38 protein-coding genes and 1 pseudogene are annotated in these 47,499 nt (G+C 70.9%); 13 read left to right on the top strand and 26 right to left on the bottom strand.

From position 1 onward, the window contains the following. Positions 1 to 162 precede the first annotated feature (162 nt). Both GAS53_RS35305 and GAS53_RS35300 read right to left on the bottom strand, forming a co-directional pair. Positions 163 to 777 (bottom strand): annotated as a pseudogene (locus GAS53_RS35305) (TIGR03086 family metal-binding protein); the annotation flags it as partial. 10 nt (positions 778 to 787) lie between these two features. Beyond that, positions 788 to 1,825, bottom strand: a complete 1,038-nt coding sequence (locus tag GAS53_RS35300) for a ketopantoate reductase family protein (RefSeq protein WP_151481844.1) — start codon at positions 1,823 to 1,825, stop codon at positions 788 to 790. Between the two features lie 140 nt (positions 1,826 to 1,965). Between GAS53_RS35300 and GAS53_RS35295 the strand changes: the two genes are divergently transcribed. Beyond that, the gene (locus tag GAS53_RS35295; RefSeq protein WP_151481843.1) at positions 1,966 to 2,856 is read left to right on the top strand and encodes a transglutaminase-like domain-containing protein; all 891 of its coding nucleotides are present in this window, start codon (positions 1,966 to 1,968) and stop codon (positions 2,854 to 2,856) included. Here the strand turns inward: GAS53_RS35295 and GAS53_RS35290 are convergent. Further along, positions 2,828 to 3,211, bottom strand: coding sequence for a nuclear transport factor 2 family protein (locus GAS53_RS35290; protein WP_151481842.1), 384 nt, complete (start codon positions 3,209 to 3,211; stop codon positions 2,828 to 2,830). The genes GAS53_RS35295 and GAS53_RS35290 overlap by 29 nt on opposite strands. Beyond that, the gene (locus tag GAS53_RS35285) at positions 3,204 to 3,749 is read right to left on the bottom strand and encodes a DUF1697 domain-containing protein (protein ID WP_151481855.1); all 546 of its coding nucleotides are present in this window, start codon (positions 3,747 to 3,749) and stop codon (positions 3,204 to 3,206) included. Before GAS53_RS35285 ends, GAS53_RS35290 begins: the two co-directional genes overlap by 8 nt. A 433-nt stretch (positions 3,750 to 4,182) precedes the next feature. Here GAS53_RS35285 and GAS53_RS35280 point away from each other — a divergent pair, with 433 nt between their 5' ends. Beyond that, the gene (locus tag GAS53_RS35280; protein WP_151481841.1) at positions 4,183 to 6,450 is read left to right on the top strand and encodes an MMPL family transporter; all 2,268 of its coding nucleotides are present in this window, start codon (positions 4,183 to 4,185) and stop codon (positions 6,448 to 6,450) included. A 71-nt stretch (positions 6,451 to 6,521) separates the two neighbouring features. Here the strand turns inward: GAS53_RS35280 and GAS53_RS35275 are convergent, their stop codons facing one another. Both GAS53_RS35275 and mgt read right to left on the bottom strand, forming a co-directional pair. Then, positions 6,522 to 7,559, bottom strand: coding sequence for a CDP-alcohol phosphatidyltransferase family protein (locus GAS53_RS35275; RefSeq protein WP_151481840.1), 1,038 nt, complete (start codon positions 7,557 to 7,559; stop codon positions 6,522 to 6,524). Between the two features lie 251 nt (positions 7,560 to 7,810). Further along, positions 7,811 to 9,055: a macrolide-inactivating glycosyltransferase gene (gene mgt / locus GAS53_RS35270; RefSeq protein ID WP_151481839.1), complete on the bottom strand. Its 1,245-nt coding sequence runs from the start codon at positions 9,053 to 9,055 to the stop codon at positions 7,811 to 7,813. Between the two features lie 147 nt (positions 9,056 to 9,202). On the opposite strand from mgt, the gene GAS53_RS35265 reads away from it, so the two are divergent. After that, positions 9,203 to 9,991: an oxygen-binding di-iron domain-containing protein gene (locus GAS53_RS35265; RefSeq protein ID WP_151481838.1), complete on the top strand. Its 789-nt coding sequence runs from the start codon at positions 9,203 to 9,205 to the stop codon at positions 9,989 to 9,991. An 11-nt stretch (positions 9,992 to 10,002) separates the two neighbouring features. Here GAS53_RS35265 and erm read toward each other — a convergent pair whose 3' ends face one another. The 4 genes from erm to GAS53_RS35245 form a co-directional block, all read right to left on the bottom strand. Further along, complete coding sequence (gene erm / locus GAS53_RS35260) at positions 10,003 to 10,785, bottom strand: ErmE/ErmH/ErmO/ErmR family 23S rRNA (adenine(2058)-N(6))-methyltransferase (RefSeq protein ID WP_151481837.1); 783 nt, start codon at positions 10,783 to 10,785, stop codon at positions 10,003 to 10,005. A 351-nt stretch (positions 10,786 to 11,136) separates the two neighbouring features. After that, the gene (locus GAS53_RS35255; protein WP_151481836.1) at positions 11,137 to 12,429 is read right to left on the bottom strand and encodes an ABC transporter substrate-binding protein; all 1,293 of its coding nucleotides are present in this window, start codon (positions 12,427 to 12,429) and stop codon (positions 11,137 to 11,139) included. A gap of 5 nt (positions 12,430 to 12,434) precedes the next feature. Further along, a complete protein-coding gene (locus GAS53_RS35250; protein ID WP_151481835.1) occupies positions 12,435 to 13,268 on the bottom strand; it encodes a carbohydrate ABC transporter permease in 834 nt (277 codons plus the stop codon). Beyond that, on the bottom strand, positions 13,265 to 14,197 hold the full coding sequence (locus GAS53_RS35245; protein ID WP_225859278.1) for a carbohydrate ABC transporter permease: 933 nt from the start codon (positions 14,195 to 14,197) through the stop codon (positions 13,265 to 13,267). Before GAS53_RS35245 ends, GAS53_RS35250 begins: the two co-directional genes overlap by 4 nt. Positions 14,198 to 14,460: 263 nt before the next feature. On the opposite strand from GAS53_RS35245, the gene GAS53_RS35240 reads away from it, so the two are divergent. After that, positions 14,461 to 15,312, top strand: coding sequence for a phosphotransferase enzyme family protein (locus GAS53_RS35240; RefSeq protein WP_151481834.1), 852 nt, complete (start codon positions 14,461 to 14,463; stop codon positions 15,310 to 15,312). 41 nt (positions 15,313 to 15,353) lie between these two features. Here the strand turns inward: GAS53_RS35240 and GAS53_RS35235 are convergent, their stop codons facing one another. After that, entirely contained in the window at positions 15,354 to 16,256 is a 903-nt protein-coding gene (locus GAS53_RS35235; protein ID WP_151481833.1) for a LysR family transcriptional regulator, read from the bottom strand. A 93-nt stretch (positions 16,257 to 16,349) separates the two neighbouring features. Between GAS53_RS35235 and GAS53_RS35230 the strand changes: the two genes are divergently transcribed. Further along, entirely contained in the window at positions 16,350 to 17,387 is a 1,038-nt protein-coding gene (locus GAS53_RS35230; RefSeq protein ID WP_151481832.1) for a DMT family transporter, read from the top strand. Then, entirely contained in the window at positions 17,321 to 17,860 is a 540-nt protein-coding gene (locus GAS53_RS35225; protein ID WP_151481831.1) for a YbaK/EbsC family protein, read from the top strand. The genes GAS53_RS35230 and GAS53_RS35225 overlap by 67 nt, the downstream gene beginning before the upstream one ends. 9 nt (positions 17,861 to 17,869) lie before the next feature. Here GAS53_RS35225 and GAS53_RS35220 read toward each other — a convergent pair whose 3' ends face one another. The 4 genes from GAS53_RS35220 to GAS53_RS35205 form a co-directional block, all read right to left on the bottom strand. Then, on the bottom strand, positions 17,870 to 18,592 hold the full coding sequence (locus tag GAS53_RS35220; protein ID WP_151481853.1) for a 3'-5' exonuclease: 723 nt from the start codon (positions 18,590 to 18,592) through the stop codon (positions 17,870 to 17,872). 173 nt (positions 18,593 to 18,765) lie between these two features. Continuing rightward, positions 18,766 to 19,998: an SAV2148 family HEPN domain-containing protein gene (locus tag GAS53_RS35215; RefSeq protein ID WP_151481830.1), complete on the bottom strand. Its 1,233-nt coding sequence runs from the start codon at positions 19,996 to 19,998 to the stop codon at positions 18,766 to 18,768. 102 nt (positions 19,999 to 20,100) lie between these two features. Continuing rightward, complete coding sequence (locus GAS53_RS35210; protein WP_151481829.1) at positions 20,101 to 21,417, bottom strand: copper amine oxidase; 1,317 nt, start codon at positions 21,415 to 21,417, stop codon at positions 20,101 to 20,103. Positions 21,418 to 21,505: 88 nt separating this feature from the next. Continuing rightward, complete coding sequence (locus GAS53_RS35205; protein ID WP_151481828.1) at positions 21,506 to 22,327, bottom strand: Tat pathway signal sequence domain protein; 822 nt, start codon at positions 22,325 to 22,327, stop codon at positions 21,506 to 21,508. Between the two features lie 177 nt (positions 22,328 to 22,504). On the opposite strand from GAS53_RS35205, the gene glgX reads away from it, so the two are divergent. The 3 genes from glgX to GAS53_RS35190 all read left to right on the top strand — a co-directional run bounded on the left by glgX (position 22,505) and on the right by GAS53_RS35190 (position 28,646). Continuing rightward, on the top strand, positions 22,505 to 24,613 hold the full coding sequence (gene glgX / locus GAS53_RS35200) for a glycogen debranching protein GlgX (RefSeq protein WP_151481827.1): 2,109 nt from the start codon (positions 22,505 to 22,507) through the stop codon (positions 24,611 to 24,613). 197 nt (positions 24,614 to 24,810) lie between these two features. Continuing rightward, on the top strand, positions 24,811 to 27,213 hold the full coding sequence (treY, locus tag GAS53_RS35195) for a malto-oligosyltrehalose synthase (RefSeq protein ID WP_151481826.1): 2,403 nt from the start codon (positions 24,811 to 24,813) through the stop codon (positions 27,211 to 27,213). Positions 27,214 to 27,395: 182 nt separating this feature from the next. Then, a complete protein-coding gene (locus GAS53_RS35190; protein WP_151481825.1) occupies positions 27,396 to 28,646 on the top strand; it encodes a M14 family zinc carboxypeptidase in 1,251 nt (416 codons plus the stop codon). A gap of 135 nt (positions 28,647 to 28,781) precedes the next feature. Here the strand turns inward: GAS53_RS35190 and GAS53_RS35185 are convergent, their stop codons facing one another. The 3 genes from GAS53_RS35185 to GAS53_RS35175 all read right to left on the bottom strand — a co-directional run bounded on the left by GAS53_RS35185 (position 28,782) and on the right by GAS53_RS35175 (position 31,379). Next, on the bottom strand, positions 28,782 to 29,192 hold the full coding sequence (locus GAS53_RS35185; RefSeq protein WP_151481824.1) for an SSI family serine proteinase inhibitor: 411 nt from the start codon (positions 29,190 to 29,192) through the stop codon (positions 28,782 to 28,784). Between the two features lie 42 nt (positions 29,193 to 29,234). Continuing rightward, entirely contained in the window at positions 29,235 to 30,605 is a 1,371-nt protein-coding gene (locus tag GAS53_RS35180) for a M14 family zinc carboxypeptidase (protein ID WP_151481852.1), read from the bottom strand. Between the two features lie 216 nt (positions 30,606 to 30,821). Then, complete coding sequence (locus GAS53_RS35175) at positions 30,822 to 31,379, bottom strand: DUF1707 and FHA domain-containing protein (RefSeq protein WP_151481823.1); 558 nt, start codon at positions 31,377 to 31,379, stop codon at positions 30,822 to 30,824. A gap of 181 nt (positions 31,380 to 31,560) precedes the next feature. Here GAS53_RS35175 and treZ point away from each other — a divergent pair, with 181 nt between their 5' ends. Next, complete coding sequence (treZ, locus tag GAS53_RS35170) at positions 31,561 to 33,306, top strand: malto-oligosyltrehalose trehalohydrolase (RefSeq protein WP_151481822.1); 1,746 nt, start codon at positions 31,561 to 31,563, stop codon at positions 33,304 to 33,306. Between the two features lie 274 nt (positions 33,307 to 33,580). Here the strand turns inward: treZ and GAS53_RS35165 are convergent, their stop codons facing one another. From GAS53_RS35165 to GAS53_RS35155, 3 genes are all read right to left on the bottom strand, one after another. Next, positions 33,581 to 34,510 carry an aminoglycoside phosphotransferase family protein gene (locus GAS53_RS35165; RefSeq protein ID WP_151481821.1) on the bottom strand — a complete coding sequence of 310 codons (930 nt, stop codon included), beginning with the start codon at positions 34,508 to 34,510 and terminating at the stop codon, positions 33,581 to 33,583. A 52-nt stretch (positions 34,511 to 34,562) separates the two neighbouring features. Next, positions 34,563 to 35,687, bottom strand: a complete 1,125-nt coding sequence (locus GAS53_RS35160; RefSeq protein ID WP_151481820.1) for an aminopeptidase P family protein — start codon at positions 35,685 to 35,687, stop codon at positions 34,563 to 34,565. Between the two features lie 178 nt (positions 35,688 to 35,865). Continuing rightward, complete coding sequence (locus tag GAS53_RS35155) at positions 35,866 to 36,489, bottom strand: LysE family translocator (protein WP_151481819.1); 624 nt, start codon at positions 36,487 to 36,489, stop codon at positions 35,866 to 35,868. A gap of 197 nt (positions 36,490 to 36,686) precedes the next feature. On the opposite strand from GAS53_RS35155, the gene GAS53_RS35150 reads away from it, so the two are divergent. Then, the gene (locus tag GAS53_RS35150; RefSeq protein WP_151481818.1) at positions 36,687 to 37,442 is read left to right on the top strand and encodes a phosphodiesterase; all 756 of its coding nucleotides are present in this window, start codon (positions 36,687 to 36,689) and stop codon (positions 37,440 to 37,442) included. Between the two features lie 121 nt (positions 37,443 to 37,563). Here the strand turns inward: GAS53_RS35150 and GAS53_RS35145 are convergent, their stop codons facing one another. The 4 genes from GAS53_RS35145 to GAS53_RS35130 form a co-directional block, all read right to left on the bottom strand. Beyond that, complete coding sequence (locus GAS53_RS35145; protein WP_151481817.1) at positions 37,564 to 38,202, bottom strand: S1C family serine protease; 639 nt, start codon at positions 38,200 to 38,202, stop codon at positions 37,564 to 37,566. A 93-nt stretch (positions 38,203 to 38,295) separates the two neighbouring features. Continuing rightward, the gene (locus GAS53_RS35140; protein WP_151481816.1) at positions 38,296 to 39,270 is read right to left on the bottom strand and encodes an HpcH/HpaI aldolase/citrate lyase family protein; all 975 of its coding nucleotides are present in this window, start codon (positions 39,268 to 39,270) and stop codon (positions 38,296 to 38,298) included. Positions 39,271 to 39,388: 118 nt separating this feature from the next. After that, the gene (locus GAS53_RS35135; RefSeq protein WP_225859277.1) at positions 39,389 to 40,603 is read right to left on the bottom strand and encodes a CaiB/BaiF CoA transferase family protein; all 1,215 of its coding nucleotides are present in this window, start codon (positions 40,601 to 40,603) and stop codon (positions 39,389 to 39,391) included. Between the two features lie 187 nt (positions 40,604 to 40,790). Further along, the gene (locus GAS53_RS35130) at positions 40,791 to 41,714 is read right to left on the bottom strand and encodes a LysR family transcriptional regulator (RefSeq protein ID WP_151481814.1); all 924 of its coding nucleotides are present in this window, start codon (positions 41,712 to 41,714) and stop codon (positions 40,791 to 40,793) included. Between the two features lie 264 nt (positions 41,715 to 41,978). Here GAS53_RS35130 and GAS53_RS35125 point away from each other — a divergent pair, with 264 nt between their 5' ends. Further along, a complete protein-coding gene (locus GAS53_RS35125; protein ID WP_151481813.1) occupies positions 41,979 to 43,430 on the top strand; it encodes a CitMHS family transporter in 1,452 nt (483 codons plus the stop codon). A 161-nt stretch (positions 43,431 to 43,591) separates the two neighbouring features. Here the strand turns inward: GAS53_RS35125 and cyc2 are convergent, their stop codons facing one another. Next, positions 43,592 to 45,778, bottom strand: coding sequence for a germacradienol/geosmin synthase Cyc2 (cyc2, locus tag GAS53_RS35115; RefSeq protein WP_151481811.1), 2,187 nt, complete (start codon positions 45,776 to 45,778; stop codon positions 43,592 to 43,594). Between the two features lie 431 nt (positions 45,779 to 46,209). On the opposite strand from cyc2, the gene GAS53_RS35110 reads away from it, so the two are divergent. Beyond that, complete coding sequence (locus tag GAS53_RS35110) at positions 46,210 to 47,466, top strand: endonuclease/exonuclease/phosphatase family protein (RefSeq protein WP_151481810.1); 1,257 nt, start codon at positions 46,210 to 46,212, stop codon at positions 47,464 to 47,466. Positions 47,467 to 47,499: the final 33 nt, after the last annotated feature.

Here is a 47,499-nt window from a genome sequence, read left to right as displayed (position 1 = left end):
CCCCGTCGGGGGCCAGCCCCCGAACCCCCGCTCCTCAAACGCCGGAGGGGCTGATCTTCAGCCCGTCCGGCGTTTGAGGACGAGGCCGCTAGGCCGACAAGCGGGGTCTGGGGGCGCAGCCCCCAGGGGACGGGAACGGGTAGGGGCGGCGAGGGCGAAAGAAGCCGGCGTTCGCGGGTCGCGGCCGCTCAACGCCAGCGCGCGCTCGAAGACGGGCGCGTCAGCCGGCACCGGCACAGGCGCCGCGAAGCCGTTGTACTGGCGGTAGAGGTCGCCGTGGGTGACCACGACGTCGAGGACGATACGGGCCGCCGGTTCCGAGATCCGGTAGTCCTGGCCGGTGGCCGCCGCCACGTCCCAGCCGTGCACCGCCAGCTCCTTGACGATCATCGAGGCGAGCTCGCCGGCAGGCATCGTCCCCATGCCGAGGTCCACCTCGCCCTCCCACACCACCGGATCCGACCAGGCGGCGACGGCCCGGTCGAGCTGTGCCGCGTACGCCGCAGCCCACCCGGGGTCGGAGGTGAAGTCGCGGCCCGTCAGCTCGTCGGGGAGCGGCTTGCGCAGGGCCCGGTGCTCCAGACCGTGGGAGGTGTAGAGAACCCAGTGGTTGACCATCGCCCGGACGTCCCAGCCCGGGCAATGGGTCGGCTCGGCCAGCCGCGTGGCCGCGACCCCGCGCGCGACCCGGGCGGCCTCGGCCGCGCACTCGACCATGGACGGATACAGGGTGGCAATCGTGTAGGGCGCGTTCTCGGCGGCCGTCTCTTTGTCCATGCGCTCCACGCTAGGGACGAGCCGCGGAACCCTCTTGAACAAACGCGACAGCCGCATCGGCCAGTCGCACCAGTTCGGCCACTGGCATCGAACCCGCCGTCCGCCGCTCACGCGCGAAGTCGTTCGCGAGCCGTTGCAGCAGGTCGTTGAGCGGCGTCGGCACACCGTGCAGCCGCCCCAGCAGAACGATCTCCCCGTTGAGGTAGTCCGCTTCGATCGTCCCCGTCCCGCGGTTCAGCGACTGCCAGGACGACCCGGCACCCCGCTCGGACCCGTCGAACGGCTCGAAGCGGATCTTGTCCGCCCGGGCTTCCTTCTGCTCCTCGTCGCTCGCGTACGCGATCCCCGCCGCGGCCAGCACGGCCTCACCCTCCGCGCGCACCCGGCCGTAGAGCGCGATGCCCTCCTCGCTGGTGAGCACCCCACTGACCGCCTCGATCGAGTTGGCGAGGTTGCCGAGGAGCTTGGCGTACTGCCAGCGCGTCACATCGGCCACGACCGGCGCCTCGAAGCGGGACGCGGACAGGTCGGCGGCGATATGCCGCGCCGTGTCGTCCGTACCGTGCGGAAACCGGCCGAGGTGCAGGATGCCGGTCAACGGCGTACCGGCGGCGGACACGACCCCCGGCTCGACGAAGGTGGCGGGCAGCCACACGCACACCCCGTACACCCGCCGGAAGCGACGCAAGGCGAGCCGCTGGCTCTCCACGCCGTTCTGCGCGCAGACCAGGGGCAGCAGCTCGGCCGCCGTACCGCCGCCCGCGACGGGCACCGGGCCCCACGCCTCCAGCGCCGCCTGGCTGTCCTGCGTCTTGACGGCGAGCACGAGGACGTCGTCCGCGCGCAGCTCGCCGAGGCTGTGCGGCCCGTCGACGGTGGGCAGCCGGTGGGTGCGCGACCCGTCTGGGGTCACCAGGCGCAGCCCCCGCTCGCGCAGCGCCTCGTACTGCGTGCCCCGCGCGACGAGAACCACGTCGTGCCCCGATTCGGCGAGGCGGCCGCCGATGGCCCCGCCCACGGCCCCTGCTCCGATGATGATGTAGCGCATACGTCCGAGCCTGCCACAGTCGCATGTACGTTCCATCAATGGTTTCGGAAAGCTTCGCATCGCTCCCCCGTGCGGGGACATGTCCCGCCTCGACGAGCCGGGTTGACCTTGTCCCTGGGGCAGACCCGAGGGTCCGGGGCATGGACTTCTACCTGAAGCAGAGCCCGTACAGCGATCCCGGCGCCGTACCGGCCGATCTGCCCACCGACCCCGGTGAACTGGCCGTCCTCGTGAGGAACTTGCTCATCCATCGCGAGGAGGGCGGGTACTTCGGATACGCGATGCCGGAAGAGCGCCGCCACGAGGACGCCGAGGCCCGGTACGTCGGCGAGATACTGCGCATCCTGCGCGAGCGCGGACGGGCGCCGCTCACCGAACACCGGGAGTTCGGTGAGCGGTTCGCCGGAACGTGCCGGGACTTCGCACTGCTGCTGTGCGCGTTCCTGCGTGCGACGGGCACACCAGCACGCGTCCGGTGCGGCTTCGCCACGTACTTCGAAGACGGCTCCTCCCCCGTGCACCACGGGGACCACTGGGTCACCGAATACCGTCTGCCGGACGGCAGTTGGCGACTCGCCGACGCCCAGATCGCCGACGGGGCGCACGACGTGTCCTTCGATCCGCTGGATGTTCCGCGGGATCAGTTCCTCGTCGCCGGAGCCGGCTGGCTTGCGTGCCGTGGGGGCGACGCGGACCCCGGGACCTTCGGGGTCGGCCTCCCGGAGAACGATCTGCGGGGTCTGTGGTTCGTGCGCGCCAACGTCGTGCGCGACCTCGCGGCCCTGGGTGGGGTGGAGGTGCTGCCGTGGGACGTGTGGGGTCTGGCGGCGAAGGACGAGCCGGAGGTGACGGGGGACGATCTCGCGCTGCTCGACGCGGCGGCCGCGGTCGAGGCCGCCTCAGTCGTGTCGTCCGAGGAGGTCCGGCGTCTCTCCGCGGACCCCCGCCTCGCCGTACCGGACGAGATCATCTCGCACACGACCTACCTCGGCGTCCGGAAGGTCAGGCTCCCCGAGCGCCTTCGGGGCTGAACGGCGTCCCCTGATGGAAGTACAGCAGCCACCCTTCCTCCGTCCTGCGCCACAGCGAACTGCGGTGCACGTGGCGGCCGTTGTTCTCCGTGTCGAAGGTGAGGTGGACCAGGTCCGGGGCGAGCTGCACGCCCTTCATACGGGAGGTGATGCTGGGGCGGCCCCCCGGTTCGGTCTTCGCGGCCAGGGTGTCGATGATCGAGGCCCGGTCCCAGTGCCGCCCGGAGGCGCCGAACTCGTGGAAGTCGGGGTGCAGCAGCGCCCCGACGAGTTCGGGCGAGCGGCGGATCTCCGGGTCGAGGAGGCGCAGTTCGCCCTCGATGGCCGCCTCGACGGCGGGGTTGCGGTCAGCCACTGGTCAGCTCCGCGAGTTTGACGACGGTGTTCCAGTTGCGGGTGGTGGCGACGAGGCCCTTCAGCAGCCGGGGCCTCGACAGGTTCTCCGCCAGTTTGGAACGGCCGAGGCCGTCCGGCGCGTACAGATAGAGGACGCGGTCGCCGAGGCGGAACTCCTCGGGGAGGAAGGCCTGTTGGTCGATCGAGGCGAAGCGTTCGGGGTCGGCCGGCGCCGAGAAGTAGGTGGCGTGCAGCTGCTTGGCCTCCAGGTCGGCGGCGGGGAACGGGCAGGCGTCGAGGACGGCCTGGAGGTACGCGTGGTCGCGGACCAGCACGTCGACCGTGAAGCCGAAGCGCTTCTCCAGCGCCCGCGACAGCTCCGCGGCGTGCGTGTCCTCGTCGCCGTGGTCGCCGGCGAAGACGGCGTTCCCGCTCTGGAGATACGTACGGACGTCCTCGTATCCGAGGCCCTCCATGAGGGTGCGCAGTTCGGCCATCGGCACCTTCTTGCTGCCGCCCACGTTGATCCCGCGCAACAGCGCCGCGTACCTCGTCATCCGCTCGCTCTTCCGCTCGCTCATCCGCACACGATAAAGCGGCCGTCGTGCCCCGTGGGGGTGGGCACGACGGCCGCGGCTCCGGACCGGCCCGGGCAACGCAAGTTACCGGCCGGTTGGCTCGAAACCCTGACCGATCCGCGCGCTCAGATCAACACCCGCACACACCTGTGACTTGTTCAACAAGCTTTCGTAATAACAAAGGGGATCTTCACTGCCAGACCGGACCCCCTGAGCCCGATCCCGGACGAGTCCCCTTACATGTAAGGGACCTTCATCCTCCTCAGTGCTGATACCGCGGGGTCCGAGCGGAGGACTCGGGCTCACGACACCTCACCGGGCAGCACGACGAAAGATCCTTATCCGCCCCATACCTTCGAAGCTGAAGGTGTCGGCAGGGGGCCGGCACCGAAGACAAGGGGGAAGGCCCGTCATGGGGAACGGAGACACGCGGGTACGGGGCATAGCAGCCCGGGCCGGCGGCTGGAGCGCCCGGCATCGCTGGGCGGCCGTCGGGATCTGGGTGCTGTTCGTCGTTCTGGCGATGGGGCTCGGCTCGGCGGCGGGCACGGTCGAGCTCAAGGACAGCGATCAGCTCAGCGGCGAGACCAGCCAGGCCGCGACGATCATCGAGGACGCGGGCATCGACGAGCCGGCCGGGGAGACCGTGCTCGTCCAGGCCAAGGACGCGGGCGTCAAGGCGACGGACGCCGAGTTCCGCGCGGCGGTCGACGCCGTGATGAAGGCGGTCGAGGGCACCGGCAAGGTGACCGACGTGACCTCGCCGTACGACACGGACACGATCTCGAAGGACGGCCGCAGCGCGCTGGTGCAGTTCGACATGCGCGGCGAGGCGGATACGGCGGGCGAGCGGGTGGGACCCGTGCTGAAGGCCGTCGACGAGGTGCAGAAGGATCATGACTCGGTGCGGATCGAGGAGATCGGCAGCGCCAGCATGATGAAGACGTTCGACGACGCGTTCGGCGACGACTTCCAGCAGGCCGAGTACTCCGCCGTGCCCGTGGCCCTCGGCATCCTGCTGGTCGCGTTCGGTGCGCTGGTGGCGGCGCTGGTGCCGGTGCTGCTCGCGATCACCGCGATCGTGGCGACGATGGGCCTGATGGGGATCGTCAGCCATCTGCAGCCGATGGACGACGCCTCGAGCTCCGTGATGCTGCTCGTCGGTCTGGCGGTCGGCGTCGACTACTGCCTGTTCTATCTGCGGCGCGAGCGCGAGGAGCGCGCGGCGGGCAGGGACAGCGAGACGGCGCTGCGGATCGCCGCGGCGACCAGCGGCCGCGCCATCATCGTCTCCGGTGTCACAGTGTGCGTGGCGATGGCGGGCATGCTGTTCACCGGACTCGCCACCTTCAAGGCGATGGGGCTTGCCTCGCTGATGGTCGTGGCGGTCGCCATGGTCGGCTCGGTGACGGTGCTGCCGGCGGTCCTCTCGCTGCTCGGTACGCGGGTCGAGAAGGGGCGGATTCCGTTCCTGCACCCGGACAAGCGGCGTAAGGGCAACGGCGGTTCGGCGGGCGGCGAGAGCCGGTTCTGGACGAGCGTGCTGCGGGGAGTGCTGGCGAAGCCGGCGATCTCGCTGGTGGTCGCGGCGGGTGCGCTGCTGGCGATCGCGGCTCCCGCGCTCGGCATGAAGACCCAGAACCTCACGCTGGACCAGGAGTTCGGCGACTCGCTGCCGATCGTGGCGACGTACGAGCGGGTGAACGAGGCCTTCCCCGGCGGTTCGGACCCGGCCGAGGTGGTCGTCAAGGCCGACGACATCAACTCGGCCGAGGTGAAGGCCGCGATCGCCGACTTCCGTGAGCGGGCGGTCAGTTCGGGCGCCTCGCGCGGTCCGGTCGAGGTCAAGGTGCACGACTCGCAGAACGTCGCCTTCGTGTACGTACCGCTGGTGGGCGGCTCGGACCTGGACAAGGCCGAGAAGAGCCTGGAGACCATTCGCGACGAGGTCCGTCCGGCGACCCTCGGCAAGGTGGACGGGGTCGAGGCTCCGGTGACCGGACAGGTCGCGGGCTCGAAGGACTTCAACGACCAGCTCGTCAGCGCGGTGGCCCCGGTCTTCGCCTTCGTCGTGGTCTTCGCCTTCCTGCTGATGCTCCTGTCGTTCCGCTCGCTGACGATCGCGATCACCTCGATCGTCCTCAACCTCCTTTCGGTGGGAGCGGCTTACGGAATCCTGGTCGGCATCTTCCAGCACGGCTGGGGCGCGTCGCTGGTGGGCGCGGAGGGTGTGGGCGCCATCATCACCTGGCTGCCGCTGTTCCTCTTCGTGATCCTCTTCGGGCTCTCGATGGACTACCACGTGTTCGTGGTCTCGCGGATCCGTGAGGCGCGGATGCGGGGGCTGCCGACGCGGGACGCCATCCAGCACGGGGTGGTCACCACGGCCGGTGTCGTCACCAGCGCCGCCGTCATCATGGTCGCCGTCTTCGCGATCTTCGGCACGCTGTCCATGCAGTCCATGAAGCAGATGGGCGTGGGCCTCGCGGCCGCGGTCCTCATCGACGCGACGATCATCCGCGGCGTGCTCCTCCCGGCGGTCATGGCCCTCCTCGGCGAACGCAACTGGTACTTCCCGAAGTGGCTGAACCGCCTCCCGGACCTCACCCACGACGAGGCCCCCGAGGCCGTGTCCCCGCCTCCGCCGCCGGCGGTCGAGGGCGAGAAGGTCGGCGTCTGACAACCTGACACCCAACAGAACGAAGTGTGGCCGGGGCACTCGCCCCGGCCACACTGTCGTGTGCGACGCCCTCAGGCCGCCGCGGCCACCTCGTCCCGTTCGAAGGAGTCGATCGTGCGGGTGAAGTCGCGGGTGGAGAGCAGCAGCTTGTAGATGATGGCGAGTTCGAAGAGGAGGAGCAGGGAGCCGGAGACGACGGTCGCCTCGATGACCGCGTCGAGGAGAGGGCCGACGATGAAGACGCCCATCTGGAATTCGATGCCGCTCACCAGGTGCGTACGGATGCGGTGGCGCAGGAGGAAGGAACGTGCGCGGAGATAGACCGGGAAGCGGTGGCGGAACTCCTGGTGGAGGTCGATCACTTGGGCCTGGGGCTTCTCGGGGTCGTCGGCGGTGCCTTCGAGGCCGGATTCGGTGCCCGATGGGTGCACCGGCTGCTCTGGCGGTGCCGCGGAAGCCGTGCTCGAGGCCGTTGCGGAGTCCGCGGCGGTCGCCTTGCGGAGGTCCTGTTCGATGTCCGCCTCGGGGTTGTTGCGCAACAGGTCTTCCATGAAGGCGAGTTCGGCGGAGTTCTCCGCGCGCCGGGCGTCCCGCATACGCGCCTTGATCTGCTTCCGCATGGAGTGGCGGATCTTGAAGATCTCCAGGGAGTTGATGTACCGCAGCGTGTCGAGGCCGACGACGGCGAGGGCCAGCCAGATGTAGATCGTGTCGCCGATGCGGTCGTACTGCCCGGCCATCAGCGCGACCCCGCACACCGCCACCCGGATACGGTCGAAGACGAAGTCCAGCCAGGCCCCGAACACGGAGCCCTGGCCGGTGAGCCGGGCCACTTTCCCGTCCATGCAGTCGAGGACGAAGCTCAGGTGGTAGACGACCGCACCGGCGATCAGCCACCGCCAGTCACCGAGTGCGAAGCACGCCGCCGAGACCAGCCCGAGCAGGAACGCGCCCCAGGTGATCTGGTTCGGCGTGACCTTCGTACGCATCGCGGTCAGCCTCACCAGCGGCGTGGCGACCGGGTCGACGAGCAGCACGGTCCACCACGCGTCACGCTTCTTCTGGGTGATGCGGCGCACCTCGGCGAGGGGCGGTATGTCTCGGCGCATAGGTCAACTTCCCAAAGTTCGAAGTGAGTTCACCTCACGCTAGGAAGGTGTTCAGACAAGGAACAAGAAGAGACCCACGCAACCTTTGACTGGGGGTAACGGTCGTACTCGGTAACCCAGTCCGCGCCTTGACCGGGCAGACCCCGCGTTACCCGAGCGTTACCGAATGACCGTCCTGTTATCCAAAGTGCGCCATGGCTTCACCGTTGGCGTACAACCGTGACCCGGGGGAATTCCGAGTTCGCTGACGGTCACCCGATCACGCCCTTTCGGGGCTCAGCGACACCTCGGTCGCGCCCCTTTCGGATTTCCGCTTCGATCAGATCCGCCGCACGCTTCGTGCCGCCCTCGGCCGCCATCTCCGCCTGGAGCTCCTTGAGCCGCCGCGCCACCTCCGGGTCACCGGCCAGCGCGAGCACGGCCTCGCGCAGAGTCTCGGCCGTCGCCTCCTCCATCGGTACGTGGCGGGCGACTCCCAGCGCCTGAAGCATGTCCGCGTTGCCGAACTGGTCGACGGCCTGGGGCACGCAGACCATCGGTGTGGCGGTCGCCAGCCCTTCCTGGCTGCCACCGGCGCCCGCGTGCGTGATGAAGGCGTCGGCCTGCTTGAGGATCGCCAGCTGCGGTACCCAGTCGTGGACTTCCACGTTCCCCGGGACCTCGCCGAGCTCGGCCGGGTCGACGTGCTTGCCGATCTGGAGCACCAGGTGCCAGCCCGGCAGATCGCCGAAGGCCTTCACGCAATCGCGATAGAAGCCCGGCTGTCTGGTGAAGGCAGAACCCAGGGACACGAGGACGACACGCTCGGCGTCGGCGGGCCGCCGCCACTCCCCTTGGGCCGCGCGGTCACCCTGGCAGGCGCCGACGAAGGTGTACACCGACTCGTCGACCCGCTCGGCATTCGGCTGAAGGACCTTCGGGATCAGGACGAGAGAGCGGGCGGGGCGGCCCATGAACGGGTCGGGGTGCTGCGTGATCCCGTTCTCCTCGAGCCAGGCGTGGAAGCGCGCGTAGTACGCCTGGCCCCGCTCGGTCTTCTTCGGCTCCGCCCACATGGGCTCGGCGACCTCCTCCTCGTAACCGTCCCAGGCGACGAGGTTCGGAGAGAGCGAGACGGCCGGGACGCCCCAGCGGTGCGCGAGGACGCGGGCCGGGTACGAGGTGATGTCGTGCAGCACGAGGTCCGGCTCGTCGCCCTCATACGCTTCGATGAGCTGCGGCAGCGCCTGGATCGCGTCGTCCAGGAAGGGTTCCACGTTGTCCAGGAGCGTGGTCCCCCACGCCTCCGGGTCATCGTCCGGGGACGGCAGGGTGGAGTTCCAGAGCTTCGGCTCGGCACCCGTCTCAGCCACCTTCTCCGCGAAGGCCGGCGGAATCGCGTACGTGACCCGGTGGCCACGGGCGACAAGCTCCCGGATCACCTCGATGCTCGGGTTCACATGCCCGTGGGCGGCGATGGAGAACATGGCGATGTGAGCGGGGCTTGGTGTGGTCATGCGTCGACCCTAAACGAGACGAGACGTCTCGTGCAATCCGTTTTCGGGGTGACGCTGTGTGCGGTAGCGGAGTGGGGCCCGATCAGGTACCACGGAAGACAGGGCCGACATACGGGACCCACCGCCGTCACGAAGGGACGGTTCACCGTGGAGACGCGTATCGACGAGATCGCCGAAGGCATTTACCGGATCTCGACCCATATGCCCGAGGTAGCCCCGCCGGCGGGCTTCACCTTCAACCAGTTCCTGATCGCGGCGGAGGAACCCCTGATCTTCCACACCGGGATGCGCGCGGTCTTCCCGGCCGTTTCCGAGGCGATCACGCGCGTGGTGCCGGTGGAGCGGCTGCGCTGGGTGACCTTCGGTCATGTCGAGGCCGACGAGTGCGGCGCGATGAACGAGTTCCTGGCCGCCGCCCCGCACGCCGAGGTCGCCCACAACACCCTGGGCTGTCTGGTCACGCTCAATGACCTCGCGTCCCGGGAGCCTCGCCCGATGGACGACGGGGAGACCCTCGACCTCGGCGGCAGCCAGGTCCGCCGGATCGTCCGCAACATCAACACCCCGCACGTACCGCACAATTGGGAGGCTCGGCTGCTCTTCGAGGAGCACACCCGCACCCTGTTCTGCGGCGACCTGTTCACGCATCTCGGCAACGGTCCCGCCGTCACCGGCGACAACCTCGTCGAACTGTCGTTGGAGGCCGAGGGGATGTTCCGGCAGATCTCCTGCCTGACCGCCGTCACGACGGCGCTGCGCTCGCTCGCCGATCTGCAGCCGACGACGCTCGCGGTGATGCACGGCTCGTCGTTCAACGGTGACTGCGCCGGCGCGCTGAAGGACCTGGCGGACGGGCTGGAGTCGCACTTCGGACCCGAGGCCGGGTTCGTCAACCGGCCGAGCGTCCTCTCGGCACCGCATCCCGGGCTCGACTGACGGACGTGTGCTCAACGTGGCTCCAGCACCTGGTGGAGCCCCATCCACTGCTCGGGCGACACCTCGCCGACCAGCGCACGGGGGTCGAGGCGCGCGGAGCGGAACGCCGAGTCGACCCGGCGCCTCGGGTGGGCCCGGCGCAATGAGGCGTGCAGCGAACCCCCGACGCCGGAGAAGCCCAGCTCGACCAGGTGCCGCCAGGCGTCGTACGCGGGCGGGTCGAGCAGCGGTGTGCCGCGCCGCTCGATGCGTACGATCCCGGCGTCGACCCGGGGCACGGGCCGGAACCGGGTCCTGGCGACCCGCCCGAGGAACCGCCACTCGAAGCGCGGCCAGCTGCGGATCGTCAGCAGGGTCCAACTCCCGTAGTTTCCCGTGCGTTTGCGGGCGTATTCGAGCTGGGTGAGGAGGGTGGCGTCGGTGAGTGCGGGCGCGCGCAGACACCAGTCGACGACGGCCGAGGTGCGGGAGAACGGCACGTTTCCGGCGACGGAGAAGGGTGTACGCGGCGACCGCGCGGCGAGGAAGTCGCCGCCGATCACCCGTACTTGGGGGGTCGCGGAGAAGCGGGCGCGCAGCGCGGGTACGAGCCGCGGGTCGATCTCGTAGGCGAGCAGCTCCCCGCACCGGGGCGCGAGCACATCGGTCAACGCACCCTTGCCCGCGCCCACTTCGAGCAGCAGGGGCCGGTGATGCGGATGCGGTACGGCGAGCCGGGCGAGACGGTCGGCGGTGGCGCGGTCGGCGAGGAAGTTCTGCGAGAGCGCGCGCGAAACTGCGGTGGGGCGGGCCATGGCCTGCGGTCCTTGTCTTCCGTGCGGGGCATACGGGCAGACGAAGGCCCCGACCGGAGACAGGAGAAGGACGCGCAGGGCGGGCACGCGTCAGATGCGTGCCTGCTTCAAGGCGTACGAAAAGGGGTGCCCGGCGGCAGAGCCGTCAGCGGACGTGGTCCCCCGGGCCGGTCAGGGCACCGGGGGCGCGACGCATCCGGATGGAGTACGTGCAGCCCCGGCCGTGACCGGAGAAGAAAATCGCGTTGATACCCACGAGCAGCACGCTAGGCGGGCCCGGAGGGGACGGACAACCGGTTTTCTCGCGCCCCGCGGCGCGGTCGCGATCCCCGTGACGCCCCATGACGGCGCTCAACGCTGATAGCGGGCCAGCACCAGGTTCCCGTCCTCCACCAACCGCTCGCGCAACTCCCCCAGCCCGATGGCCCCGCTGTAGTACTCCTGGAGCGCTGGGGTCGCGACCTTGTCCTTCCACTCCGGATAGCCGCGTACGGACTGGGCGGGCGCCGACCGCAGATGCGCGGCGAGCGCGGTGCCCGTCGCCCACCCGTTCTCCTCGGTGTGCAGCGCCGGATCCCGGAGGGCCTGGGTGCCGGTCGGCAGCATCCAGTCGCCGAGCGCGAGCCGCACCATGTTCCGCGGCTGGAGCATGAAGTCGATGAACGCGACGGCCTCCTTCTGGTGAGGGCTGTCCTCCGCGACGGACAGCGTCTGCGGACTGACGCCCTGAGTGAGCCCGTCGGCACCGGCCGGCGCGGGCAGCACCTGCCAGTCGAACCCCTTGGGCGCCTGCTGCACGATCTGCTGCCGGTACGAGAAGCCGAGCGGGACCATCGCGTACTTGCCACCGAAGAACCCGGGCAGCGTGTCGGAGCCGCCGCTGCCGAGCGTCGAACTCGACGCACTCCCATCGGAGTTGACCTGGTCGTGGATGGTGCGCGGGACCACCTCATCGGCCTCGCCGAAGCGGATCCGGACCTTGCCGTTGGCGTCCCGGTGGAACAGCTGCCCGCCGGTGGAGAGCGACAGGTTGAGCGTGGCCGAGACGGGTTCCTTGAGCGGCCAGGCCACGCCGTACTTGCCGTTCCCGTCGCTCAGTTCATCGGTGATCTGCCTGAACTCGCCCCAGCTCCACGGCTTTTCGGGCGTCGGCACGCGTACGCCGGACTCCTTCAGCCATGTGGCGTTGGCGATCAGGACACGCGGCTCCTGGAGGAACGGCACTCCGTAGATCCCGTCCCCGAAGGTCGCTGTCTCCCAACTCCGCTGCGGAATATCGGACTTGAGCCGCTCGGGCAGAAGGTCGCGCAGATCCGCGAGATACCCGCCGTACGCGAAGTCCGCGAGGTCGTCCGAGGCGTCATGGATGATGTCCGGCGCCTCACCGCCCTCGAAGGAGGTGAGCAGCTGGTCGTGGACGCTGTCCCAACTCCCCTGTACGTACTCGACCTTGACTCCGGGGTGTGTGGCGTTCCACTCCTTCACCAGCTCCTTGTTGGCGTCGACGGACTCCTGCTGCCAGGCGAGGGACTGGAAGCGGAGGGTGATGCGGCCGTCCTCCGAGGCGCTGTCGTCGCCGGAGCAGCCCACGCAGCCGGTGAGCAGCAGCCCGACGACCAGCGCGACGATCCATCTCGTACGCATCGGCATCAGCTCTTCACCGCCCCGGCGAGCATGCCGCCCGTGATCCGTTTCTGGATGATCGCGAAGACGACCAGCGACGGCAGGGTCGCCAGAAACGCGGCCGCGGCGAGGGGTCCGAGGTCCGCCACGCCCTCCGCGCCGAGGAAGTGCGTGAGGACGACCGGAAGGGTCTGTTTCTCCGGGGTCTTGAGCAGCACCAGGGCGAAGAAGAACTCGTTCCACGCGCTGATGAACGCGAACAGCCCGGTGGCCACGATGCCGGGTGCGAGGAGCGGGGCGGTGATCGAGACGAGCGTCCGCACCCTGCCCGCCCCGTCGACCGCCGCGGCCTCCTCCAACTCGGTCGGCACGGCCCGTACGTACCCCACGAGCATCCACAGCGCGAACGGCAGCGCCCACACCACGTACACCATGATCAGCCCCGGTACGGAGTTGATCAGCCGCAGGTTCTTCAGAACCAGGAACAGCGGGATGATCACCAGCACGAACGGGAACGCCTGGCTGACCACGACCCAGCCGGTCGCCGCCTTCGCGAGCCGTGTGCGGTGCCGGGCCATGACGAATGCCATCGGGGTCGCGATCAGTACGGCGATCACCGCCGCGCCGAGCGCCGCGATCAGGGAGTTGAACGCGGCGTCCAGCAGCGGCTGTTCGTCGAAGGCCTGCCGGAAGTTGGCGAGCGTCGGGTCCTCGGGGATCCAGGTCGGGTGCAGACTGCCCAGCTCGCGCGGCGGTTTGAAGGCGGTGGAGAGCAGCCAGAGGAAGGGGAAGGCGAGGAATACGAGATATGCGAGGAGGGCGAGGTACTGGCCCGCGCGGGCCCCTTTGCCGGTCTTCACGCGTCCTCACCCGCCTTCAGCCGGCCCACGAGGTAGCAGGCGAGGATCACCGAGATGACTGCGACCATCACACACCCCATCGCCGCCGCGTAGCCGAACTGCCCGTAGCGGAAGGCCTCTTCGTACGCGAACAGCATCGGCAGCCGGGTGCGGCCGCCCGGACCGCCGTTGGTCAGCACGTACACCAAGGCGAATGAATTGAAGTTCCAAATAAAATTCAGCGCGGTGATGGCGAGCGCGACCGGCTTGAGGGCGGGCCAGGTCACCGTGCGGAAGCGCCGCCAGGCGCCCGCGCCGTCCATCGCGGCCGCCTCGTGCAGTTCGCGCGGGGTGTTCTGCAGGCCGGCGAGGAGGGCGACCGTCGTCTGGGGCATGCCGGCCCAGACCCCGACGACGATCACCGCGGGCAGCGCGGTGGCCAGGCTACTCAGCCAGTTGCGACCTTCGCCCAGGCCGAGGTCGCGGATCGTCTCGTTGAGGATGCCCGCGTCCGGGTTGTAGACGAGCCGCCACATGATGCCGACCACGACCTCGGGCATCGCCCACGGGATGATCGCGAGCGCCCGCGCCAGCGGGCGGAAGCGAAGGTTCTCGTTGAGCAGCAGGGCGAGGCCGAGTGCGAGGAGGAACTGCGGGACGGTCACGCCGACCGCCCACAGCAGACCGATCCGGAACGAGTCCCAGAACAGCGTGTCGTGCAGCAGATCCTGGAAGTTGAGGGTCCCGATCCACTGCGTGGGCTCGGTCCGGCCCGACTGGGAGTCGGTGAACGCCAGCGCGATCCCGTAGAGGAGCGGTCCGACACTGAGCACCAGGATCGGGATCAGCGCGGGCAGCACCAGAAACCACGCGCCGTGATCCACGGGCCGCCCGCCGGCCCCGCCGACTCCCGGCGCACGCTTCGTCGACCGTTTCGTCGATCGCTTCATTGACCGCTTCGTTGACCGCTTCCTCGCGGTCGCCAATGTCACGGAATCGGCTCCTTTAGGCGGCTCATGCGGGTCTGGCCGGCCCGGCGGCCCTCGTCATCGTGCTGACGTACTGACACGGCGTCAAGGCAGCGCGCACGCCCTGGTGAGGGCTCCCACCAGCGCGAATGCGACACTGGGCGGCGTATGGCGCGTTCTCGACGCCGTATGCGGGCACTCGGCGTTCATGTGACGCTGTACGCGACAGCCACGGGAGGCGAGTGATGGACGAGGCACAGGCGCGGGGCGTGCTCGCCGAGGCGGGGCTCGGGCGGGGTGCGGAGTTGCTCGCGCTGGGCGAGAACGCCGTGTTCGCGGCCGGTGATCTGGTCGTCAAGGTGGGGCGCGACGCCGAACTCCTCGACCGGGCGCGTCGGGAGCTGGCCATCGCGGTCTGGCTCGCCGAGGCGGGCGTCCCCGCGGTGCGGGCCGCCGAGCCCAAGGCGCGCTTCGTGTCCGGTCACCCGGTGACGGTGTGGCACCGGCTGCCCACTCCCGTACGCCCCGCCGAACCCCGTGATCTGGCCGAGCTGTTGCGGCTGGTGCACGCCCTGCCCTCCCCCGCCTTCGCACTGCCCCGCCGCGAGCTGCTCGGCGGCGTCGGGCGCTGGCTGCGGCTCGCGGGCGACGCGATCGATCCGGCGGACGCCGCGTTCCTGCGGGACCGGCGCGACGGCTTCGCCTCGGGCGCCGCCACGCTCGCGCCGCATCTGCCGCCGGGCCCGATCCACGGCGACGCGCTGCCCCGCAACGTCCATGTCGGCCCCGACGGACCGGTCCTCGTCGACCTGGAGACCTTCTCGGCCGACCTGCGCGAGCACGACCTGGTGGTCATGGCCCTGTCCCGAGACCGGTACGGGCTGCCCGCCGAGGCGTACGACGCGTTCACGGAGACGTACGGCTGGGATGTGCGCGAGTGGGACGGCTGCGGTGTGCTGCGCGGGGCGCGCGAGACGGCCAGCTGCGCCTGGGTCGCCCAGCACGCGCCGAGCAATCCGAAGGCACTGGCGGAGTTCGAGCGCCGGGTGGCTTCGCTGCGGGACGGTGACGAAACGGTTCGCTGGTATCCGTTCTGACCTCTGAAGGGGCCGTCTCTGACCTCTGAAGGAGCCGTCGGTCAGCCCCGGCCGCGGATCGTCCCGGCCGCACGATGCAGTTCGGCGAGCACCGTACGTACGGCCTTGCGCGCCGTGCGCTCGGGACGGTGCAGCGCGTCGATGTGCCGCCGGGCCTGGACGCCGCTGAGCGGTTTGAGGACCAGCGCGGGATGCGGGCGCATCGTCCAGCGGGGCATCAGGGCGAGGCCTCCGCCGGCGGCGACGGCCTCGGCGACCACCGCGAACTCGTTGATGCGGTGGGCGAGCCGGAGCCGACGGCCCGCGGCCGTGGCGATGGCGTCGATGGTGGCCACGACCGGGAAGCCGTCGTGCGCCGTGATCCAGGGCTGGTCGGCCACGTCGCGCGGGGTGAGCCGCCGCTTGACGGCCAGCGGGTGGTCGACGGGCATGGCCACGTCGAGCGGTTCGCGCAGCAGCGTCGTGGCGGTCACGGTGCGCGGCCATCCCGGGGTGTGTTCGAGGCGGTGGGCGAGCACGAGGTCGTACTCCCGGGTCAGCGGCGGGAAGTCGTCCTGTGTCACGTCCGCGTCGGCGAGGGCCAGCCGTGGTCCGCCGGGCGCCGCGAGCCCCCGTAGCAGCAGCGGGAAGAAGGCCGAACCCGCGCTGTGGAAGGCCGCCACCGACACCTCGCCGTCCGGCCGGTCGACGAACTCGGCGACCGCGTGCCGCGCCCGCTCCAGCGCCGTCTCCACCTCGATCGCCGCGCCGGCCAGGGCCTGCCCGGCGTCGGTGAGCACCAGCCGCCGCCCCTGGCGCTCGGTGAGCGGCACCGGAATCGCGCGCTGCAGCAGCCGCAGTTGCTGGGAGATCGCCGAGGGCGTCACCAGCAGCGCCTCGGCGACCGCCGTGACGCTGCCCAGTTCGCCCAGCTCACGCAGGATCCGCAGCTGCCGTTCGTCCATGCCCTCAGCCTAGGGATCGATGTAGGGAAACTAAAGGATCATTTAAGAAGTTGGCTCTGGGCTTCAGGGATGCCGGGAGTGCAGGGTGGGCGCGTGCCTGCTGCCCGCCGTACCGATGCGGTACTTCTCCTGGTGGCGCTCGTCTGGGGTTCCAGCTATCTCTCCGCCCAGACCGCGACCGCCGTCCTGCCCGTCCTGGTGGTGCTGTTCGCGCGGTATGCGCTGTCCGCGCTCGCCTGTCTCGGCCTCGTAGCCGCCGACCGGAAGTCCGGCGGCTGGACCCGTGACGAGATCAGGGTCGGCATTCCTCTGGGCGTCACCCAGGCAGCCGTCCTGGTCGTGGAGACGTACGGCGTCGCCCACACGAGCGCAGCCAACGCCGGACTGATCATCAGCCTCACCATCGTGCTCACCCCCCTGCTCGACCGCACGGGGCACCGCGGCGGCCTCCCGCCGGCCTTCTACGCGGCCGCCGGTGTCTGCCTGCTGGCCGTCGGCCTCCTCATGTCGGGCAACGGCTTCCACGCGCCACGCCTCGGCGACCTGCTGATGCTCGCCGCCGCGCTGATACGGGCGGCCCATGTCGCACTCGTCGGACGGCTCACCGCACACCGTGCGATACGCCCGATGCGGCTGACCACCGTGCAGACCCTTGTCGGCACGGCACTGTTCCTGGTCCCCGCATCCGGCGATCTTCCGGCCCTCGCCCACATCGGCACGGCGGGCTGGGCCCAGCTGCTCTACCTCGCCCTGTTCTGCAGCGTGTTCGCCTTCCTCGCCCAGACCTGGGCCGTCCAGCGCACCTCGGCCAGCCGGGCCAGCCTGCTGCTGGGCACCGAGCCGATCTGGGCAGCGGCGGTCGGCATCGGCCTCGCCGGCGACCACTTCACCCCGCTCACCGGTCTCGGCGCGGCCCTGTTGGTCGCCGGCACGTACTGGGGCCAGGCCATCGAACGCGCCCATCGGGCCACGGACTTCACGAACCCGGAGCACTCGGACACCACGCATCCGAACACCACGGACGCGAATGGCACGTACTCGAAGACCACCGAAGAGGACCCCGCATGCCCGACCACGACACCACCGACCGCGACACCACCGACCGCGACTACGACACCTACGAGCGTCTGATCACCCTGCTCGACACCTCCACCGTCCCGTACCGACTCATCGACCACGAGCCCGAAGGCACCACCGAAAAGGTCAGCGCGCTGCGCGGACACCCGACGTCCGAGGCCGCGAAGTGCATCGTCCTGAGGGTCAAGGTCGACCGGAAGACCACGCGCCACGTCCTCGCGGTCGTCCCCGGAGACCGCCGCGTGGACCTCGACGCCGTCCGCACGCTGTACGCCGCCCGCTACGCGGGCTTCAGCGACGCGGCCACCGCCGAGCGGCTGGCCCGGGCCGTGCCCGGCACCGTGCTCCCGTTCAGCTTCGATTCCGACCTCGAACTCGTCGCCGACCCGGACGTCGTGGCGCAGCCGAGGCTCTACTTCAACGCGGCCCGCCTCGACCGCTCCCTGGTCATCTCGGGGGACGACTACGCACGGATCGCCGCACCCCGGGTCGAGCGCATCGCGAGCCCGACCCCGACGCCGGTGTGAGCGACCGGCTCAGACCCGCTCGTCCGTCAGGTCCCGCACCGGCCACGTCCCGTCCACCACCGCCGCCGCGTCCCCCTTGCGGCGCAGGAAGCTCTGGAAGTCGGCTGCCCATTCCGCGTACCACTCGATCTGGCGGCGGTGCAGCTCCGCCGGGCCGAGCGCGGCGACCTTGGGGTGGCGGGCGGCTATCGCGACGGCGAGGCGGGCCGCGGCCAGGGCGTCCGCCGAGGCGTCGTGGGCGGAGTCGAGCGCGACCCCGTACTCCGCGCAGACCGCTTCGAGATTCCGCTTGCCGCGGCGGTAGCGGTCCACGGAGCGGTCGATCGTGTACGGGTCGATGACCGGCGCGGGGTCGAGGCCGCCGAGCCGCTCGCGCAGTGACGGCAGTCCGTACCGCCGCAGTTCGGCGGAGAGCAGGGTCAGGTCGAACGCCGCGTTGTACGCGACGACCGGCACCCCCGTCTGCCAGTACGAGACGAGGACCGAGGCGATCGCCTCGGCCACCTGGTCGGCGGGCCTGCCCTCGGCCGCCGCCCGTTCGTTGCTGATCCCGTGCACCGCCACCGCGTCCGCCGGGATCTCGACCCCCGGGTCGGCGAGCCACTCACGGCGTCCGACCGGCTCTGTGCCCCTGACCTCGATCACCGCCCCGGTGACGATGCGCGCCTCGCGCGGATCGGTCCCGGTCGTCTCCAGGTCGAAGCCGATCAGCAGCTCCCCGTGCCAGCCCATGCCGGCCCCCTTCTTCATGGTGCGTTCCCCCAGTGACCTCCACGATCCCATGGGCCACTGACAATCAGAGGACCGCGTTCCGCTTAGTGGCCGCAGAACCGGCCACAGGACCGGTCGCACGGCCGACACGCGACCGGCCGCGGCGCCCGTCGCGGGACCGATCTCATGAGTCGTCAGGACACAGGCCGCGAATCGGCCCAAGCCACCTCGAACTCCTCGCGATATGTTCCGAAAAGCCCTTCTTCACCGGCATCGTCCGCCTTGACCACCCGTCCTGCGCCTCGCAGCACGAGCACCGGCGCCTCCATCCCGCGCGTCCGGCGCAGATACGACTGCACGACCGCTATGCCGTCCGAGCCGTCCCCGTCGACGAGGTACGCCGTGAAGCGGGGCGTCTCGTCGTAGACCTGGATCTCGAAGGCGCCGGGATCGCGCAGGCGGGCCCGCACCCGGCGCATGTGCAGGATGTTCATCTCGACGGAGCGGCTCAACTCGCCCCGTTTGATGCCGAGTTCACGCTCGCGGCGCTTCACCGCGCTGGAGGCGGGGTTCAGGAACAGCAGCCGTACCCGGCAGCCGGACTCGGCCAGCCGCACCAGACGCCGTCCGGAGAAGTTCTGCACGAGGAGGTTCAGACCGATGCCGATGGCGTCGAGGCGGCGCGCGCCGCCGAAGATGTCCTCCGCGGGGAACTGCCGCAGCAGCCGCACCCGGTCGGAGTGCACGCCCACCACGTCCGCGTACCGGTCGCCGACCAGGCTCTCCACGGCGTCGACGGGCAGCCGTCGCGCGGACGGTACGTCGCTGCCCGCGCCGAGTATCTCCAGAAGCTTCGCGGAGGCACGCTCGGCCTGGGCGAGGACGGCCTCGGACAGGGCTCGGTTGCGCGAGACGACGTTCCGGGTGACTTCCAGTTCGTCCAGGGCGAGTTCGACGTCCCGGCGCTCGTCGAAGTACGGCTCGAAGCACGGCCAGTGCTGCACCATCAGCTCGCGCAGCTGGGGCAGGGTGAGGAAGCTCAGGACGTTGTCGTCGGCGGGGTCGAGCAAGTAGCCCTTGCGGCGGCTGACTTCGCGTACCGCGACGGCACGCTGCACCCACTCCTGACCGGCGGGTCCCGCGGCGGCGACCACCCAGTCGTCCTCGCCGTGGACGGGCTCGTAGATCGGGCGCAGAACAGCGGCGACGACCGCACGCAGCCGCTGTTCCACCAAGTTCAGCCAGATGTAGGCCCGCCCGGCTCGCTGGGCGCGCGTACGCACCTCGCGCCAGGCGTCGGCGCCCCAGTCCAGCTCCGCTCCGATCTCCATCGGTCGCGCAAGGGACACCGAGCCCGGTGGGGCATCCGTGGAGCTCCCCTCGTGACCGCCGTCACCAGGGGGCAACTCCAGCCCTCCGGACCCCACCCGCGCACCGCCTTCCGCTCCCCCGAGCACTCCCCCAGCCAACGATCAAGGAAGGGTACTCCGGGAGCGGCAGGCGGTGCAGCCGGATGGACAGGTCGTTTCTCAACTCCCCGCTTCCACATGCCCGTTCTGGTCGGCGAGCTCCGGCGGAGTGAGCGGATTCATAGCGGTGACGTCCCGCGGGGCGATCGAGAAGCCCTGCCAGTGGACCGGCATGGGCTGCTGGTCCTCGTCCCGGGCGACATGGTGGAAGCCCACGTTGACCCAGGCCACGGGGTGCGTGAGGGTCTGTCCGTTGACCCACTTGTCGACGGACTTGCCGGCTCCGGCACCGCAGTTGCGCAGGTTGTTGCTGGCGAACTGCTCGCACTTCTTGTACTGGGTGAAGTAGATGTCGTGCTTGGTGTAACTGCGGCCCGGGTACTTGGTGGTGGCGCCCGGCACGAACTCGTACGAACGGGCGTGATTGTCCTTGTTCTTGCCCACCGTGCTGACCACGCGCCACCAGCGCATGTTCTTGGCGTCGCCGGCGAGTTCCTTGGTGATGTTCGTGCGCGTGGTCTTGTTCCGCGGGGCCGCGCCGCCCTGGGCGGGCGGGCTGACCACGGAGTCGTACTGCTCGACCTTGTTCTTGGAGGAGCCGTCGAGGCCGAAGTTGAGCCGCCAGAAGACGTTGTGGCTGTGGCTCGTGGCGTAGTCCTTGGCACCCTTGCCGATCGGCCAGCCACGGCCGTCGCCGGCGTCGTAGTCCTCGGGCGCGAGGCTGCCGGTGGCGCCGACGTTCATGTTGATCGTGCCGTCGTCCTGGAAGCGCCATTCGGTCATGTACTCGTACCAGCCGACCTGGTTGACCGTGTAGACGAGCAGGTCCTTGCCCTGCTGCTGCCAGACCTTGTTCGCCGAGTCGCCCTGCATGCGGTAGGCGTGGCCACGCGCGCGGGTCGTGGTGCACAGGCCCTTGACGTTCGGGTTCGCCGGGTCCCCGTCCGGGACCTTGACGGTCTTGATGGTGCCGCCGGGGCACTCTCCGGGGGCCAGGTTCATCAGGCCCTGCCCGAAGCCGAAGCCCGTGAGGTCGTCGTACTCGACCGAGCCGTCGTCGTAGGGGACGTGTATCTGCCCGAGCTTCCCGCTGGTCAGGACGCGTATCGGACGGGCTTCGCCCTTGGGCTGGTACGAGACGTTCTCCAGGACCAGCCCGGCCTCGCTCTCGTAGTGCCAGCACATCGTCCAGGTGGTGCCGGTGGAGAGTTTCTGCTCGATCTTGTACGCCGCGCTGCAGTCGGCGGCCGCCGCGGGGGCGGCCTTGGGCTGGGCGACGGCCGGTCCCGCGGCCGTCGCGGCACCGACGGTCAGGGCGGCCACGGAGAGGCCCACCATCGTCCGCCTGCGGGCGCGGCTGATTCTGTTCACGCGCATCAAGAAATGACTCCCTTACAGAGGAGCGTGAGTTGGGAAAGTGAACGAACTCAGGGCGATGAACGAAGGTCGCTGACCGGAGACCCGTTCAGCCGGTCTTGGTGACCTTGCGGGCGCTCAGGTCGACCACCAGGTCACGGCTGTCGATCCAGGGCCCGTTCTTGACCTTCACGAAGAGCCGCAGGCAGCGGTGCTCGCCGCAGTCGGCGATGGCGGCCGGCATACCCGGGGTCGCCCGGAAGACCATGCTGCTGAGCACCAGCTGGTCGGGAGAGGTCAGTTCCTTGTCGGTGGCGTCCTTGTAGTCCGCCTTCAGACCGGCGCCGAGCGGGTCGGCGATCAGGAGCTGTGCGGCCTCGACGGTCTCGGCGCGGCTGAGCGGCGGCTGAACGCCCTGCTGGGTGTCCGTCTGCTCGACCTTGCCGGTGTCGAGGTTGACCGTCTTGGTGACGAGCGAGTCGTCCTTGTAGTCGTAGAACGACACGTCGGCGCGGCGCGGCGCGGCGGGGTCGTCCAGTTCGTCCGCCTCGGGCTCGGCGAGGTTGACGGTGATCCGCTGCGGACCCCGGTCTCCTTCGACGTTCTCGCTGGTGCGCAGCAGCTGCCGGTCCAGGGCGAGCTGCTCGACGCGCTTGGCCTCGTCGTCGGTGAGCGGGTCGCGCCCCTTGCCCGTGTCGCCGTCGGCGGGGGCCTGCTCGACGACGCCCGGCTGCACCGCGGTCTGCCCCGGCCCCTGGCCCTGGTCCTGCCCCGCCTGCTGGGAGGTCTGACCGGCCCCCTGGCCGCCGTCCGAGTCGTCGGCGCCCGCCGAGCCCGGCAGGGTGACCGCGACCATCACGGCGGTCCCGGCGACGGCGATGCCCGCGCCCGCCATCACCTTGCCCAAATGGCGGTGCACTATCTTGCGCACATTCCCCCCACTCCTCCTATTGCCCTAGGAGTCCCTTGAGTCCCACTGGTCGGCATACCTCGTATGCACGGGTCAACCGGTAAGAGGGAGGTAAGTCATAGGTGGTTCCATCACTTTCGGGGACACTCGGGCGGGAGTCGCCCCCTGCGGCGTCGCACAACTGGAAGAGTTGCATCCATGCAGGTCTGGCCTGGACAGGCGTACCCACTCGGTGCCACGTACGACGGCGCCGGCACGAACTTCGCGGTCTTCTCGGAGGCCGCGGACCGAATCGAGCTGTGCTTGCTGCACGACGACGGCTCGGAGACGGCGATAGAGCTGCGCGAGACCGACGCGTTCGTGCGGCACGCGTACCTGCCCGGCATCATGCCGGGCCAGCGGTACGGCTTCCGTGTGCACGGTCCGTACGCGCCGGAGCGCGGGCACCGCTGCAACTCCGCGAAGCTGCTGCTCGACCCGTACGCGCGTGCCATAAGCGGAAGCATCGAGTGGGGCGAGGAGGTGTACGGCTACCACTTCGGGTCGCCGGGCAAGCGCAACGACCTGGACTCGGCGCCCCACACGATGAGCTCGGTGGTGGTCAACCCGTACTTCGACTGGGGCGACGACCGGCGCCCGCGCACCGAGTACCACCACACGCTGCTCTACGAGGCCCATGTGAAGGGCCTGACGATGCGCCACCCGGGGCTGCCCGACGAGCTGCGCGGCACATACGCGGCACTCGCCCACCCCGCCATTATCGAACACCTGACCGAACTGGGCGTCACGGCACTGGAGCTGATGCCCGTTCACCAGTTCGTGAACGACCACCGTCTGGTCGACATGGGCCTCAACAACTACTGGGGCTACAACACCATCGGTTTCTTCGCCCCGCACAACGCGTACGCCTCCTGGGGCGACCGCGGCCAGCAGGTCCTGGAGTTCAAGTCGGCCGTACGGGCGCTGCACGAGGCCGGTATCGAGGTCATCCTGGACGTGGTCTACAACCACACGGCCGAGGGCAACCACCTGGGGCCGACGCTGTCCTTCAGGGGCCTCGACAACTCCTCGTACTACCGGCTGACGGACGATCCGCGCTACTACATGGACACCACGGGGACGGGCAATTCGCTGCTCATGCGCTCCCCGCACGTGCTGCAGCTGATCATGGACTCGCTGCGCTACTGGGTCACCGAGATGCACGTCGACGGATTCCGCTTCGACCTCGCGGCGACGCTGGCCCGGCAGTTCCACGAGGTGGACCGGCTGTCCTCGTTCTTCGACCTGGTGCAGCAGGACCCGGTGGTCTCCCAGGTGAAGCTGATCGCCGAGCCCTGGGACGTCGGCGAGGGCGGCTACCAGGTGGGCAACTTCCCACCGCTGTGGACCGAGTGGAACGGCAAGTACCGCGACACCGTACGGGACATGTGGCGGGGCGAGCCGCGCACGCTCGCGGAGTTCGCGTCCCGGCTGACGGGGTCCTCGGACCTCTACCAGGACGACGGGCGGCGCCCGCTGGCGTCCATCAACTTCGTGACCTGCCACGACGGGTTCACTCTGCACGACCTGGTGTCGTACAACGACAAGCACAACCACGCGAACGGCGAGGACAACCGCGACGGCGAGAGCCACAACCGGTCGTGGAACTGCGGGGCCGAGGGCGAGACCGGCGACCCGGAGGTCCTTGAACTGCGGGCGCGTCAGATGCGGAACTTCACCGCGACGCTGCTGCTCTCCCAGGGCGTGCCCATGCTCAGCCACGGCGACGAGTTCGCGCGCACGCAGGGCGGCAACAACAACGCGTACTGCCAGGACAGTGAGCTGGCCTGGGTGCCGTGGCCCGAGGACGGCGGTGAGCTGCTGGAGTTCACGCGCGCGATGGTGCGGCTTCGCCGCGAGCACCCTGTCTTCCGGCGGCGGCGGTTCTTCCACGGCCGGCCCGTACAAGGCACCCACGACGAGCTGTCGGACATCGCCTGGTTCACCCCCGCGGGTGAGGAGATGACCCAGCGCGACTGGAATTCCACGCAGGCGCGCGCGCTGTCCGTGTTCCTCAACGGCAACGCGATCTCCGAGCCGGGTCCGCGCGGCGAGCGCATCAGCGACGACTCGTTCCTGCTGATGTTCAACGCCTCGCCGAAGACGACCGAGTTCGTGGTGCCGGTCAATCACGGGCGGCAGTGGCAGGTCGTGGTCGACACGGCCCGGTCGGAAGGGGTGGACCCCGCGACGGCGCCGAAGGTGAAGGCGGGCGACCGGCTGTCGCTCGTGGACCGAAGCATGATGGTGCTTCAGCGACCTGCCTGAACTGATGGGCATGGTCCGGCGATACCCCGCGCCCCTCAAGGGGCGCGGGGCTGTGACATATGCGGCTCCGCCGCGTGGGCGCGACCAGCCCCCACCGACCCGCAGCCTCAGTACTGCCACTGACCGTCCCGCCAAGCAAAGCGCAGCGCTGGCGTGTCGATGACACGAAAGGCCGCCGGGCGGGTACGTAGGTTCCCATGACACCTGAGCGTCCCGACCCGGTGGGCCCTGCCGCGCCGACCGCCACGTACCGGCTTCAGCTGCAGCCGGAGTTCCCGTTCGGGGCGGCCGAGGCGGCCGTGCCGTACCTGGCCTCGCTCGGGGTCTCGCATCTGCATCTGTCGCCGGTCCTGGAGGCCGTTCCCGGGTCGGCGCACGGCTATGACGTGGTGGACCACGCGCGCGTGCGCGGCGAGCTGGGCGGCGAGGCGGGGCTGCGGTCCCTGTCGCGCACCGCGCGGGAGCACGGTCTGGGGCTCGTGGTGGACATCGTGCCGAACCACATGGCCATGTCCCCGCGCCACAACCGCCCCCTGTGGGAGGTGCTGCGCGAGGGCCCGGACTCGCCGTACGCGCGCTGGTTCGACATCGACTGGCCGGCCCAGGACGGGCGGATGCTGCTGCCGGTGCTCGGGCAGCCGCTCGGCGCGGAGCTGGGCGCCCTGGAGGTCGACGGCGACGTCCTGCGCTACTACGACCACGCGTTCCCGCTGCGCGAGGGCACCGAAAAGCTGCCGCTGCCTCAGCTGCTGGACGCGCAGTGGTATCGCCTGGCGTGGTGGCGGCTGGCCCGCACCGAGCTCAACTACCGCCGGTTCTTCAGCATTTCGGAGCTCATCGGGGTGCGCGTCGAGGACCCGGAGGTGTTCGGGGCCACGCACGGGAAGATCCTGGAGCTGCTGCACGAGGGCGTGGTCGACGGGCTGCGGATCGACCACCCGGACGGCCTTGCCGACCCGGACGCGTACCTCCGGCGTCTCCACGAGGCGACGGGCGGGCGCTGGACGGTGGTCGAGAAGATCCTCGCGGACGGCGAACCGCTGCCCGCCGCCTGGCCGGTCGCGGGCACCACCGGCTACGACGCGCTGCGGCACGTGGACGGCCTCTTCACGGACCCGGCGGGCGCGGGGGAACTCCTCGGCCAGTACCGGCGCTTCGCGGCCCCTCAGGCGGACCGTGGCGGCGTATGGGAGGCGACGGTGCGGCGGGCCGCGTACAAGGTCGTCCATCACGAGCTGGCGGCCGAGATCGACCGCCTCACGCGCGAGGCGGACCGCCTGTGCCGCACGTCGCCGGACCCGGCGCTGCGCGACCGCGCCCCCTGGGCCCTGCGCACCGCGCTGCGGGAGCTGCTGGTGCGCCTGGAGGTGTACCGGCCGTACACCTCCGGGGACGCCGCGTCGGTCGTCACCGAGGAGGCCGCGGACGAGGCCCGGCAGGCCTTCAAGGCGCCCGAGGAGGCCCAGGCGGTGGATCTCGTACGGGACCTGGTGCTGGGCCGGGTCGGCGACGGGCCCGAGTACGAGGCGTTCCGGGCCCGGTTCGCGCAGACCGCTTCGGCGCTGCGGGCCAAGTCCATGGAGGACACGGCGTTCTACCGGTACGTTCCGCTGCTGTCGGCCACCGAGGTGGGCGGCGAGCCGGGGGCGCCGGGCGTGTCCCCGGAGGTCTTCCACGCGTACTGCGCGCGCGTGCAGCGTGACTGGCCCGCCACCGGCACCGTGCTGTCCACGCACGACACGAAGCGCAGCGCCGACGTACGGGCCGCGATCTCCGTGCTCACGCAGGTCCCGTCGCGCTGGGCCGACCTGCTGGCCGAGGTGACCGGGCGGACGGCGGTCGAAGGGGTGGGCGCGCCGGATCCGCAGGTGGCCTGGGCCGCGTGGCAGACCGCGGTCGGACTCGGCCCCGCGGCCGGGGAACGGCTCCAGGACGCGTTGCTGAAGCATGTCCGGGAGGCGGGTCTCGGCACCTCCTGGACCGAGCAGGATCCGGCGTACGAGGCCGCTGTGGCGGCGTTCCTGAAGGCGGGGCCGTGCGGGGCGCCCGGGCAGCGCGTGGCCGAGTTCAGGAGCTCCCTGGAGCCGTATGTCCGGGCGAACGTTCTGGGGGCCGCCCTGGTCCATCTGACGATGCCGGGCGTGCCGGACCTGTATCAGGGCACGGAGGCCGAGTACCGGGCCCTGGTGGACCCGGACAACCGGCGGCCCGTGAGCTTCCCGCCGGAGGACTCGGGCGGCCTGTCCGCCGAGAAGGCCGCGCTCACCGTGGCCGCGCTGCGGCTGCGCGGGCGGCGGCCCGCCGTCTTCGGCGAGGCGGCGACGTACGCCCCACTGCTCGCGGAGGGTCCGGGCGCCGCGCACTGTGTGGCGTTCGAGCGCTCCGGAGAGGTGGTCACGGCTGTCACGCGGCTGTCGCTGCGTCTGGAGGAGGCGGGCGGCTGGCGCAACACGGTGCTGCCGCTGCCCGAGGGGCGGTGGGCCGATCTGCTCACTCCGGGACGGGAGTTCACGGGGCACACGCGCGTGGAGGCGCTTTTCGGTCGGTTGCCGGTGGTGCTGCTGGAGCGGGTGGGAGACGGCTCCCGGGAGAGCGACTGATCCGTGGCGTCCGTTCCATCCGCGGGCGGACGCGGGTCACATCAGCCGTCAGGGAGCGAATTGTCCCCCGGCTACCGGTAAACGCTGCTGGGCGTTCCCTGGAGGCGCCCCTCCACGTGCTTGACAGTTCACCCAGCCCGTGGAGTACTGCGGATTGCGACGCCGGGCGGACCAAGTCGGGGGTGAGTCTCCTGCCGGAGCTGCGCTACCCCAGTGTGACCGAACTCGTCTCCTCGGCCCGGGCGTTGGCTGCCCACCGGCCGGGACTGTGCTCGCTCAGACAGGTCGGCGCCTCGCGCACTGGCCGTCCCCTGCAGCTGCTCTCCGTGGGCCACGCCGAGCGCTCGGTGCTGGTCGTCGCGGGCGCCCACGCCAACGAGCCCACGGGCGGCTGCACTGTCCTGTCGCTGGCCGAACGGGTACTGCGCGAGGGGGAGTTGCGGGCCGACACCTCCTGGCACTTCCTGCTCTGCGCGGACCCGGACGGCGCCAGCCTCCATGTGACGCCCGCGCCGCGCACCCTCCTCGACTACCACCTCGGCTTCTTCCGCCCGGCGGGCCCGGAGCAGCCCGAGTGGTCGCCGTCCGTGCTGCCGCCCGACCGGCTGCCGCCAGAGACGCGCGCTCTCACCCGGGTCATCGACGAACTCCGCCCGTACCTCCAGGTGACCCTCCACGGCACGGATCTGGGCGGCAGCTGGGTCCAGTTGACGAAGGACATCCCGGGCCTCGCCGAACCGTTCGCGAAGTCTGCGGCGGAGCTGAACATCCCGGTCGAGACGGGCGCATCGGACGCCGCCGGCTGGCCCGCCTCGGGGCCCGGTGTGCATGTGATGCCTCACCCGGACTCGGAACTGGCGTACCCGAGCATGCCGGACGACGCCCGGCACAGCACCTGGTATCACGCCCACCGGTACGGCGGTCTGACCGCGGTCGTCGAGGTGCCGATGTGGGCGAGCGACCTGGTGGACGACCCGGCTCCGCATCCCGCCCCGACGACGGCGATGCGACGCCTGGCACACCGTCTCCGCCAGGACGCGACCCAGGTCGAGAACGTCCTCGCCGAAGCGCTGCCACGCCTTCCCGGGCCCGACGGGCCGCTGCTGCGCGCCGCCAAGTGGGCGCTGGAGCTGGTGCCGGGGCTGGCCGGGGACTGGGTCCGGACGCCGCCCGCGGACACCACGATGGCGTACGTCGGCAGCGTGGACGCGTTCGGCCGGCGGCTCCCGTTGCGGGCCGCGGCGATGCTCCTGCGGGTCCTCCAGGAGGCCGACGACCGCGCCGCGCCCCGACTGGAGGGCCTGGTCGTGTCCTGGAGCGAGGCCTTCGCCGAGCGCTTCTCCGCGCGCTGGGTGCCCTTAGAGCACCAGGTCGAACACCAGAGCCGGACGGTGGTCGCGGCGGCGCGGCACGCGCGGGACCGGGCGGCGTGAGGCACGCGCGCGTGGAGGCCGTTTCTGCGGAGGCCACTTCTTACGGCACGCGCGTGTCTGACAGCTCACTCCGGACGGCTCAGTCCGGACGGCCCAGTCCGGACGGCCCAGTCGGAACAGTTCATCCCGGACAGCTCAGTCCGACAGCGCGAACACCGCGCCCGTCTTCGCCGCCATCACACAGGAGTTGGCGAACGTCTCCGTGTACGTGACCCGGCGGCCGCCCCACTCGCCGCGCGCGGAGGCGGTCACCGGCGCGTAGAGCATGGCGCAGTAGGCGTCCTTGTCCGGGATCCGGCCGATGTCCCCGTCGGCGGCCTGCAGCTCCTCGCAGGCGCGTACCGCGCGCGGGTGCCCCTGGGGCGGGTCGCAGAGCAGCAGTGCGCCGCGCGTGTCGCCGCGGCTGACCGTCACGTAGAGCCAGTTGCCCGGGACCGAATCCTGGGCCGCCGTCGCCCGGGCCGGGGCCGCCCCCGCCACGAGGAGAGCGCAGGCGGCCAGCATCCAGGCCCGTACCGCCGTCGTCGCTTTCTGGGTGTTCGTCATGGCCTGTGCATCGGCACAAGAGGCACCGAGGCTCACCCCGACTCACTCGAACGGCACTTCGGCCCTCATCGGAGACGGGCCGAGGGGTCGCGCGCCGGGGCGCGGTAAGGGCGCCTGCCGTCGCGCCAGGTCGAACGCGGCGAGCACCACCCGTGCCTGGTACTCGACCTGCCGCGCGACCGGGATCCAGCGTGCCTCGTGACCGTCGTGATAGTCCGCGCACCACGCGTCGATGAGCCGGTCGAGGTCCGCCGTCGCACCGGTCGGGTCGTCGCGCCCGGCTCCGGTCACGAGCTGGTGCAGCAGTCCCGCCGTGCGCAGCGCTATCCGCCGCGCGGAGATGCGCAGCGCGGTCAGCCGGGCAGTGCTGAGCGGCGGCAGCGGGCGTGCGCCGCCGTCGGCGTCCGGGTCCGGCTCCGTGTCGGGGTCCCAGGAGTCGGCGAGGCCGGGGCAGACCAGTAAATAGTCGTCGACGGGCGCGAGGAGACGGTCGGCGTCCGGGACCCCGTTCAGGCCGGGGCGGATGCGGGCCAGCAGCCCCTCCAGAAGGGCCGTGTCGCGCCGCAGCGTGCGGCTGACCGCCCGGAGCGCCCCGTCGGCGTCCACGGGCACCGAACTGTCCTCCACGGCCGCCACGCCCCACATGGGCGCCTCGACGATCGCGGTCACCGTGCCGTACGGGTGCGGGTGGAACCAGGTGGACTCGACCGCCGCCTCCGTGATGGCCGCGGCCAGGTCGCCGCGCCGCGGGGGCGGGATCCGGTAGACGGCGGGCCCCAGGGCGGGCCAGTACAGCGTGTCGTACGGCCCCAGCTCGAGCGGGATGGCCAGGCGCCCCGCGATGTGCGCGAGGCGCGGCGCGAGACCGGGCAGGTCGCGGGTCAGCTCGACGAAGCCGCCGCCCACGTCGACGCCGTGCAGGGAGCACTGGAAGAAGGGCCGCAGTTCGTCCTGGAGGGCGAGCAGGGCGCGGGTCTCCGGCAGGGCGGCCCTCTCCGCGCCGTCGGGCAGCCACTCGGGCTGTTCGAGGAAGCCGGGGCGGAAGAAGTTCCGGAAGTAGTGGCCGAGGGTGTACGGGCCCGACAGCCAGCCCTCGTTGCGGCGGGCGCCGTCGGGGTCGAGGCACAGCAGCAGGTTCCAGGTCACGTCGGCGCCGTCGCACAACCGGGTGTCGGCGAGGACCCGTTCGGCGAGGCGCAGGGCGGTGGCGCCGCCCACCGGCTCGTTGGCATGGGGGCCCGCGACGACGAGGGCCTGGCGGCTGCCGTGTCCGACGGACAGCAGCAACAGCGGAAGTCCGGCCCGTGACGTGCCCACTTGGCGCAGCCGGGCGTCCCGCGGGCGGCGTTCGACGAGCGCGGCCGCCCGGACGCCCAGCTCGTCGACGGACGGGTAGCGGAGGAGTGGCGGCAGGGTCTTACCTCCGCTGCGAGTGGCCCGTGGGTTCACTTGGTGTGCATGGTGTACGCACAGTCAGTCACGGCTTCGGAGGCACGTCAACACCACTGCGCGGACAGGACGTTCACGGGACGAGGGAGCACGTTGCGGAGGCGCTGGTTCCGTCTGCGAGTGGGCGAGTTCGGCCCTGGTTCGCGGCGGCACCGTGGGCCTGGTCCGCCGGCCGTCGGCCTAGTCCGCCGCGAGCCTGAACGCCATCCGGCCGAAGCTGACCTGGTCGCCGACCTGGACCACGGCGGCGCCGATCACACGCCGGCCGTTCACGGACGTGCCGTTGGTCGAGCCGAGGTCGCGCAGCACCCACAGGCCGCCCTGGCGGGTGAGTTCGGCGTGCACACGGGACACCGTCTCGTGGCTGAGCCTCAAGCCGCTGGCCGGGTCGCGGCCGATGCGCAGCGGATAGGGACTGTCCGGCCGGGGCAGCAGCAGCTTGGGAAGCCGCTCGGCCTGCCATGCCCTGCGCAGCCGCACGGTGAAGCCGGAGACCGCCTCGACGGTGCCGAACAGCAGTCGCGACCAGCGGCTCTCGGTGCGCAGGTCGGCAGTGAGGGCGGCGAGCTCGTCCGTGGTACGGGCGGCGAACGCGAGCTCCATCCGCAGGACGAACGTGTCGTGCGAGAGCCTTCCCTGGGCGACGCCCTCCCGCAACGCCTTCAGCGCCCTGTCGCGCTCGGCGTCCGACAACCGCGCGGGAGCGGGATAGGTGTGGAACTCGGAGGACGACGTCACGGAGCCGATTGTCTGGCAGCACGGCCGGAGTGTCCAGAAAACGCAGCACTTCAGAGGAGTACGCACCTCCGGTTCGGTCCTTTTCAGTCGTTCGATCCGGAGGATTCAAAGGTGAATTGATCTCGTTTGACGCACCATGGGACCGGCGACGTCACGGTGAGCAGACGAGGGAGAACCGTCCGTGCAGTTCGAGGTGTGGGCACCACAGGCCGACCGCATGACGCTCCACTGCGCGGACACCACGCGCGCGTTGGAGCCCGATCCGGACCGCACGGGGTGGTGGACGGGGGAGACCGAGGCGGAGGACGGGACGCGGTACGGGTTCGCGGTGGACGACGGCCCGGTGCTGCCGGACCCGCGCTCGCGACGGCAGCCGGACGGCCCCGACGGGCTGAGCGCGGTCGTCGACCACGAGCGGTACGCGTGGCGCGCCGAGTGGGCGGGACGCGGGCTGCCGGGCGCCGTGCTGTACGAGCTGCACGTGGGCACGTACACGCGCGAGGGCACCCTGGACGCGGCTGCCGAGCGACTCGGGCACCTGGTCGAACTGGGCGTGACGCACGTCGAGTTGATGCCGCTGTGCCCGTTCCCGGGTCAGCACGGCTGGGGATACGAGGGGGTGTCGCTGTGGGCCGTGCACGAGCCGTACGGCGGACCCGAGGCGCTGAAACGCTTCGTCGACCGGGCGCACGAGCTCGGGCTCGGTGTCGTCCTGGACGTCGTGCACAACCACCTGGGGCCGTCCGGCAATTACCTGCCCGCCTTCGGGCCCTACTTCACGGAGACGCACCACACGCCCTGGGGCGCGGCCGTGAACCTGGACGCGCCCGGTTCGGACGAGGTGCGCGCGTATCTGGTCGGCAGCGCACTGGCGTGGCTGCGTGACTACCGGCTCGACGGGCTGCGCCTGGACGCCGTGCACGCGCTGCGCGACACGCGCGCGTGCCACTTCCTGGAGGAGCTGTCGGCCGCCGTGGACGCGCTCTCCGGGGAGCTGGACCTGCCGCTGTTCCTCGTCGCCGAGTCGGACCTGGGCGACCCCCGGCTCATCACCCCCCGCAAGGAGAACGGACTCGGGGTGCACGCTCAGTGGAACGACGACTTCCACCACGCCCTGCACACCGCGCTGACCGGCGAGGGACAGGGTTACTACGAGGACTTCGCCCGGGCCCCGCTGGCAGCGGTCGCGAAGACGCTTACGGGCGGTTTCTTCCACGACGGTACGTACTCGAGCTTCCGGGGCCGCAGTCACGGCCGCCCGCTGGACCTCACGCGGGTCTCCGCGCACCGCCTCCTGGGCTACACGCAGACCCACGACCAGATCGGCAACCGCGCCCAGGGCGACCGGCTCGCCGCCTCCCTCTCCCCCGGTCTGCTGGCCTGCGCGGCCGCGCTGACGCTCACCGGGCCGTTCACGCCGATGCTGTTCATGGGCGAGGAATGGGCGGCGGGCACGCCCTGGCAGTTCTTCACGGACCACACGGATCCCGAGCTCGCGGAGGCCGTACGCCGGGGCAGGCGGCGGGAGTTCGCGGCGCACGGGTGGGCCGAGGAGGACGTACCCGACCCGCAGGACCCGGCCACCCGCGACCGCTCCTGCCTCGACTGGTCGGAGCCGGAAGACGGGCTCCACGCGCGCGTGCTCGCCTGGTACCGCGAACTCATCGCCCTCCGGCACGACCAGCCGGACCTCTCCGACCCCGACCTCGCGGACGTCAAGGTCGCCTATGACGAGAACGCCCGCTGGCTCGCCTTCCGCCGCGGCGACGTCCGGGTGGCCGTGAATCTCGGCAAGGAGCCGGCGGCGATCCCCCTCGGCACCCGTCCCGTACGCGTACTGGCGGCGTGGGAGCCGGTGGAGGTGCCGGGGGCGGACGGGTTGCTGAGCCTGCCGGGTGAGTCCTGCGTGGTGCTTCTGCAGGGGTGACAGGGGCGGCACGGGCGGCAGGGGCGGCAGGGGCGGCAGGGGCGGCAGGGGCGAGGCCGGCGGCGCGGGAGGCGAGCGGTCGCCGGTCGGGCGTAAACGCTTGCGTAAGCGTTTACGCGGGCCCCCAGCCCCTTGCTTCCGCTCGCCTGCTTCCGGCCTCCTGCTTCCGTTCACCTACTTCCGGCCTCTTGCTTCCGCTCGCCTGCTTCCGGCCTCTTGCTTCCGTTCACCTGCTTCCGTTCACCTGCTTCCGGCCTCTTGCTTCCGCTCGCCTCTAAAGCGCCTCGTCCGTCTCGTCCCGCAGTTCCGTGACGCGTTCCAGCAGGATCGCCTCCCAAGCGCGCCGCAGTTGGGTTCGGAGCAGCGGCAGAGGGCTGGCGTCGCGCTTCTGGAGGTGGTCGGCGAGGCGGGTCAGCGTGTCGCAGCGGGCGAGCCACAGGCCGCGCAGACAGGGACGGGCGCCGTAGCCGGCGAGGGTGGCCGCGCGGACGGCCGCGGGGGCGCCGACGGCGAGGGCGAGGCCCGCGATGTCCTCGGCGGGGTCGCCGACCACCGCTTCGGTCCAGTCGAGGATGCCGCGTACCCGCCCGTCGGCGCTGACCACGAGGTGCTCGCCCTTGAGGGAGTGGTGGACGAGGACGGCGGCGCCGGGCTGCGCGGCGAGCTGGACGGCGGCGGCTGCGGTGAGCTGGTGGAGCCGGGCGGAGTCGAACTCGTCCGCCGCGGCGAGTTGTTCGGCGGCGCGCTCGGCGACGGCCCGGAGCGCTTCGAGGGACCGGGGCGCGACGCGGGGAACGCCGAGCATCTCGGCCTGGCGCACCGGCACCTCGCGCAGCCCGGTGAGCAGGCCCGCCAGGTCGGCCTCGCCCACGGCGGAGACGTCCTGCCGCTCGCCGGAACCACCGGGGATCAGCGTGTCGAGCGTGTAGGTCAGACCGCTCGCCCACTCGCCGCGCGCGATGCTCACCGGAACGGCGACCCCGATGTGCGGGCGCACCAGGTCGCGCAGCCGCAGTTCGCGCCGCTGCCGCCGGGAGGCCTCGCGGTCCGGGGCGAGCCGCAGCACATGGCGTGCGCCCACGAACCAGGTGGAGTGCTCGCCGCCCTCGGCGACGGGCCGGATCTCGGGCCCGTCGCCGTCCGGGAGCAGGGAGCGGACGAGGCGTCGCACGGTGTCCGCGGTGGGTGTCGCTGCCTGGGTCATGGTCGCGCCGTCTGCCGTTCGGGGTCCGGGTTCCGGGTCTCCTGAGGGGTCGTCAGCGCACGACGGCCATCTCTCGGGGGGTGTTGTTGAGGCGGCGTCCGCCGTCCTCCGTGACCGTCACGATGTCCTCGATGCGTACTCCGAAGCGGCCCGGCAGATAGATTCCGGGCTCTACGGAGAAGCACATCCCGGGCACGAGCGGCTGTTCCTCGCCCTCGATCATGTAAGGCGGTTCATGGGTGGTGACGCCTATGCCGTGCCCGGTGCGATGGATGAAGCGGTCGCCGTACCCGGCCTCGGTGATGTGCGCGCGGGCCACCCGGTCGACGTCCTGGCAGGCGATGCCGGGCTTCACGGCCCGGAACGCGGCTTCCTGGGCCTCGCGGACGATGTTGTGGACCCGTTGCTCCTCGGCACTCGGCTCGCCGACGTGCACCGTGCGGGAGGTGTCGGAGCCGTAGCCGTGTTTCAGGCCGCCGAAGTCGAGGACGACCATGTCGCCGTGCTCGATGACGCGCTCGCCCGCCTCATGGTGCGGGTTGGCGCCGTTCGGGCCCGAGCCGACGACCGTGAAGTCCACCTGCGCGTGCCCGAACCGGCGCAGCAGGTCCGCGAGATCGCCGGCCACCTCCGACTCGCGACGGCCCGCGAAGGGAACCTTCAGGATCTCCTCGTACGTTTCGTCCGCGGCTGCGCCGGCAGCCGCCAGACGCTCCAGTTCGGCGGCGTCCTTGACGGCGCGCAGCATCGGCAGGCCCTCGGTGAGGGAGACGTACGAGGTGCCGGGCAGCTCCTTCTGGAGGCCCAGCAGATGCATCGCCCAGGCGTTGTCGCTGACTCCGAAGCGGCCCGAGGCGTCGAGGAGCGGGGCCGTCGTCGCGTACGGGTCCTTGCCGTCGGTCCAGTCGCGCAGCGTCAGCGCGGGCGCGCCCGCCGCCCTCTCGGCGTCCGGGGCCTCCAAGGTGGGCACGACGAGCACGGGATCCTGTCCGGCGGCGAGCACCAGCAGGGTGAGCCGCTCGGTCGCCGCGGGTGGTGCGTAGCCGGTGAGCCACACGAGGTCGGGTCCGGGCGCGACCAGCACCCCGGCGAGCCCCGCGTCGGCGGCGGCCCGCGCGGCGCGCTCCATCCGTGCCCTGTAGTCGTCGGCGGTGAAGGGCGCAGGCATGCCGGTCATCCGGGCCTCCGGGTGTCAAAAGGGGCTACGGGCAGCATCCTGCCCGGACAGCGGGGGCAGCGCGAGCCGGTCGCGGCTTCTTTCGGAAGGGCGTCTTCTTCAAGAGAGGCGTTTTCTTCCAGAGGTGCGCCCTCTTTAAGAGGGGCGGCTTCTTGAGGGGCGGCCTTTCTCCGAGACATCAGCTCTCCAGGGCGAGGCGGGCACCGAGGAGCAGCAGCACTCCTCCGGAGACCTGCTCCAGCCTGCGCCGCACCCCGGCCCGGGAGAGCACCGTCTTCATCCGGCCGACGAACCACACGTACAGGCTGTAGTAGCCGATCTCGTAGACGGCCCAGAGGGCGGCGAGCCCGACCATGGTGGGCAGGTGCGGGGCGCCCTCCGGCACGAACTGCGGGAGGAAGGACATCGCGAAGATCGCCGCCTTGGGGTTGGCGAGGTTGATCAGGAGCCCGGTCCGGTAGGAGGCCCAGCCGCTCTTACCGCCGTCCTGCCCTCCGCCGTCGTCCGCCGCGTCCTTGGCGTGTCGCGCCTGCCGCAGCATCTGGATACCGAAGACGACGAGTACGACAGCGCCGACGACCCGCATCACGTCGTACGCCACTTCGGAGGCGGCGAGCAGCGCGGTCAGGCCGAACGCGGCGACGACTCCCCATACGAAGACGCCCGTCTCGTTGCCCAGCACCGTCAGGAAGCCGGAGCGCCTGCTGTGCAGCGACTGCCGGATGATCAGCACGGTGCTCGGACCGGGCGAGGCGGCGATCAGGGTACAGGCGCCGAGGAAGGCGAGAAGGGTGCTCAGCATGGGCCCATCGTGGCCCGGCGGAGGGGGCGCGGCCAATGCATTTCCACCGCATTTCCACGCCCGAGCCGCACGCTCACGCCCCACTCGCCCCTCCCTCGCCCCACTCCCCCTTAACGACTGCGGATTGCTCAACCATTAGAGCTAATGCTTAGATGCGCGTATACCATTAAGTGCTACCTAGGGGAGGCGGAGAAAGCATGCTCGTGCTGGCGCACATCAGCGACCTGCATCTCGACGGGACCGAGCGGGCGACGGAGCGCGCCCAGCGGGTGCGGGACCGGCTGTGGGGGCTGCCGGGGCAGGTGGACGCCCTGCTGGTCACCGGGGACATCGCCGACCACGGGACGGAGGCCGAGTACGAGGAGGCCGCGCGCATCCTCGGGCTGCGCGATCCGGCCACCCCCTTCGCCGTACTGACCTGCCCGGGAAACCACGACAGCCGCGCCCCCTACCGCAAGGCGCTGCTCGGCGAACCTGCGGGCGACGGCCCGGTCAACAGCGTGCAGGTCTTCGACGACGCGGCCGTCCTGATGTGCGACTCCAGCGTGCCGGGCAGCGACGAGGGAGAGCTGGACGAGGAGACGTACGCCTGGATCGAGGAGACACTCGACGAGCTCGACGCCACGGTGCCGGCGCTGCTCGCCTTCCACCACCCGCCCGTCGCACTGCACCACCCCCTGCCGGACGCCTACCAGCTGCGTCGGCCCCGGGCGCTGGCCGACCTGTTGGCGCGCAGGAGCGAGATCGCCGGGATCATCGCGGGGCATGCGCACACGCCCGCGGCCACGACGTTCGCCGGGCGGCCGCTGGTCGTCGGGCCCGGCGTGACCTGGACGTTGCGGCTGCCGTGGGAGGGCGAGGGCGCGGCGGACCGGGACGCGCCGCCCGGATTCGCCTTTCATGTGCTGGACGACGAGGGGCGGTTGACGAGCCACTTCCGGGTGGCCGTGTGAGGGACAGAGGACTGCCGGACAGGCGACTGATCGACGGACGGCTACTGGACGGACGGTTACTGGACAGACGACTGATGGACGGACGGCTGCTGGACGGACGGCTGCTGGACGGACGGCCCGGTCAGATGATGACTCCGGGGGTCACGGACAACTGCTGGAAGCCGCCGCTCGCGTGCCGCAGCGTGAGCCTGACCGCCGTGCCGGGGCGCGCCGCGGCGACGGCCCGCGCGAGGTCGGCGGCCGAGTCGACGCGGGTCCTGCCGAAGACGAGCAGGACGTCACCCCGTACGAGGCCCGCGGTGTAGCCGGGTCCCGGGACGTGGACGCCGACGAGGAGCGCGCCCGGGCCGTTGGGGGCGTCGACGGCCTCCACGCCCAGGGTCGGCCGGTCCTTGAGCGGGCTGATCGGCGGAACCCGCGGGTGCTTAGGCGGGTCTTTGGGCGAATCCCTGGGCGGGGCCTTGGGTGAGGCGGAGCTTCCGGCACTCGGGGCCGGCGCACCTCCCGGCACCCCTCCCGGCGCCCTTGCTTCCTTCCGCAGGTCGGCGAGCTTGCTCATCCCGATCACCGTGGCGCCCACGGTGCCGAGGCCGACCCCCGACAGCACGAGGACCGTCCCGACGAACAGGCTGAACAGCAGGGTCATGAGCCGTCGCCCGCGCCGTCGTGCGGCGTGCGGGCGACGCACCGTACCGGGTGCGCGGCCGTCGCCCCGCTCCTGGCCCGGCATCGGCTTGGGACGCAACGCAGTCTGTTCCATGGATCGCCTCCGGCCAGAGCTCTACCCTCCGCACCGGCGCACGACGATTCCCGAACGGGTGATGCGATTCATTCCCGTTCGAGTGGTCTGTCCTCACTCTTTGCGGCCTTCCCCCTGTCCGTCGGCGGCGTGGCGGTGCAGCATCCGGCGGGCCGTCGCCGCCATGGCCTCGTCGACCATGGCGCCCTCGAAGGCCACCGCGCCCTGCCCGTTCGTCTGTGCCGCCTCGACGGTGGCCAACAGGCGTGCGTAGCGGGCGAGTTCGTCCGGGTCCGGCGAGAAGACCTCGTTGATCACGGGGATGTGGGAAGGGTGGATGGCCATCATGCCCTCGTAGCCCAGGCCGCGGTTCTGCTCGGCGAAGGCACGCAGTCCGGCCAAGTCGCCGATACGGGTCCACAGTCCGGTGACCGGGTGGGGCGCACCGGCCGCGCGTACGTCCAGCAGTACGCGGGAGCGCAGCGCCAGGGTCTCGGTGCCCTCCGCGCTCCAGCTGTAGCCGACCGCGCGTTCGACGTCGCCGCCCGCGCCGGTCAGCGCACCGAGGTACGCGACGCGTTCGGCGGCCGCCGCGATGTCGTGGGCCGCGTACAGGGCCCGGGCCGTCTCCAGCAGCGGAACGAGAGCGATGTGCCCCCGGGACAGGCCCTGTTCGTACTCGCACCAGCCGAGCAGCCGGTCGGCGAGCCGTACGTCCTCGGGGCCGCCCACCTTGGGCAGCACGATCCCGGCGAGTCCTGGGCGTACGAGCGCGCGCAGCTCCTCCGCGCCCGCCCAGCCGTCGAGTTGGTTGATCCGGACGAAGAGCAGGGGCTGGGTTTCCGGGTCCGCGGCGGCGTGCTCGACGGCTTCGGCCACCTGGTCGCGGGTCGCCGTCTTGAGCTTCTCCGGTACCGCGTCCTCCAGGTCGAGGACGACCGCGTCGGCGCCGGCCGCCCGCGCCTTGGGGAGCCAGTCGGTGCGGGTTCCGGGAACGAAGAGCAGGCTGCGCAGTTGGGGGCGGGGCGCCCGTGTCGCTCCGGTGTCACGCGGCGCCGCGCCTCTTGCGACTCCCGTGTCACCCGGCACCACACCTCTTGCGACTCCGGTGTCACGCGGCACCACGCCTCTTGTAGTTCGGCTGCCTTCGACCGGGGTTCCTGCAACTCGACCGTCCTCAAGTGGGCTTCTCTCGACGCCACTTGTCTCATACGACACTGCGCTTCTCCAGGTCCGCCAGTTCCTCCGCGTCGAGCCCGAGCCATTCGCGGTAGACGAGGTGATTGTCCTGACCGAGGGCAGGCCCGGTCCGCCACACCCGTCCGGGCCGCCGGTGGAAGTGCGGGATGACCCCCTGCATCCGTACCGGACCGAGGTCGGCGTCGTCGACGGTGACGATGTCGCCGCGCTCGGCGTAGACGGGGTCCTCGGCGATGTCCGCGGCGCTGAACACCCGGGAGGCCACGACCTCGGCGCGGGCGAACTCCTCCAGGCACTCTGCTGTGCCCCGCTGCGCCACCCACGCGCGCAGCCCGTCGTCGAGCCGCCGGCGTCCGGCGTGCTGCTGCTCCGCCGTGCCGAACTCCTCCTCCGGCAGCCCGAGAAGAGCGGCCACATTGCGCACCGAACGCAGGGTCGCCGAGGTCACGGTGATCCAGTCGTCGTCGCGGGAGCGGTAGGTGTTGATCACGGCGGCGGGGGCGACCGACAGCTGGTTTCCGGCGCGCTCGGGCACCGTTCCGAGCTGGTCGTGGACGATGACCTGCCACTCGACGAGCCGGAACAGGGGCTCGAAGAGGGCCAGGTCGATCCATTCGCCGTCGAAGTCGGGGTCGTGACGACGGTGGAGGGCGGCGAGGACCGCGTACGCGCCCATCAGTCCCGTCACCGCGTCGCCGTGCGAGAAGCCGGTGTGGACGGGCGGCCCGTCGGGGAAGCCGGTCAGGTGGACGACTCCGCTGCGGGCCTCGCCCATCTTGCCGAAGCCGGGTGCGTCGGCGAGCGAGGAGGTGGCGCCGAAGCCGGAGATCTGGAGCAGTACGGCCTTCGGGTTGATCCGGTGCACGGACTCCCAGTCGAGGCCCCAGGTGCGCAGGCGTCCGGCGCGCAGGGTGACGATGACGACGTCCGCCCAGGCGACCAGGCGGTGGGCGACGGCCCGGCCGGCCTCGTGGTGCAGATCGAGCGTGACCGAGCGTTTGTTGCGCCCGGCGACCTTGAACCACAGCGGAACGCCGTCCTTGCGCGGCCCCATCGACCGGGCGGCGTCCCCGGCACCCGGCGGTTCGACGTGCACCACGTCGGCTCCCTGGTCGGCGAGCATCGCACCCGCCAATGGCCCGGCCACCACATGGGCGAACTCGACCACCTTCAGCCCGCGCAACTGTCCCTGCCCGCCGGTGTCCTGACGCTCGTACGACAAAGTGCGCTCCCTCCCCAGGTCGTCTGCCTGAGCTCGGAACTCAGCTTGCCGAGCCGAAGAAATGCCTGTCCAGCAAGAAAAGCCCATCAATCCATGCAAGTACCGCATGAATTGGGGTCGACGGCCGGACAACGCGGGCTTGCAGGGCGGGCTTGCAGTACGGACTTGCAGTACGGGCCCGCGTCGGTCAGGCCCAGGAGACCCCCGGCGGTAGATCCCCGCCCTGCAGCCGGTATTCCTCCAGCGTTTCGAGGAACCGGTGCGCCGCCAGCGGCAGAGCCCGCCGTGCGTGCAGGGCGATGTCGAGACGCCGTTCGACCACGGGCTCGACGAGGGGCCGGCAGACGACGGACCCGGCGCCCATCAACGGCAGGACGAGCGCGGGCATCGCGGACACCCCGAGACCGGCCGCGACCAGCCCGCCCACCGTCGCCACGCTGCCCGCCTCCGCCGCCGGCGCGGCCTGCGCGTCCACCTGGGCGAAGGTCGCGTCGGTGAGCCGGCGCACGCTCGACTCCCGGCCGACGGCGAGAAACGGTTCACGCGCCAGCTCCTCCCAGGTCACCTCGGGCTGCTCGGCCAGCCGATGACCCTCGGGCAGCAGCGCGACGAACCGGTCCCGGGCCAGCGGGTGGTGCTCCAGCTGGTCGGACGGCCCACCGACCGTGGTGATCGCGAAGTCAGCGTCCCCCGAGGCGACCCGGCCGAGCACCGTCCGCTCCAGGCCGTCCATGATGCGCACCGCCACCTGGGGCCGCTGCCGGCGAAAGCCGGAGATGACCTGCGGCAGCAGTACGGCCGCGACCGACGGCAGCGTGGCCACGGCCACCGTTCCCGACTCGCCGAGCAGGAACCGCCGCAGCTCCTTCATGCCCGCCCGGTGGGCGTTGACGATCTGCTCGGAGATCCGCAGGGCCTCGGCCCCGGCGGCGGTGAGCCGCACGTTGCGCGTGTCGCGTTCCAGCAGCTGGGCGCCCAACTGCCGTTCCAGGTCCGCGACCGCGCGGCTGAGCGAGGACTGCGAGACGTGCAGGTCCGCGGCGGCCGCGGTGAAGCTCCCCGCCCGGGCGACGGCAGCGTACGCCGCCAGTTGACGCAAAGTGGCCTCCATGGCCGCCGAGCATAAGCGCACGAGGCGGCCATTGTTGCGCAGAACGCATGGATAGATCTCTGTTCAATGCTGGACACGGATCTGTCGCCGCTTCGAAACTCGTCCGCAACTCGGTGCCGCGTCCGCCCTGTTCCGTTCGGCCCTTGTTCCGTTCGGCCCTTGTCCCGTTCGGTGCCGCGGCCGCCGCGTCCACCGCCGGGAGCCGTACACGCCATACCCGCCGTACACGCCGTACCCGCCGTACACGAGAAAGCGAGCGACCCCATGCTGGCAGCCCTGGGCTTCTCCACGATCGGTCTGTTCCTGCTGCTCACCATGACCAAGCGGGTATCGGTCCTGGTGGCGCTGGTGCTGCTTCCGGTCCTTGCGGCGCTCGTCGGCGGCCATGGCGGGGAGTTGGGCGAGATGGCCCTCGAGGGCCTGGTGACCGTCGCCCCGACGGGCATCATGATCGCCTTCGCGGTCCTGTACTTCAGCCTGATGGTGGACGCCGGTCTCTTCGAACCGCTGATCCGCGCCGTGCTGCGCGCCAGTCGCAACGACCCGGCGCGGATCACCGTCGGCACGGCCGTCCTCACCATGTGCGTGGCCCTCGACGGTGACGGTGCCTCGACCTTCCTGATCACCGTCTCCGCGCTGCTGCCGGTCTACCGGCGCCTTGACATGAGCCGTCTGGTGCTGGCCGGAGTCGTCTGCCTCGGTGCCGGGGTGATGAACATGGTGCCGTGGGGCGGGCCGACGGCCCGGGCCACGGCGGCGCTGAAGCTGGACACGTCCGACGTGTTCACTCCGCTGCTGCCCGCGATGGGCTTCGGCATGGCCTGGGTGCTCGTGGCGTCGTACCTGATAGGGCGTCGGGAACGGCGGCGTCTCGGCGCGCTGTCGCCGGAGCGCGGGCCGGACAGCGGTGTACCGGACGGCTCGGTGCCCTCCGTGCCCGATCGTTCCGTGCCCGGCAGCTCCGTGCCCGGCAGCTCCGTGTCGGACGCCTCCGTGCTGGGCAAGGCAGGAGAGCGGCCGAGCGAGGCCGAAGAGCAGCAGCACACCCGCGCGGCCGGCGACGGACCGGGTACGCCCCTCGTGCCCACCCGGCCGCGGGCCTGGCTGACCGTCTTCAATCTGGCGCTGACCGTGGCGCTGCTGGTCGGCCTGGTGCAGGAGGTGATGCCTCTGCCGGTGCTCTTCGCGGTGGCGTTCACCGTCGCTCTGGTCGTCAACCGCCCCGCCTGGGAGGAGCAGCAGGCATTGTTGGAGAGGCACGCGAACAGCGTCGTCCTCGTCACCACGATGATCTTCGCGGCCGGTGTCTTCACCGGCGTCCTGACCGGAACCGGGATGATCGGCGAGATGGCCGAGGCCCTCGTCTCGGTCGTGCCCGACTCCCTCGGCGGCCACTTGCCGGTCATCGTGGCCCTGACCTCGATGCCGCTCAGCCTGGCCTTCACCCCCGACGCCTACTACTTCGGCATCCTGCCGGTGCTCTCCGAGACCGCCGCCGGCTTCGGCACCGACCAGGCCGAGGTGGCCAGGGCCGCCGTCCTCGGGCAGATGACCACCGGTTTCCCGCTGAGTCCGCTCACCGCTTCCACGTTCATCCTGATCGGCATGAGCGGGGTGCAGCTCGGTGACCACCAACGCTTCATCTTCCGCTGGGCGTTCGGCACGACGCTTGTGATGACGGCCGCCGCACTGCTGACGGGCGCGCTGTCGCTGTGACCGAAGAACCCCCGCATGAAGAGAGGACCGGACCCGGAGACCCGCACCTGGCCGACCCACTACCGCCTGAGCGCCGGCCACAGTCTCCGGGTGACCGTGTCCAGCGACGACCACCCGGAGATCGACGCCGACGCCCCGGCCGTCACGCTGTGCCCGGGCGGTCAGAAGGCCGCGATCGAGGTTCGCTGCCGGCTGGTGGTGACCGGCAGGCTCGGGAGTTGGCCCGGTACGAAGCCGTGGGCGCGGCGGGCCAGGTCGGCGGCTCCGTAGCGGCGACAGCCGCGGTGCCAGTTCAGGATGCCGGCCATGTAGTTCTGCAGCTCGACCACATAGCCCTGCATGATCTCGCGGGCCTCCTCGGAGAGCTCGAAGTCCTCGTAGAGGACGGGGAATTCGTGAGCGGCGACATGCTCGAACTGCTGCATGCGCTGGGTCATGAGGTCGTTGATCACGCCGAGAGCCGTCGGGTAGTCGCAGCCGAAGAAGTTCTGCACGACCAGGATCCCGTTGTGCACCTCACCCTCGTACTCGATCTCCTTCTGGTACGAGAAGACGTCGTTGAGGAGCATCGCGTAGTCCACGGCGGCGTTCTCCAGGGACCGGACGGGTCCGCTGCGGTAGATCTCTGGTGGCATCTGCGGGCCGTGGCCCAGACGGCACAGGTTCTTGGTGAGGTCGGCGCCGAAGGTGGCGCGGCGCATCTCGAGGTAGTCGACGGGGTCGGGGATGCGGTTCTGCGCCTGGTTGGCCAGCTCCCAGACCCAGCTCTCGGTCATCACCTCGATCGCGGCCCGCAGGGAGCGGCGCGCGTCCGGGGTCATCGTCACGGTGGTGCGCTGCCACAGGTCGGCGAGGCCTCGCTCCATGCCGTTCGCCGGGGGCGGGATCTCCTCGCCCTCGACGGGCATGCAGGCGGCAAGCCGCGCGGTGCTCAGCTTCGCGGCGGCCAGGTCGCGGCGGTGCCCGAACACCATCGGGTAGTAGTCGTCCCCGTACGTCCCCCACGCGAGCCATTGCGAGCTGAGGTCCAGGGCCTCGGGCGTTCCGTCCGGACCGAGGCCCGCCGCGCACAGCGGAAGGTCGTAGCCGACGAGCTTGTCCTCGTCCCAGACACCCTCGCTCAGGAGGCCCATACGGTGAGCCCACGGGATGACACGCCGCCGCGCCCCGTCCAGATCGGCGTTCAGCCGGAGCTGGAACGGCATGTAGATGTCGGGGATCTGGGAAGGCCCTACCTTCTGGAAGGGCACATGCGTGTACGCGCGCAGTCGCTCGGCCCCGGCGGCGGCGAGCAGCGCCCCGACATCGGCGGCGGAGGTGCCGGGACCGGTGAGCCCGCCCAGGGGCGAGGTCGTGCGAGCTCCCTCGTTCATGTACCGGCTCGACCGCATGTGCCACTCGTGGCCGCCCGCCTGCCAGTCCTGCAGCCCCTGGGTGTACGCGGCCACGGCGCCGACCTCGTCTTGAGTGAGGCCCTTCTCCAGGGCCAGCGCGGGCACTTCGGTGAGCGCGGTGTGCTCGAACTGGTGCAGCCGCGAGGTGAGGATGTCGTTGACGGTGTCGGCGGCCTGCTGGGTGGTGCAGCCGAAGAAGGTCTCCAGGACGAGCACCCCGTTGCTCAGCTCGCCCTCCTCCTCGACCTCCCGCTGGTACGAGAAGAGGTCGTTGCGCAGGTGCACCGCGTCGGAGAAGGTCTCCATCAGCACGCGCAGCGGCCGGGAACCGGCGACGGGCTCGGGAATCTCGGCGGTCGCGTACTCCACGAGCCCCGCCGACCAGGGGGCGCCGCCCACCTTGCGGCGCATCTCGATGTACTCGACGGGGTTGGCGATCCGCCCCTCGTTGATGTTGGACAGCTCCCACATCGACTCGTTGAGCAGATGCTCGGTCGACTCGGCGAACCGCTTGCGCCACCCCGGGGACATCGAGGGAACCGTGCGCGCCCACAGGTCGGCGAGTCCGGCCTCGACCGGATTCTGCGGCTCCGGCACGGGAGTCGACAGGTCGAGCGGCATGAAGAGCGGGAGGCGGTCCAGGTAGGCCTTGCCGCCGGAGCGGTCCTGGCTGCGCTTGAAGGTCTCCAGGAAGTGGTCGTCGAAGAAGAAGACCCACACGTACCAGTCGGTGATGAGCGAGAGGGCGGGCCCGTCGCATTCCGGATGCGTGTACGCGCACAGCAGTCCGTAGTCGTGCGCGTCGAGGTCGGCCTGCTCCCAGATGCCGGAGCCCTCCAGCATGCCCATCCCGCGCGCCCACTCGGCGGAGTGGGCGCGTGCCTCGTCGACATGCGGGTTCAGCCGCGCGGGGTACGGCATGTAGAAGTGCGGGAGTTCGAACGGCTGCGTCATGGCCCGGCCCTACCCGCGGCCCCGGGCGGGCATCCGTACGGCGGCACATGATCGCCCCATCGCGTGAACGGATGAGTGAGGGGGCGCGGTTCGGGGAAGGGGGCGGCGTCTTTCGGGTCTTTCGGGCGCGCACCGGCTGCGGACCAGGTGCGTGTCGCGTGCGGACCGGGTCCGTATCGCGTGCGGACCGGGTCCGCATCACGTGCGGACCGGGTCCGCATCACGTACGTACACAGGTGTGTGTCGCATGCGTACACAGGTGCGCACCGCGTGCCTCCGCAGTGGCGTATCGCGTGCGTACACCGGGTTGTCGGCCGCCCGTCGGCCCCGCTTCACCGGCGCCCGCGAGTCTCCGGCAGGCCCTTGTGTCTCCCGCGTCTACGCGCGCAGACTACGGGAGTTCACGTGTCCCCTCCTCCTCCGGAGCCCCGATGAACCACCCCAGACCGCACCGCCCGCCGTTCTCGCGCCGTGCCGCGCTCGCCGGTCTCGCCGGAGCCGCGCTGGCCGGCTCGACCGCGTTCAGCGCCTCCGCGAGCACGCCGCGGCGTGCCGTCCGTTTCGCCACCTTCAACGCCTCGCTGAACCGCGGCACGCAGGGTGCCCTCGTCACGGACCTCTCCACGCCGGACAACCAGCAGGCCCGGAACGTCGCCGAGACCATCCAGCGGGTCGACCCCGATGTCCTCCTGATCAACGAGTTCGACTACGACGAGGACGGCACCGCGGTCCGGTTGTTCCTGCGCAACTACCTGGCCGTGGGCCAGAGCGGCGCGAAGCCGGTCCACTTCCCGTACCGCTTCACCGCCCCAGTCAACACGGGTGTCGCCTCCGGAGTGGACCTCGACGGCAGGAACGGCGCCGTCACCACGCCGGGCTCCGACGCGTACGGGCAGGACGCGTTCGGGTACGGCTGGTTCCCCGGCCAGTACGGCATGGTCGTCCTCTCCAAGTACCCGATCGACGTCCGCGCGGCCCGTACCTTCCAGCACTTCCTGTGGAAGGACATGCCGGGCAACGTCATGCCGGAGGGCTACTACAGCGCGGAGGCGACAGCGATCCTCCGCCTATCCTCCAAGAGCCACTGGGACCTGCCGGTGCGTCTCGGCCGGGGCGCCTCCTCCACCGTGCACTTCCTCGTCTCGCATCCCACTCCGCCCACCTTCGACGGGGCCGAGGACCGCAACGGGCGTCGCAACCACGACGAGATCCGGATGTGGGCCGACTACATCGGCGGGCGGCGCCGGTGCGCGTACCTGTACGACGACCGGGGCGTACGTGGCGGGCTGCGGCCCGGGGCCCGGTTCGTGATCGCGGGCGATCTGAACGCCGACCCGCACGACGGTGACAGCTACGACCACGCCATACGCCAGCTCCTCGACCACGCGGCCGTCCGCCTGCCTTCCGTCCCTCCCGCCTCGCGCGGGGGTGTCGAGGCGGCTCGCCTCCAAGGGGGTGCCAATGCGTCCCACAAGGGGGACCCCGCGTTCGACACGGCGGACTTCGGTGACACCGCCCCCGGCAACCTCCGGGTCGACCACGTCATCCCGTCCCGCGGTCTGACCCCCGTCGGGAACGGCGTCTTCTGGCCGACGTCCGACGATCCCCTGTACCGCCTGGTGGGCGGCGGGTCGACCGTTCCGACATCGGATCACCGGCTGGTGTGGCAGGACGTACGGCTGGGGTGAGCGGGGGTTCGGGGGCTGGCCCCCGACGGGGTC

Origin of the sequence: Streptomyces albicerus (assembly GCF_008905045.1) — a bacterium.
Lineage (GTDB): Bacteria > Actinomycetota > Actinomycetes > Streptomycetales > Streptomycetaceae > Streptomyces > Streptomyces albicerus.
Note: the sequence above shows the minus strand (reverse complement) of the source record. Positions and strands in the feature narration are given on the sequence as shown.

Bases quoted from the DNA above. Each gene is read 5' to 3' on its own strand.
- GAS53_RS35300 (WP_151481844.1), bottom strand. From the start codon at position 1,825: ATGCGCTACATCATCATCGGAGCAGGGGCCGTGGGCGGGGCCATCGGC.
- GAS53_RS35295 (WP_151481843.1), top strand. From the start codon at position 1,966: ATGGACTTCTACCTGAAGCAGAGCCCGTACAGCGATCCCGGCGCCGTA.
- GAS53_RS35285 (WP_151481855.1), bottom strand. From the start codon at position 3,749: ATGACGAGGTACGCGGCGCTGTTGCGCGGGATCAACGTGGGCGGCAGC.
- GAS53_RS35280 (WP_151481841.1), top strand. From the start codon at position 4,183: ATGGGGAACGGAGACACGCGGGTACGGGGCATAGCAGCCCGGGCCGGC.
- GAS53_RS35275 (WP_151481840.1), bottom strand. From the start codon at position 7,559: ATGCGCCGAGACATACCGCCCCTCGCCGAGGTGCGCCGCATCACCCAG.
- mgt (WP_151481839.1), bottom strand. From the start codon at position 9,055: ATGACCACACCAAGCCCCGCTCACATCGCCATGTTCTCCATCGCCGCC.
- erm (WP_151481837.1), bottom strand. From the start codon at position 10,785: ATGGCCCGCCCCACCGCAGTTTCGCGCGCGCTCTCGCAGAACTTCCTC.
- GAS53_RS35255 (WP_151481836.1), bottom strand. From the start codon at position 12,429: ATGCGTACGAGATGGATCGTCGCGCTGGTCGTCGGGCTGCTGCTCACC.
- GAS53_RS35245 (WP_225859278.1), bottom strand. From the start codon at position 14,197: ATGAAGCGATCGACGAAACGGTCGACGAAGCGTGCGCCGGGAGTCGGC.
- GAS53_RS35240 (WP_151481834.1), top strand. From the start codon at position 14,461: ATGGACGAGGCACAGGCGCGGGGCGTGCTCGCCGAGGCGGGGCTCGGG.
- GAS53_RS35235 (WP_151481833.1), bottom strand. From the start codon at position 16,256: ATGGACGAACGGCAGCTGCGGATCCTGCGTGAGCTGGGCGAACTGGGC.
- GAS53_RS35225 (WP_151481831.1), top strand. From the start codon at position 17,321: ATGCCCGACCACGACACCACCGACCGCGACACCACCGACCGCGACTAC.
- GAS53_RS35220 (WP_151481853.1), bottom strand. From the start codon at position 18,592: ATGGGCTGGCACGGGGAGCTGCTGATCGGCTTCGACCTGGAGACGACC.
- GAS53_RS35210 (WP_151481829.1), bottom strand. From the start codon at position 21,417: ATGCGCGTGAACAGAATCAGCCGCGCCCGCAGGCGGACGATGGTGGGC.
- glgX (WP_151481827.1), top strand. From the start codon at position 22,505: ATGCAGGTCTGGCCTGGACAGGCGTACCCACTCGGTGCCACGTACGAC.
- treY (WP_151481826.1), top strand. From the start codon at position 24,811: ATGACACCTGAGCGTCCCGACCCGGTGGGCCCTGCCGCGCCGACCGCC.
- GAS53_RS35185 (WP_151481824.1), bottom strand. From the start codon at position 29,192: ATGACGAACACCCAGAAAGCGACGACGGCGGTACGGGCCTGGATGCTG.
- GAS53_RS35165 (WP_151481821.1), bottom strand. From the start codon at position 34,510: ATGACCCAGGCAGCGACACCCACCGCGGACACCGTGCGACGCCTCGTC.
- GAS53_RS35160 (WP_151481820.1), bottom strand. From the start codon at position 35,687: ATGACCGGCATGCCTGCGCCCTTCACCGCCGACGACTACAGGGCACGG.
- GAS53_RS35155 (WP_151481819.1), bottom strand. From the start codon at position 36,489: ATGCTGAGCACCCTTCTCGCCTTCCTCGGCGCCTGTACCCTGATCGCC.
- GAS53_RS35150 (WP_151481818.1), top strand. From the start codon at position 36,687: ATGCTCGTGCTGGCGCACATCAGCGACCTGCATCTCGACGGGACCGAG.
- GAS53_RS35145 (WP_151481817.1), bottom strand. From the start codon at position 38,202: ATGGAACAGACTGCGTTGCGTCCCAAGCCGATGCCGGGCCAGGAGCGG.
- GAS53_RS35130 (WP_151481814.1), bottom strand. From the start codon at position 41,714: ATGGAGGCCACTTTGCGTCAACTGGCGGCGTACGCTGCCGTCGCCCGG.
- GAS53_RS35125 (WP_151481813.1), top strand. From the start codon at position 41,979: ATGCTGGCAGCCCTGGGCTTCTCCACGATCGGTCTGTTCCTGCTGCTC.
- cyc2 (WP_151481811.1), bottom strand. From the start codon at position 45,778: ATGACGCAGCCGTTCGAACTCCCGCACTTCTACATGCCGTACCCCGCG.
- GAS53_RS35110 (WP_151481810.1), top strand. From the start codon at position 46,210: ATGAACCACCCCAGACCGCACCGCCCGCCGTTCTCGCGCCGTGCCGCG.